Source organism: Stenotrophomonas sp. A3_2, assembly GCF_036624925.1.
Taxonomy (GTDB): domain Bacteria; phylum Pseudomonadota; class Gammaproteobacteria; order Xanthomonadales; family Xanthomonadaceae; genus Stenotrophomonas; species Stenotrophomonas hibiscicola.
Map to the genome: position 1 here is coordinate 1 of NZ_JAZKVY010000163.1, position 40,434 is coordinate 40,434.

At 67.3% G+C, this 40,434-nt stretch carries 38 protein-coding genes and 2 pseudogenes; 22 read left to right on the plus strand and 18 right to left on the minus strand.

Translation table 11 applies throughout. From position 1 onward, the window contains the following. Positions 1-248: 248 nt before the first annotated feature. Together R5H29_RS04870 and R5H29_RS04875 are read right to left on the minus strand one after the other, a co-directional pair. Positions 249-2,354, minus strand: coding sequence for a phosphoglycerol transferase I (locus tag R5H29_RS04870; protein WP_332328857.1), 2,106 nt, complete (start codon positions 2,352-2,354; stop codon positions 249-251). Between the two features lie 244 nt (positions 2,355-2,598). Next, positions 2,599-4,245 (minus strand): annotated as a pseudogene (locus R5H29_RS04875) (ABC1 kinase family protein); the annotation flags it as partial. Positions 4,246-4,452: 207 nt separating this feature from the next. On the opposite strand from R5H29_RS04875, the gene R5H29_RS04880 reads away from it, so the two are divergent. Further along, entirely contained in the window at positions 4,453-5,379 is a 927-nt protein-coding gene (locus R5H29_RS04880) for a DUF808 domain-containing protein (RefSeq protein WP_332328858.1), read from the plus strand. Between the two features lie 95 nt (positions 5,380-5,474). Here the strand turns inward: R5H29_RS04880 and R5H29_RS04885 are convergent, their stop codons facing one another. Further along, positions 5,475-7,013, minus strand: coding sequence for a GGDEF domain-containing protein (locus R5H29_RS04885; protein WP_206621325.1), 1,539 nt, complete (start codon positions 7,011-7,013; stop codon positions 5,475-5,477). Between the two features lie 105 nt (positions 7,014-7,118). Between R5H29_RS04885 and R5H29_RS04890 the strand changes: the two genes are divergently transcribed. From R5H29_RS04890 to R5H29_RS04900, 3 genes are all read left to right on the plus strand, one after another. Next, on the plus strand, positions 7,119-7,754 hold the full coding sequence (locus R5H29_RS04890; protein WP_206621324.1) for an NAD-dependent dehydratase: 636 nt from the start codon (positions 7,119-7,121) through the stop codon (positions 7,752-7,754). Further along, positions 7,754-8,461, plus strand: coding sequence for a YafY family protein (locus R5H29_RS04895; protein ID WP_164144966.1), 708 nt, complete (start codon positions 7,754-7,756; stop codon positions 8,459-8,461). The genes R5H29_RS04890 and R5H29_RS04895 overlap by 1 nt, the downstream gene beginning before the upstream one ends. Positions 8,462-8,655: 194 nt before the next feature. Beyond that, positions 8,656-9,042 carry a VOC family protein gene (locus R5H29_RS04900; RefSeq protein ID WP_332328859.1) on the plus strand — a complete coding sequence of 129 codons (387 nt, stop codon included), beginning with the start codon at positions 8,656-8,658 and terminating at the stop codon, positions 9,040-9,042. A 136-nt stretch (positions 9,043-9,178) separates the two neighbouring features. On the opposite strand, the gene R5H29_RS04905 is transcribed toward R5H29_RS04900, so the two are convergent. Genes R5H29_RS04905 through pdhA form a run of 4 tightly spaced genes read right to left on the minus strand, consistent with a single transcriptional unit; the run spans position 9,179 to position 13,061 of the window. Then, positions 9,179-10,567: a dihydrolipoamide acetyltransferase family protein gene (locus tag R5H29_RS04905; RefSeq protein ID WP_332328860.1), complete on the minus strand. Its 1,389-nt coding sequence runs from the start codon at positions 10,565-10,567 to the stop codon at positions 9,179-9,181. Then, positions 10,564-10,917, minus strand: coding sequence for an SH3 domain-containing protein (locus tag R5H29_RS04910; RefSeq protein ID WP_005411349.1), 354 nt, complete (start codon positions 10,915-10,917; stop codon positions 10,564-10,566). Before R5H29_RS04910 ends, R5H29_RS04905 begins: the two co-directional genes overlap by 4 nt. 1 nt (position 10,918) lies before the next feature. Further along, the gene (locus R5H29_RS04915; RefSeq protein WP_019338598.1) at positions 10,919-11,986 is read right to left on the minus strand and encodes an alpha-ketoacid dehydrogenase subunit beta; all 1,068 of its coding nucleotides are present in this window, start codon (positions 11,984-11,986) and stop codon (positions 10,919-10,921) included. Next, a complete protein-coding gene (gene pdhA, locus R5H29_RS04920) occupies positions 11,979-13,061 on the minus strand; it encodes a pyruvate dehydrogenase (acetyl-transferring) E1 component subunit alpha (RefSeq protein WP_021202655.1) in 1,083 nt (360 codons plus the stop codon). The genes R5H29_RS04915 and pdhA overlap by 8 nt, the downstream gene beginning before the upstream one ends. A gap of 334 nt (positions 13,062-13,395) precedes the next feature. Here pdhA and R5H29_RS04925 point away from each other — a divergent pair, with 334 nt between their 5' ends. From R5H29_RS04925 to R5H29_RS04940, 4 genes are all read left to right on the plus strand, one after another. Further along, complete coding sequence (locus R5H29_RS04925; protein WP_010482684.1) at positions 13,396-14,271, plus strand: tryptophan 2,3-dioxygenase; 876 nt, start codon at positions 13,396-13,398, stop codon at positions 14,269-14,271. A gap of 181 nt (positions 14,272-14,452) precedes the next feature. Continuing rightward, entirely contained in the window at positions 14,453-15,952 is a 1,500-nt protein-coding gene (locus R5H29_RS04930) for a peptide MFS transporter (RefSeq protein WP_005419890.1), read from the plus strand. 19 nt (positions 15,953-15,971) lie between these two features. Then, entirely contained in the window at positions 15,972-16,577 is a 606-nt protein-coding gene (locus tag R5H29_RS04935; protein WP_019661528.1) for a thioredoxin family protein, read from the plus strand. Between the two features lie 267 nt (positions 16,578-16,844). Next, positions 16,845-17,984: a hypothetical protein gene (locus R5H29_RS04940; protein ID WP_111099323.1), complete on the plus strand. Its 1,140-nt coding sequence runs from the start codon at positions 16,845-16,847 to the stop codon at positions 17,982-17,984. Between the two features lie 81 nt (positions 17,985-18,065). Here the strand turns inward: R5H29_RS04940 and R5H29_RS04945 are convergent, their stop codons facing one another. After that, on the minus strand, positions 18,066-18,557 hold the full coding sequence (locus R5H29_RS04945) for a MarR family winged helix-turn-helix transcriptional regulator (RefSeq protein WP_026347199.1): 492 nt from the start codon (positions 18,555-18,557) through the stop codon (positions 18,066-18,068). Between the two features lie 129 nt (positions 18,558-18,686). Here R5H29_RS04945 and hppD point away from each other — a divergent pair, with 129 nt between their 5' ends. Both hppD and hmgA read left to right on the plus strand, forming a co-directional pair. Continuing rightward, a complete protein-coding gene (gene hppD / locus R5H29_RS04950; protein WP_021202657.1) occupies positions 18,687-19,799 on the plus strand; it encodes a 4-hydroxyphenylpyruvate dioxygenase in 1,113 nt (370 codons plus the stop codon). An 85-nt stretch (positions 19,800-19,884) separates the two neighbouring features. Beyond that, on the plus strand, positions 19,885-21,192 hold the full coding sequence (hmgA, locus tag R5H29_RS04955) for a homogentisate 1,2-dioxygenase (RefSeq protein WP_111099322.1): 1,308 nt from the start codon (positions 19,885-19,887) through the stop codon (positions 21,190-21,192). Positions 21,193-21,240: 48 nt separating this feature from the next. Here hmgA and R5H29_RS04960 read toward each other — a convergent pair whose 3' ends face one another. Further along, positions 21,241-21,780, minus strand: coding sequence for a hypothetical protein (locus R5H29_RS04960; protein ID WP_019661523.1), 540 nt, complete (start codon positions 21,778-21,780; stop codon positions 21,241-21,243). Positions 21,781-21,905: 125 nt separating this feature from the next. On the opposite strand from R5H29_RS04960, the gene R5H29_RS04965 reads away from it, so the two are divergent. Then, the gene (locus R5H29_RS04965) at positions 21,906-22,562 is read left to right on the plus strand and encodes a hypothetical protein (RefSeq protein WP_329842438.1); all 657 of its coding nucleotides are present in this window, start codon (positions 21,906-21,908) and stop codon (positions 22,560-22,562) included. Positions 22,563-22,635: 73 nt separating this feature from the next. Then, positions 22,636-23,601 (plus strand): sodium:calcium antiporter, encoded by a 966-nt coding sequence (locus tag R5H29_RS04970; protein WP_155030230.1) that lies wholly within the window; start codon positions 22,636-22,638, stop codon positions 23,599-23,601. Positions 23,602-23,684: 83 nt separating this feature from the next. Here the strand turns inward: R5H29_RS04970 and R5H29_RS04975 are convergent, their stop codons facing one another. The 8 genes from R5H29_RS04975 to R5H29_RS05010 form a co-directional block, all read right to left on the minus strand. Continuing rightward, complete coding sequence (locus R5H29_RS04975) at positions 23,685-24,074, minus strand: Na+/H+ antiporter subunit G (RefSeq protein WP_019661520.1); 390 nt, start codon at positions 24,072-24,074, stop codon at positions 23,685-23,687. After that, positions 24,071-24,355: a K+/H+ antiporter subunit F gene (locus R5H29_RS04980; RefSeq protein ID WP_005411334.1), complete on the minus strand. Its 285-nt coding sequence runs from the start codon at positions 24,353-24,355 to the stop codon at positions 24,071-24,073. The genes R5H29_RS04975 and R5H29_RS04980 overlap by 4 nt, the downstream gene beginning before the upstream one ends. Then, positions 24,352-24,858 (minus strand): Na+/H+ antiporter subunit E, encoded by a 507-nt coding sequence (locus R5H29_RS04985; protein ID WP_021202662.1) that lies wholly within the window; start codon positions 24,856-24,858, stop codon positions 24,352-24,354. The genes R5H29_RS04980 and R5H29_RS04985 overlap by 4 nt, the downstream gene beginning before the upstream one ends. Next, positions 24,855-26,390, minus strand: coding sequence for a monovalent cation/H+ antiporter subunit D (locus tag R5H29_RS04990; protein ID WP_332328861.1), 1,536 nt, complete (start codon positions 26,388-26,390; stop codon positions 24,855-24,857). Before R5H29_RS04990 ends, R5H29_RS04985 begins: the two co-directional genes overlap by 4 nt. Further along, positions 26,387-26,779 carry a Na+/H+ antiporter subunit C gene (locus tag R5H29_RS04995; protein WP_005419863.1) on the minus strand — a complete coding sequence of 131 codons (393 nt, stop codon included), beginning with the start codon at positions 26,777-26,779 and terminating at the stop codon, positions 26,387-26,389. Before R5H29_RS04995 ends, R5H29_RS04990 begins: the two co-directional genes overlap by 4 nt. Continuing rightward, positions 26,779-29,607 carry a monovalent cation/H+ antiporter subunit A gene (locus tag R5H29_RS05000; RefSeq protein ID WP_332328862.1) on the minus strand — a complete coding sequence of 943 codons (2,829 nt, stop codon included), beginning with the start codon at positions 29,605-29,607 and terminating at the stop codon, positions 26,779-26,781. The genes R5H29_RS04995 and R5H29_RS05000 overlap by 1 nt, the downstream gene beginning before the upstream one ends. Positions 29,608-29,939: 332 nt before the next feature. Then, entirely contained in the window at positions 29,940-30,425 is a 486-nt protein-coding gene (locus tag R5H29_RS05005) for a DUF962 domain-containing protein (RefSeq protein WP_164144959.1), read from the minus strand. 136 nt (positions 30,426-30,561) lie between these two features. Beyond that, positions 30,562-31,488: a phosphoribosylaminoimidazolesuccinocarboxamide synthase gene (locus R5H29_RS05010; protein ID WP_332328863.1), complete on the minus strand. Its 927-nt coding sequence runs from the start codon at positions 31,486-31,488 to the stop codon at positions 30,562-30,564. Between the two features lie 141 nt (positions 31,489-31,629). Here R5H29_RS05010 and R5H29_RS05015 point away from each other — a divergent pair, with 141 nt between their 5' ends. The 10 genes from R5H29_RS05015 (at position 31,630) to R5H29_RS05060 (ending at position 40,196) form a co-directional block, all read left to right on the plus strand. Further along, positions 31,630-31,959, plus strand: a complete 330-nt coding sequence (locus R5H29_RS05015) for a DnaJ family molecular chaperone (RefSeq protein WP_008265098.1) — start codon at positions 31,630-31,632, stop codon at positions 31,957-31,959. A gap of 57 nt (positions 31,960-32,016) precedes the next feature. Continuing rightward, positions 32,017-32,694 carry a ribulose-phosphate 3-epimerase gene (rpe, locus tag R5H29_RS05020; protein ID WP_006474082.1) on the plus strand — a complete coding sequence of 226 codons (678 nt, stop codon included), beginning with the start codon at positions 32,017-32,019 and terminating at the stop codon, positions 32,692-32,694. 12 nt (positions 32,695-32,706) lie between these two features. Next, complete coding sequence (locus R5H29_RS05025; protein ID WP_026347198.1) at positions 32,707-33,189, plus strand: GNAT family N-acetyltransferase; 483 nt, start codon at positions 32,707-32,709, stop codon at positions 33,187-33,189. Between the two features lie 224 nt (positions 33,190-33,413). Continuing rightward, entirely contained in the window at positions 33,414-34,343 is a 930-nt protein-coding gene (gene yegS / locus R5H29_RS05030) for a lipid kinase YegS (RefSeq protein ID WP_164144958.1), read from the plus strand. A gap of 309 nt (positions 34,344-34,652) precedes the next feature. Continuing rightward, positions 34,653-36,128, plus strand: coding sequence for an anthranilate synthase component I (gene trpE / locus R5H29_RS05035; protein ID WP_332328864.1), 1,476 nt, complete (start codon positions 34,653-34,655; stop codon positions 36,126-36,128). Between the two features lie 67 nt (positions 36,129-36,195). Then, a complete protein-coding gene (locus tag R5H29_RS05040) occupies positions 36,196-36,975 on the plus strand; it encodes an SIMPL domain-containing protein (RefSeq protein ID WP_021202668.1) in 780 nt (259 codons plus the stop codon). A 2-nt stretch (positions 36,976-36,977) separates the two neighbouring features. Then, positions 36,978-37,565, plus strand: a complete 588-nt coding sequence (locus R5H29_RS05045) for an aminodeoxychorismate/anthranilate synthase component II (protein WP_019661509.1) — start codon at positions 36,978-36,980, stop codon at positions 37,563-37,565. A gap of 16 nt (positions 37,566-37,581) precedes the next feature. Further along, positions 37,582-38,613 (plus strand): anthranilate phosphoribosyltransferase, encoded by a 1,032-nt coding sequence (gene trpD / locus R5H29_RS05050; protein WP_111113252.1) that lies wholly within the window; start codon positions 37,582-37,584, stop codon positions 38,611-38,613. 75 nt (positions 38,614-38,688) lie between these two features. Next, positions 38,689-39,483: an indole-3-glycerol phosphate synthase TrpC gene (gene trpC, locus R5H29_RS05055; protein ID WP_019661507.1), complete on the plus strand. Its 795-nt coding sequence runs from the start codon at positions 38,689-38,691 to the stop codon at positions 39,481-39,483. Continuing rightward, a complete protein-coding gene (locus tag R5H29_RS05060) occupies positions 39,480-40,196 on the plus strand; it encodes a haloacid dehalogenase-like hydrolase (RefSeq protein ID WP_019661506.1) in 717 nt (238 codons plus the stop codon). Before trpC ends, R5H29_RS05060 begins: the two co-directional genes overlap by 4 nt. 121 nt (positions 40,197-40,317) lie before the next feature. Here the strand turns inward: R5H29_RS05060 and R5H29_RS05065 are convergent. Next, positions 40,318-40,434: pseudogene (locus R5H29_RS05065) on the minus strand (sulfite exporter TauE/SafE family protein); the annotation flags it as partial.

Consider the following 40,434-nt stretch of genomic DNA (forward strand, 5'->3'; position numbering starts at 1 on the left):
AGTGCCGGCCGCTGGCCGGCAACCTCAACAGCAACAGCAACAGCGGGCTTTCCGTAGGATGGCGGGGGGGGGGGGGGGGGGGGGGGGGGGGGGGGGGGCGGGGCCGCGGGGCGTTGCGCCCGCCCCACCAGGGGGGCCCACCCCCCCCCCCCCCCCCCCCCACCCCGGTAAGCCCCGGTTTTGGTGTGGGTGTGGCCGGCCCGCGGCCGCCACTACCACGGGTGCAGGGCGCAGCCCTGCAAAGAACCCTACCCTCGCGGTCGGCTGCGCGACGGCACCAGTGCGAACGTATCCACCGCCAGCTTCTCGGCATGGTTCAACCACGCGCGGATCTCCAGATCATCCACTTCGTGGTCCAGCCCGAACGTCACGTTGATCTTGCCGTCAGCATCGGGCTGCACCCACTGCTGGGCCAGCACCACCTTGCGCTGCGACGACACCGCTTCGATCCAGAAACCACGATCCGGGCGCGTACTCGCCACCAGCTGCAGCATGTACTGGCCGGCACGGGTACGGCGGCCCTTCTGGGTGATCATGTGCGCCTGGCGCACGCTCGGTCGCGGTCCCTGGAACGCATCCAGCGGCGCATCCACCGCGATGCCGGCACGCAGGTCGTTGTCGCGGTACAGCTTGATGCCGTTGTCGCGGTTGACCAGCAGCGCACACCAGTCGCCGTCGGCCGAGCCGTCCTCGAACGCGGTGCAGCGATCAACATAGGCCAGCGTGTTGTCCGGATCCGCGTCATCGAACTGGCGCGAGGTGTTTTCCAGATACACGGACTTCAGCCCCCAGTCCTTGTCGTACTCCAGCAGCACCGGCGGTTGCACGTGCTGCAGGCCGACCACCACCTGGTCGTCGCCGTCGATCTTCAGTTCACGCGTAGGTTCACCCAGCCACAGCGAACGGGCGAACGCCAGATACTGCGGGTAGTCGCGACCCTGGTCGCGTCGCGCGGCCACACTGGCGCTGGGCGCGCGCTGCGGGTCGATCAGTGAACGGCCGAAGCCCATCGTCTTCAGGTTCGGGTCCAGCAGGCTGAGCAGAGTCGCACCCGAATCCAGCGTGGTGCCGGCGTCGGCGCTGAGCTGCTGCGGCGCAATGCCATCGCCCAGGAACAGCAGCAGGTTCTCGCGCTTCTGCCGGGTCAGGATGTGGGTCAGATCGTTGGGCATCGCCAGGTGGTCGGAGGCGATCACGATCAGCGTGTCCTTGCCGTACGGGCTGGCCTGGATGCGTTCGACCAGCTGCGAGATCAGCCGGTCACTGCATTTGAGCGCGTTGAGCATGTTGATGTTGCCGTACTGGCTCTGGTAGCGCTCGCCCTTGCACGACACCGGCAGGTGGCCCGCCGGGTGGTGGGTGTCCATGGTGAGCGTGGTGAGCATGAACGGCGAGCCGGCGCGCGAGAGCTGTTCGAAGCGCTGGTAGGCGGTATCCAGCAGCACGTCGTCGTGCACGCCCCAGGCCGAGTAGTGGATGCGACCGATCTTTTTCTGCTGCTTGAACCAGGCGAGGTCATGCACTTCGTCAAAACCGTGGCTGGCCAGGAACTGGCCCTTGCCGGCGAACTGGCCGTTGGCTCCGCCCAGGTAATGGTTGGTATAGCCCTGCTGCTTCAGGTAGTCGCCCAGGCACACTGCCTTGGGCAGGAAGCTACCCATCCGGTCCATGCTGTTTTCATCGCCCTGCGAGGTGGTCAGCGGCACGCCGCACATCGACGACACCAGACCGGCGATGGTCCAGCCGCTGCCTTCGGCCGAGGCAAGGCCGCGCACGTCCAGCGACTTCGTGGCCAGGCGGTTGAGATTGGGCATCAGGCCCGGGAACACGTTCTCGTCCAGGTAGGTGCGCTCCAGGCTCTCGCCGTAGATCCAGACGATGTTGCGTGGGCGCTGCAAGGGCTGCGTCGGCACTTGATACTCGGGGGCGATGCGGGAGAAGTCGACCGGGCGCAGCTGCTGGTACAGGCGTTGGCCGTCGCGGGCCAGCGGGCTGATCATGATCGTGGCCACCCACACGGCCGCGAAGCCCGCGAACAGCGCGCCACCGTGGCCGGGCCGGCGCCAGCGCTTCACCCGCGTGGCGAACAGCGGCAGTAGCGAGACCAGCGCCAGCACGATGAAGCCGGCGATGTAGCCCTTGAAGTCGGAGACACCGGCGCCTTCCATGTCGGCGCCGAGGTGGTAAAGGGTGGCAGCGTTGAGCCCATCACCGGACAGCTTGTCGATCAGCCACCACGCGCTGAGCATGAGCAGCAGCAGCGAGAACGCGCCGGCTTTCCACCACACCCACTTGTCGGACGCGAGGAACAACCAGCACAACAGCAACAACGACAGCAGCAGTATCCAGAGCATAGGCAGCTTCGGCAGTGACGGGGTGGTGGTGATGGACGTCGTACCGACGCGTGTCCATCCGACCGGCGCTGCCGCAAGCACATGCATGTGACAGGCCGATGACCCGATAGTGCATGCACGAACCTGACTGAAATGTTTGTTGAAATGACGCGCGCGTAATCGCGCTCAGAAGGTAAAACGAGCGTGAAAGGGGTAACTGGATTGCATTAAAAATTGCATGAATACGGGTGTTTTTGTCGATGCGCTAGCGATGCCCGCGTTCTTCGCGTGCCCGCGCACGACGGTCGAACAGCAATGCACTGGTTACGATGCCAAGGCCGAGCACCACGCCGATGAACAACAGAATCAGGGCGATGAGCGGATAGCCGAACAGGTGCCAGCCGGTGTCGATCTTCATCATCATCGCGGCGGCCATGATCAATGCCGCGCTGATGATGCCGGCCGCCACGCGGTTGGCGATCTTCTGCAGGTTCTCCATCAGCCGTGATTCTTCCAGGCCGGTGACCTTCATCTGCAGGCGGTTCTCGGCCAGCAGCGCCATGATGTCCGACAGCTTGCGCGGCCCATCACGCAGCAGCTGCTGCAGCTCCATCGCCTCGCTGGCGATGTTGGCTGCGGACAGCGACTTCTTCAGGCGCGCACGCATCACGTGCTGCAGCTGGCGCTCGACGATGCGGCGCGTGTCAAGCTCTGGCGCCAGCAGCCGGCACACGGTTTCCAGGTTGAGCAGGGCCTTGCCGAGCAGGCTCAGTTCCGGCGGCGTGCGCAGGCCGCAGGCGGTGGCGATGCGCACCATGTCCAGCACCACGCGGCCTTCGGAGAACGTGCCGCTGGCGGCGTAACGCGCGATCAACTGGCCGGTCTCGCGCAGGTAACGCTCTTCATCGAAGGCCTCCAAGCGCGTGCTGATGCTGATCAAGTCGTCGGCCACTTCCTCGCCACGCCCATCGACCGCGGCGAACAGGATCTTCAGCAGGCGCTCGCGCAGGCGCGGCGGCATGTGCGCAACCATGCCCAGGTCGAAGATCGCCAGCCGTCCATCGGGCATCACCCGCAGGTTGCCGGGGTGCGGGTCGGCGTGGATCTCGCCGTGCACGAAGATCTGGTCCAGGTAGCCGCGGATCAGCGCCGCCGCCAGCGGGTCCATCGATTGTTCGGTACGGCGCACATCGGGAATCGCATCCACGCGCACGCCGGTGGCCAGTTCCATGGTCAGCACGCGCTGGCTGCTGTAGTCCCACAGCGGCTGCGGTATCCACAGGCGGCGGAACGGCTTCAGGTGTCGGCCGAAACGGGCCAGGTTCTCGGCCTCGGCGTGGTAGTCCAGCTCCTGCATCAGGGTCTTGGCGAATTCGTTGAGCCAGTCGCGCAGACGCACGCGGCGGCCCACCTGGGTCAGGTGGTCGGCGGCCAGCGCGAAGCTGCGCAGCGCCTCCAGGTCCGAGCGAAGTTGTGCGGCCACTTCAGGCTTCTGCACCTTCACCGCCACCTGGCGTCCGTCGTGCAGCACGGCCCGATGCACCTGCGCGATCGATGCGCAGCCCAGCGGCTCGGGGTCGAACGCGGCAAACAGCTTGTTCACCCCTACGCCCAGCTCCTGCTCGATGATGGCGTGGATGCGCTCGACGGGAATCGGCGCTACCTTTTCCTGCATGCGCTCCAGCGCCGTGGCGAACTCTACCGGCACCATGTCCGGGCGCGTGGACAGCATCTGGCCAAGCTTGACGAAGGTTGGCCCCAGCGCTTCCAGATCACTGACGAACTGTTCCGGGTTGCCATCTGCCGGTACGTCGGCCGGATTGCCCGCGGCATCCAGGTTCATGCCCGAGAACACCCCTGAATGGCGATAGCGCATCAGGAGGCGCAGGATCTGGCTGCGCCGGTTCATGCCTTTGACCAGCGGAGGATTGCCATTGGCGGTGGGCGGATTGCTCAAGCGGAACTCCCATGCGACGAAGACAGGTAGCGCCGGCCACGGGCCGGCGATGTCCGGATTCCGCAGTGTCGCCGGGGGGCGGTGGGCACGCGGTGAATCCGACGTCTTCCGCAGTCCACACCGGATCGGTCAGAATCCGCTCATTCCCTCTCTGGACTTCCCATGGCCGGTGCCAGCCTGTTCGCCCTGCTCGACGATATCGCCACCCTCCTCGACGATGTCTCGGTCCTGACCAAGGTCGCGGCGAAGAAAACCGCCGGCGTGCTGGGCGACGACCTGGCGCTGAACGCGCAGCAGGTGACCGGAGTCAACGCCAACCGTGAACTGCCGGTGGTGTGGGCGGTGGCCAAGGGCTCGCTGGTCAACAAGGTGATCCTGGTACCGGCAGCACTGGCGATCAGCGCCCTGGAGGCCTGGCTGCGCAGCCGCGGCTGGAACGTGCCGCTGATCGTGCCGCTGATGATGATCGGTGGTGCCTTCCTCTGTTTTGAAGGCGTGGAGAAGCTGGCGCACCGCTTCCTGCACTCAGCTGAGGACGACGCCGAGCATCAGGCCGAACGGCGCAAGGCGCTGGCCGATACGCAGGTGGACATGGTGGCGTGGGAGAAGGACAAGGTGAAGGGCGCGATCCGCACCGATTTCATCCTCTCGGCCGAGATCATCGTGCTGACCCTGGGGGTGGTCGCCACCGCATCGTTCACCAACCAGGTGGTCACGCTGGCCGTGGTTGCACTGGCGATGACGGTGTTCGTCTATGGGTTGGTGGCGGGCATCGTGAAGCTTGATGACGTCGGCCTGTACCTGTCGCGCAAGGGTGGGGCTTTGGCCGCCTTCGGTCGCGGCCTGGTGGGCTCGGCGCCGTGGCTGATGAAGTTTCTGTCGGTGGCTGGCACCATCGCCATGTTCCTGGTCGGTGGCGGCATCCTGGTGCACAACGTGCCGGCGCTGCACCACGCGGTGCAGGCGCTGGGCGGCGAGGGGCAGTGGGGCTGGCTGGTGAGCGCGGTGGGCAACATGGTGGTCGGCATCATCGCCGGCGCCATCGTGCTGGCAGCGGTGACCGGGTTCCAGAAGCTGCGCGGGAAATGATCTGTAGAGCCGAGCCCACGCTCGGCTGCTCTACGGCGCTGCGCGCCGCCGCCCGAGCATGGGCTCGGGCGCTACAGCGTCTGCACGCTGGATCATCAGCCCGCCTGCACCCGGTTCTTGCCTTGCCGCTTGGCCGCATACAGCGCGTCATCGGCGCGGCGCAGCAGGGTCTCGGTATCGTCACCGGGCTGCCATTGCGCCAGCCCGGCGCTGAAGTGCACCGGCACACGCCGGTCCTGCACGGTCAGCACGCGATGGGCCAGCGAACGCTGCACGCGCTGCACGGTGGCCATGCTGTCGGCGCCCTGGGTTTCCGGCAGCACGAGCACGAACTCGTCGCCGCCCAGCCGTGCGATGCCGTCGGTGGCTCGCAGCAGCAGCTTGCACACGGCCACCAGGTGCTGCAGCAACGCATCGCCACCGGCATGCCCATGCGCGTCGTTGGTCTGGTGGAAATCATCCAGGTCGATCACGGCCACGCCCAGGGGTGAGTTGTTGCGTGCGGCGCGGGCCAGCTCGCGCTCCAGCAGTTCGTCCAGGCCGCGGCGATTCAGTGCCTGGGTCAGCGGATCGATACGCGCCAGGTCACCGGCAGCACGCAGTTCCTGCTCCAGCTCGGCAATGCGCTGCTCTGCGCGTTCCACTTCCTGCCGCGCGCTGGCCAGGTGATCGCGGGCCTGCGCGGCCTGCTGCTGCACCTTGCCGGTATCGCGCATCACCTCCTGCAGCAGCTGGTTGAGGTCGGCGATGCTGCGTGCCTCGCGCAGCTGCAGGGCGTAGCTGCCGATGCGGTCGTGGTATTCACCGGTGCTGGTGGCCATGCCATCCATGCGTTCGATGAACTCGCCCATCAGTCCGCGCATCGCGGCCTTCGAATCATCAATGCCCTGGCGCAGCAGGCCCTGCTTGTAGATCACTTCGCGCAACTCGGCGCGGGTGCGCTCGACCGCTTCGGCTTCCAACGGACCGTCCAGCAACTGGCGCACTGCCGCGATCTGGCCCTGCAGCCAGCTGCGGTCATCCAGCAGCTCGCTCACGTTCTCCAGCAGCAACGCGAACAGCTCCAGCAGCAGCGCCTGCTGCTCCTGCCAGCTCTCGGCACGCACACCGACCTGGTGGCCAAGTTCGCGCACGCCCTGTTCGATTGGTTCCAGGGCCGTGCCCGGCTGCCATTGGCGCAGGCGCAGGGCCAGCGCCTGCGCTTTCTCGCGCAGGTCCGGGTCGTGCTGCAGCAGGGCCACCACCGCACCGCCCAGCAGCAGCCGCAGCTGCTCGGACAGGCGCAGGCTTTCCGGCTGCCCGTCCGGCGAATGCTGCTCGATGGTGCGGATGTACTTGTCGATCAGCTGCCGCATCGCGCGCCCATAGCGCGGCCAATCGGCGCTGGCCTGTGCGGACTGCAGGCGGTCGCCCATGTCGCCCAGTTCGCCGGGCAGGGTGGCCATGCCGTTGGCGAACGCCGCCAGCAGCGGTTCCGGCGCATCGGCGCCTGCGAACAGCTGCTGCAGCGCCACGCCACCGCCGCCCTGCAGCACTACGCGGTCACCCCGCCCATCGTCCACCACCGCGCGCACGCGTGCCGGCGGCCCAAGGGCGGTACCGGGGGCAGGGCGGTGGTCGGGCTGGTCCGTCATGGAGCGAATCCTGGGGCTGGCAGGGACTGGTTCCAGCATATCGGCGCGGCCGCCGACGGCTTGAACGGCTAGGATGGGCGACAGGATGCCGCAGTGGAGGTGGTGATGCGCGTGATGTTGCTGGGGGCGACCGGCCTGGTCGGCGGGCTGACCCTGCGCAGGCTGCTGGACGACCCGCGCTGCAGCGCCGTGGTTGCCCCGACCCGCCGCCCGCTGGCGTTGACTCACGGAAAGCTGGAGAACCCGGTACTGGCATTCGACGCGTTGCCTACTTCGCCCGAATGGGCGCGCGTGGACGCGATCATCTGCGCGCTGGGCAGCACCATGGCCCAGGCCGGCAGCCGCGAGGCCTTCCATCGCATCGATCATGACTACCCGCTGGCGTTCGCACGCCTGGCAAAAGCACAGGGGGCGCAGACCTATGTGCTGAATTCCGCAGCCGGCGCCAACCCACAGTCGTCGATCTTCTACAGCCGGGTGAAGGGCGAGCTGGAGCGTGATCTGCGTGCGCTGGGCTTCAATTCGTTGACCCTGGTCCGCCCAGGACTGATCGGTGGCGAGCGCAACGAGGTTCGCCGCGGCGAACGCCTGGCACTGACGGTGCTGGGTGCACTGGGGCCGGTGTTGCCACGGGCATGGCGGATCAACCCGGCCAGCGAAATTGCCAGGGCGCTGGTCGAGGCTGCGCTGGCCCCGCAGCCGGGCGAGCACGTGGTGGCGTCGAGCAGGCTGGTCGGCTGATGTCGCGAGCGCTGCGCCTGACCCAGCTGCTGCAGCTGCTGCGCCGTCATCGACGGCCGGTGGCCGGGCAGGCGCTGGCCGAAGCGCTGGGCATCAGCCTGCGCACGCTATACCGCGATATCGAGACCCTGCGCGAGCAGGGCGCCGACCTGCGTGGCGAGGCCGGCGTCGGCTACCAGCTGGCACCCAGCGATACCCTGCCGCCGATGACCCTGCCACCGGCCGAGATCGACGCGCTGGTGCTGGGACTGCGTTGGGTCGCGGCGCGCACCGAGCCGGCGCTGGCCGAGGCTGCACGTGACGCCCTGGCGCGCATCGCGCACGTATTGCCCGTGGCGCGCCGCGAGGCCCTGCGTGACAGCGGCCTGCGCGTTGGCCCATCGCGTGCTGCGGCCAAGGTGCCGGCTGCACGCCTGCAGGCCGTGCGCGAAGCCGTGGGATCGCAGCAGCGCCTGAAGTTCGCTTACGAGGATGCGCACGGCCAGCGCAGCGTGCGCGTCGTCTGGCCGTTCGCGCTGGGCTACTTCGATGAGGTGCCGATGCTGGCGGCGTGGTGCGAGCACCGCGAGGATTTCCGCCACTTCCGGCTGGATCGCATCCGTCAGGTGCGTGTGCTGGAGGATCGCTACCGCGTGCCGCGCGCCACCCTGCTGCGGCGCTGGCAGAAGGCGCAGGGCATCGCGCCGGACTGGTTGGACCGTTCGTAGCCAGAGCAACAGCGGGGAGCGGGCGGCGGGGTAGAGTCGACTGTTAGTCGACTATCGCGCGCAGCGCGGGGTTTCAAGCGCGTTGAAGGAAGAGCAGTCGACTAACAGTCGACTCTACCGACAGACGAATCTGCTGACAGAATCTGTCAGCAGGCCCGTACCACCATGATTGCTCCCAACAACGGAGCCTCCCCATGTTCACGCCCAGCACCCTGCTGCAGTACGTGCGCGACGTCGCCACCAGCGCCACTTTCTACAGCGGCATCCTCGGCAAGCCGCCGGTCGAGCAGTCGCCCGGCTTTGCCCTGTTCCTACTCGGCGATGGCGCTGCACTGGGCCTGTGGCAGCGCGACGGCGTGCAGCCGCCGGTGTCCTCGCAGGCCGGCGCCGCCGAACTCGCGATGGTGGTGGCCAACCCGGAGGCTGTGCAGCAGATGCACGATGCGTGGCGCGCTCTTGGTGTGGAGATCCTGCAGGCGCCGTTGACACTGGAATTCGGCCATACATTTGTCGGGGCAGATCCTGATGGCCACCGCCTGCGTGTGTACAGCCGCGCCGAGGGCATGGTCGCGCGCGATTGATCGCCCGCATTGTGTAGATCCACGCCATGCGTGGATGGAGCGCGACGGAGCAGGCACAAAAAACGCCGGGCTCTGCCCGGCGTTTTTCCAGTTCATGTGCCAACCAACGGTTGGCACCTACCGGTCAGGTGGCCGATCAGCTGGCCAGCGCCAGGTCGTCCATCATCGCGCGCAGGAAGCGGGCGGCTTCACCACCCGTAGCCGCGCGGTGGTCGAAGGTGACCGACAGCGGGATTACCTTGTGCGCTTCCACGCCGCCCATCACCGGGGTCATCTGGTGGCGGGCACGGCCGGCACCGACGATGGCCACGCACGGCGGCACGACGACCGGAGTTGCGTAACGACCGGCGAACATGCCGAAGTTGGACAGCGAGATGGTGTAGCCACTCAGTTCCGACGCGGCGATCGAACGCGATTCCACCTGCTCGCGCAGGCGATTGACGCCTTCGCGGATGCCGCGTGCATCGAGCATGTCGGCATTGCGCAGGGCCGGCACGAACAGGCCGTCGTCGGTGTCCACGGCGATGCCGATGTCCACCTGGGCGTGCAGGGTGCGAGTCAGCGCTTCACCGTCGAACCAGGCGTTCATGGCCGGCACCTTCTGTGCGGCAACGACGATGGCGCGAACCAGGCGGGCGGTGACGTCGTTGCCCGGCAGCCAGGCGTGGATGTCGGCGTCGTCGTTCAGCGTGGTCGGCACGACCTTGCTGTGCGCGTCGGCCATGACGCGGGCCATGTTGCGGCGCACGCCCTTCAGCGGTTCCGGCTGGCCCTTGGCGACCACGCCCGGCGGCTGGGTACGCATCGGCTTGCCGGCGGCGGACAGCGGGGTGCGGGCTTCGCTCTGCACCGGGGCAGACACCTGCGCCGGGGCCGGCGCGGCATACGCGGCGGCAACCGGCGCGGGAGCAGCGCCGAGCTTGGCGGTGCCGTTGGCGGCGGCCTGCTTGACGTCGGCCATGGTCACCGCGCCATCGGTGCCGGTGGCAGGCACGCGGCTCAGGTCCACGCCCAGCTTGCGCGCCATCGCACGCACGGCCGGGACGGCCTTGACGCCACCGACGGCCAGCGCCTGTTCGGCATGCACAGCATTGGAGCTCTGCATGGCGCCGACCACGGTACCGGCATCATCGCGCTCGGCTGCGGCGGGCTTGGCTTGTTCCGCGGCGACCGGCGCAGCCGGCAGCGGCGGCGGGGTCGGTGCGGCCGCCGGCGCGGCCGGTGCGGCGTGGCCATGGCTGTGGCCGGTGTCCTGGCCATCGGCGCGCTGCGGCAGGTTCGGGTCCAGTTCGAAGCTGGCCAGCACCGAGCCGGTCGGGATGATGTCGCCGGCGCCGCCGGACAGCTTCAGCACCTTGCCGGAGAACGGCGAGGGCACTTCCACCACGGCCTTGGCGGTCTCCATCGACACCAGCGGCTCGTCCAGCTTGATCACATCGCCTTCCTTGACGAACCACTCGACGATGGTCGCGTCCGGCAGGCCTTCGCCCAGGTCGGGCAGGTTGAAGTTCTTGGTCTGGCTCATTTGCAGTTCTCTTCCAGCAGTTCCAGTTCGCGGGCCGGCAGCCAGCCCGTCGCGCCATTGGCGCGCTCGGACCACCACCACCCACCGTGTTCGTGATGAAGCTTCACCATCTCGCCGCTTTCCACATCCAGCTCGCGGGCGTCGTAGTCGCACAGCGCTTCGGCGCGACCCTCGTCCAGCAGCTGCAACCAGGCGATGGGCGCCCAGCCAGCGCGCCCATCGTTGGTGCGTACCCAGGCAAACGCCGGCCATTCCTCGTCACGCACACCTACTTCGACGATCTGGCCGGTGTGGAACCGGAGCGGGTTGGGATACTGGCTGCGGTAAGCCCCCAGAAGGCGGGCCCGCATGTCAGCCGGCCGCCACCGCGCGCTTGGCCGCAGCCACGATCCGCTCAACGCTCGGCAGGTACTTCATTTCCAGGCGGAACAGCGGAATGTGGGTGTCGTAGCCAGTAACGCGCTCGACCGGGGCCAGCAGGTCGTAGATCGATTCCTCGGCCAGGCGCGCGGCGATCTCGGCGCCGAAGCCCGCGGTTTTCGGGGCCTCCTGCACGATCACGCAGCGGCCAGTCTTGGCCACCGATTCGGCGATGGTGGCGAAGTCCAGCGGACGCAGCGTGGCCACGTCGATGACTTCGGCACTGATGCCTTCGCCGGCCAGCTTGTCGGCCGCTTCCAGCGCTTCCTTCACCTGCGCACCCCAGGTCACCAGGGTCACGTCGGTGCCGTCGCGCAGCACGAAGCAGACGTCCAGCGGCAAGGCTTCGCCGTCGTTGACGACCACTTCCTTGTACTGGCGGTAGATGCGCTTGGGCTCCATGTAGATCACCGGATCCGGCTCGCGGATCGCGGCCAGCAGCAGGCCGTAGGCGCGCTGCGGCGACGACGGCAGCACCACGCGCAGGCCCGGCACGTTGGTGAAGATCGCCTCGTTGGCTTCGCTGTGGTGTTCCGGCGCGCGGATGCCACCGCCCCACGGCACGCGCAGCACCATCGGGCAGTGCAGGCGGCCACGCGTGCGGTAACGCAGGCGCGCGGCGTGGCAGACGATATGGTCGACCATCGGGTACATGAAGCCATCGAACTGGGCTTCTGCCACCGGCTTCATGCCCTGCGCGGCAAGACCAATCGTCAGGCCGGCGATGGTGGTTTCATCCAGCGGGGTGTCGAGGATGCGTTCGGAACCGAAGCGCTGCTGCAGGCCGGCGGTGGCGCGGAACACGCCGCCGTTGACGCCCACGTCTTCGCCCAGCACCAGCACCGATGGGTCGTGTTCCAGCTCCCAGGCCAGCGCCTGGGTGATGGCTTCGATGAGGGTGATCGGGGTGGTGGTCATGCTCTCTTCTCCGCGCGCGACCGCAGCGCTGTCGGCGGCGTTGGTGTGCGCGCCGGGCGCGCCGTTCTTGATCTCATCCATGGCGCTTCTCCAGGGCGATCGCCTGGGCACGCTGGGCCAGCAGGTCCGGCGGCGGATCGGCATACAGGAAGTCGAACATCGCCTCGACCGGCTGCACCGGCGTGTTGAGGTACAGGTTCACTTCCTCGTCCACGCGCGTGCCGCACTCGGCGACCCAGGCGCTTTCCTCGTCCTCGCTCCACACACCGGCGTTGATCAGGTACTTGCGCAGGCGCAGCATCGGCTCGCGCTGCCAGGCATCCTTCACTTCGGCGTCGTCGCGGTAGCGGCGCGCGTCATCGGCGGTGGTGTGGTCGGACAGGCGGTAGGTCATCAGTTCCAGCACGGTGCCGCCGTCGCCGGCCAGCGCACGTTCGCGCGCCTGCTCCATGGCCGCCAGCACCGCGATCAGGTCATTGCCATCCACCTGCAGGCAGTGCAGGCCGCCGGCCAGGCCCTTCTGCGCCAGTGTTTCGGCACCGGTCTGGGCCGAACGCGGAACCGAGATGGCCCAGCCGTTGTTGACGATGCACAGGATCAGCGGGAGCTTGTAGGCGCCGGCCGAATTCAGTGCTGCGTAGAAGTCGGTCTTGGAGCTGCCGCCGTCGCCGCACACCGCCACCGCGATCTGCGGTTCCTTGTTGAGCTTGAACTTCAGCGCCGCGCCTGCGGCATGCAGGCACTGGGTGGAGATCGGCACGCAGAACGGGAAGTCCTTGGCCGCGTTGCCGCCGTAATCGTTGCCGCGTTCGTCGCCGCCCCAGTACATCAGCACGTCGTGCGGGCGCACGCCACGCATGAACATCGCGCCATACTCGCGGTACGAAGGCGCGAACACGTCGTCCTTCTGCATCGCCGCGCCGATACCCACGTGCGCGGCTTCATGGCCCAGGCAGGCGGCATAGGTGCCCAGCTTGCCGGTGCGCTGCAGCGCGATGGATTTGCTGTCGAACGTGCGTACGAACAGCATCTGCTTGAACAGCGGTACCAGGACCTTGGGGTCGCGCAGCGACGCGGGCAGGTCGTCACGGACGAGCGTGCCGTCCGTGTCCAGGTACTGCAGGTATTCGATCTTGAATTCAGCGGCAACCGTCATTGCGTACTGCACCTTCGACAGAGAAGTTACAAATGATATGAATCGCCATGTTAAGGAACGCGTACGGAATAGCCTTCCTGCGCCGCAACACGGGGATTCCCCGTTTTACCCCTGCCGGCGGGTGGGGGCCAATAACAACAACGTATTCAGTCGTTGCTGCAAAGCATCAGAATACGCCTCTGGCTGACCGCCAGTACAACGGCCTGGACGGTTCCACGCGCAGGCCCGGGATCGGCCGATGCTCCACGGCCAACCGCACGCTCCGGTATGGACCCGGCGGCTGCCAGCGCGGCGGCAACGCGCTACCCTTGCCGCCCCCGATCTGGTCCCGCCCATGTCCGTCGACAACAACCAACGCGATCTCGAAGCCGGCATCCACACCGACCTGCAGGGACGCCTCACCTACGGCGGCTACCTGCGGCTGGACCAGTTGCTCAGCGCGCAGCAGCCGCTGTCCAGCCCGCCGCACCATGACGAGATGCTCTTCATCATCCAGCACCAGACCTCGGAGCTGTGGCTGAAGCTGCTGGGCCATGAGCTGCGTGCCGCAATCGGCTTCCTGCAGCGCGATGAAGTCTGGCAGTGCCGCAAGGTGCTGGCGCGCAGCAAGCAGGTGCTGCGCCAGCTGACCGAGCAGTGGTCGGTGCTGGAAACGCTGACCCCGTCCGAGTACATGGGCTTCCGCGACGTGCTGGGCCCGTCGTCGGGCTTCCAGTCGCTGCAGTACCGCTACATCGAGTTCCTGCTGGGCAACAAGAACGCGCAGATGCTGCAAGTGTTCGAGCATGACCCGGCCGGGCAGGCGCAGCTGCGCACCGTGCTGGAGGCGCCGAGCCTGTACGAGGAGTTCCTGAAGTACCTGGCCCGCTTCGGCCATGCCGTGCCGGCGGTCTACGAGGCCCACGACTGGACCCAGCCGCACGTGGCTGACGACGCATTGCAGCCGGTCTTCGAACGCATCTACCAGGACACCGACCGCTACTGGCGCGAGTACGCGCTGTGCGAGGACCTGGTGGACCTGGAGACCGCCTTCCAGCTGTGGCGCTTCCGCCACATGCGCACGGTGATGCGGGTGATCGGCTTCAAGCGCGGCACCGGTGGCTCGTCCGGCGTGGGCTTCCTGGCCAAGGCACTGGAGCTGACCTTCTTCCCCGAGCTGTTCCAGGTGCGCACCAGCCTGCAGGCCGCGCCCCCGACAGCGCTGGGTTGATCCCCATTCAGCTTGGATCCCAGCCGGCGGCTGGATCGTTTCAGATGCAAGTTCAGGGAGCAGGCTGCCACCTGCCTCAAACGGCGTGTATTTGACGTGAACGCCAGAAGTCGGTGATCCTCGCGCGTTGCTTCAACTGCACAGCGGACGTGCTCGTCATCCACCGAACCAGGAAATCCGCATGAGCGTAAACGCCACTGCGAACACCCCAGAGCCGGCGCTGCCGGACTTCAAGACCACGCTGGGCCACCCGCGCCCGTTGTGGATGCTGTTCATGACCGAGTTCTGGGAACGCTTTGCGTTCTACGGCATCCGCTGGGCCTTGGTGCTGTACATCGTCGCCCAGTTCTACAACGGCAGCGCTGCCGGTGAAGGCGACGCCAGCCGCATCTATGGCGCCTACCTGGCCCTGGTGTACGCCGCGGCGATCTTCGGTGGCTACGTGGCCGACCGGGTACTGGGCTACCAGCGCTCGATTCTGACCGGCGCGATCATCATGGCCGCCGGCCTGTTCATGATCTCGCTGCCGCAGGAGCACATCTTCAAGCTCGGCCTGGCCACGATCATCGTCGGCAACGGCCTGTTCAAGCCCAACATCTCGACCATGGTCGGCAAGCTGTACGGGCTGAAGGACGAGCGCCGCGATTCGGGCTTCACCATCTTCTACATGGGCATCAACATCGGCGCGATGATCGCCCCGGTGCTGACCGAGTACCTGGCCCGCAAGGTGTTCGGTACCGATGCGATGCCGTCCTACAAGGTCGTGTTCATCGCCTCGGGCGTAGGCATGCTGATCTCGCTGGTGTGGTTCTACATCGGTCGTGCCGGCCTGAAGGGCATCGGCGCACCGCCGGCCGGCGCTGAAGGTTTCGGCCGCATCATCATGGTGCTGGCCGGTGCCGTGGTTGCCATCCCGGTCGCGTACTTCCTGCTGGCCACCGGCGCCACCGCGCTGGCCTGGATCCTGGGTGCGATGTTCACCGCGCTGGCCGTACTGCTGCTGGTCGAGGGCATCCGCGAAGGCAAGGTGCAGCGCGACCGCGTGATCGCCATGCTGATCATCTTCGCCTTCAACGTGATGTTCTGGATGTTCTTCGAGCAGGCCGGCAGCTCGTTCACCTTCCTGGCCGAGAACATCGTCAACCGCCAGTTCGGCAGCTGGACCTTCCCGACCGCGTGGTTCCAGTCGGTCAACTCGGTGGCGATCATCACCCTGGCCCCGGTGATCGCCTGGATCTGGGTCGCCATGGGCCGCGCCAATCCGTCCATCCCGCGCAAGTTCGGCCTGGGCCTGCTGTTCAACGGCGCCGCCTTCGCGCTGCTGATGTTCGCCTTGTCGCAGATGGTGGTGGACGGCAAGATCCCGTTCTGGACCCTGTTCATGGTCTACGTCATCCAGTCGGTGGGTGAGCTGTGCCTGTCGCCGATCGGCCTGTCGATGGTGACCAAGCTGGCCCCGGTGCGCCTGGTCGGCTTCGGCATGGGTGGCTGGTTCCTGTCCACCGGCATCGGCAACAACCTGTCGGGCATCTTCGCTGGCGTGGTCAGTGGTGAAGGCGGCATGACGGTCGAGTCGGCCCTGAAGGGGTATACCTTCGGGTTCTGGGCCCTGATCGGCTCCGGCGTGGTGCTGTTCCTGATCGCCCCGCTGATCAACAAGCTGATGCACGGCGTCAAATGATGATGAGAGGGTAGAAGGCATGCGTAGCAAGCTCGGTACTGCGGTAGTGGTGGTCTGTGCGGCGCTGATCGGCGCCTGTTCCCAACCGCAACCACCTGCGACCGCCGAGCCCACGCAGCCCCTCGATACCCGACCCACCGAGCCACCGGTCGCTGACCCCAGCGAACCGGTGGCCTCGGGCAACACCCCGGTGGCGGCGGACATCGCCGCCATCGCCGGGCTCGGTGCGCAGTTCGACCCGGCCCGCAACCCCGCCGATGACCTGGCCACCGCCAAGGTGGAAGCCCAGCGGGGCAAGAAGCGCATCCTGCTGGAGATCGGCAACGCCGCCTGTGAGCGCTGCCGGGCGCTGGACGATGTGGTGGAAGGCAACGGCGACCTGCGTCGCTTCCGCGATGCCCACTACGTGTGGGTGAAGGTCAACGCCAGCGACGAGCAGCCCAACACCGCGTTCCTTGCCCAGTTCCCGGTGATGGAACGCGACTATCCGCATCTGCTGGTGCTGGACGCCGATGGTGGCCTGCTGGTGTCGCAGGCGACCGCTGAGCTGCGCAGGGGCGAGGCGTTCCAGCCTGCGCGGGTGAGCGCGTTCCTCAAGCAGTGGGCACCCGACAAACCGGAATAGGGGAGTGCCGGCCGCTGGCCGGCAGGTGACCGCCAACCCCGGCGGATGCCAACCGCTGACCGCCATCCCCGGTGGGGGCCGACCGCTGACCGCCATCCCCGGTGGGTGCCGACCGCTGGTCGGCACAGAAGTGCATCCACGCATGGCGTGGATCTACTGTGGTTGCGGTCACATTCCCGGAATCGGCATCTCAATATCGCAACGCGCTCGCCGTTACCGGCAAGGACCTCAGTCGACATCCCGTCGATGCAACCTCCCGGAACGCCCATGCACAGCGACCACGCCGAACGATTGCCCGGACCCGCCAGTGAGCTGGCCGAGGGTGGAGCAGGCGAGGGCGTGACCCTGCCGCCGCAGGAGGCGCTGCTGGATGACGCCGGTACCGGCGAGGCCACCGTCGACCTGGCACCGCCGCGCCATCGCCTGCCGCAGATCGCGCTGCCCGATAACGTGGTGCTGAAGGGTGCGGTGCAGAAACTGGTCGAGCAGAAATCGCGGCTCGATGCACTGGCCGCCGATGGCCAGCTGGCCGGGCTGCTGCCAGCGGAGTGGCAGGGCCATGGCGTGCGCGCGATTGAACTGTCCACCTTCATCCAAGGCGTGCTGCCGTTCCTGCAACCCGGCGAACGTGGCGAAACCGCGCCGGCGCGCCTGCCGGTGCGCCATGTGCTGGGTGACGACAGCCGCTGGGGCCTGGACGATGTCGCCGAACCGAAATCGCTGGCCTGGTACCTGGCTAGCGACGAACGCGCCACCGCCGGCAGCAAGGACGTGGCCGAGGCCTATCTGGTGGGTGCACTCGGCCTGGCGTGGATGCAGGAGGGGCGTAGCCGCCCCGGTTTCCTGCGCGCGATGGGCCAGGACAGCCTGGCGGCACGGGTGACCATGCTCGGCTACCCGCCGGCCAACGAACTGGCGCTGTACAGCGTCACCGCGCACGGCCAGTCGCAGATCTGGTGCGTGCATGGTCGCCGTCGCATGCGCCCGCTGGTGGCGCCGTGGCTGAGCGTGCCGCTGCTGACCGCGTATGGCGTGCCGGCGCCGGTCGCGTGGCCGTCCAGTTTCCCGCCTGTGGAGGCCGTGGCCGAGCTGTTGGCAACCGCACGGCAGGGGCGCGCGCTGCCGGAAGTGGATCTGGGCAAGGCCGTGGCGAAGATCGCCGAAGAGGCCGCATCCGAAGCCTGGCAACCGGTCAGCCTGCTGCAGCTCAACACCTGGTCACCGCGTTGGCATTTCTTCCTGGGCACCTTCGTCGGCCTGCCGTCGCTGCTGCTGGTGGCGGCGGCGCTGGCGCTGCCCGGTGCGGTCGAGGCGGCCACGGTTGCTGCATCACTTGGCTTCGCCGGTGGTGCCATCGCGGCGCTGGCGGTGCCGTGGATCCACGCGCGGCGCAAGCACCTGAGCTGAAAAAAGGGGACGGAGGGGATTAAGTCGTTTCAGGCACACCTGTACTCATTACGACTTAATCCCCTCCGTCCCCTTTTTCTTTCAGACGCCTTCGCCCATCCGCTCCAGGCCGTCACCGGCCAGGCGCAGGATCAGCTTTTCCAGCAGCTGTTCCTCCTCCTCGCTCAGCACCGACATCAGCTTGCGGGTGATCTCGATCACCATCGGCGCGATGGTCTCGTACACCTCGAAACCGGCCGCGGACAGCGCCAGCACCGAGCGGCGGCGGTCATCGCCGTGGGTCTCGCGCTTGATGAAGCCGCGCTCCAGCAGGCGGGCCACGGCGCGGCTGACCGCCACCTTGTCCATCGCCGTGCGGTCGGAGACCTCGCTGGCCGAGGAGCCCGGGTACAGCGCCAGGATGGTGATGACCCGCCACTCGGGAATCGCCAGACCGTAACGATCACCGTATAGCTTGGCGATGTTGCCGCTGACCCGGTTGGACAGCACGCTCAGCCGGTACGGCAGGAACTGTTCCAGGTCGAGCAGGACGTGCGAGGCACGCAGGCGGGTCGAGGCGGGATCGGGGCTCATGTTGCGGTGCACCTTGCTGGTGGTTTCAAGTGTAACTATAAGGGGTGGGTCCAGACCCTGCATTCTCGCCGGGTCCCTACCTGCCCGCACCTGGTTTGTACCGATGCGGTACCGATTCGGAGCCACGCCATGAATACCGCAGTCCCGACCGCCTCGCACCCCAACCCCGGCATGCAGGTCACCACCTTCGAGAACCCGATGGGCATCGACGGCTTCGAGTTCGTCGAATTCGCCGCCCCTGCCGGCCGTGGCCAGGAGCTGCACGAGTACTTCCGGAAGATGGGCTTCAGCGCGGTGCTCAAGCACAAGCAGCGTCCGATTACCGTCTATCGCCAGGGCGACGTCAACTTCCTGGTCAATGAAGACCCCGATTCGTTCGCCGCCGACTTCGCCGAGAAGCACGGTCCGTGCGCGTGCGGCTTCGCCATCCGCTTCAAGAAGCCGGGCCAGGAGGTCTACCAGACCGCGCTGGGCAACGGTGCCGAAGCCATCGCCTTCAAGGCGGACAGCAAGGCGGTCAGCGCCCCGGTCATCAAGGGCATCGGCGATTGCATGCTGTACCTGGTCGACCGCTACGGCGCGGCCGGCAGCATCTACGACGGCGACTACGAGCCGATCGCAGGGGCCGACCTGCACCCGGTGGGCTTCGGCCTGACCTTCATCGACCACCTGACCCACAACCTGTACTTCGGCAACATGCAGCAGTGGTCGGACTACTACGAGCGCCTGTTCAACTTCCGCGAGATCCGCTACTTCGACATCAAGGGCCTGAAGACCGGCCTGGTGTCCAAGGCGATGACCGCACCGGACGGCATCGTGCGCATCCCGCTGAACGAATCGTCCGACCCGAAGAGCCAGATCAACGAGTACCTGGACGCGTACAAGGGCGAGGGCATCCAGCACATCGCCTGCTTCACCGAGAACATCTACGAGACCGTCGAAGCGATGCGCGCGCAGGGCGTGGACTTCCTGGATACGCCGGAGACCTACTTCGAGGTGATCGACCAGCGCGTGCCGAACCACGGTGAAGACGTGCCGCGCCTGGCCAAGAACAAGATCCTGATCGATGCCGATCCGGAAACCCACCAGCGCAAGCTGCTGCAGATCTTCACCCAGAACTGCATCGGCCCGATCTTCTTCGAGATCATCCAGCGCAAGGGCAACGAAGGCTTCGGCGAAGGCAACTTCACCGCGCTGTTCGAGAGCATCGAGCGCGACCAGATCCGCCGCGGCGTGCTGTAAGGTCTGCAGGCAATGTCGGCTTCCGGTCGACATTGCCTGTCCGAATGGTAGTGCCGGCCGCTGGCCGGCAATCTCTGGAGTTCCCATGTCCCCCGCCATCACCGCCCGCGGCTACCAGTCCGGCTTCGGCAACGAATTCGCCACCGAGGCCGTCGCCGGCGCGCTGCCGGTCGGACAGAACTCACCGCAGAAGGTGGCCCACGGCCTGTACGCCGAACAGTTGACCGGCACCGCCTTCACCGCGCCGCGCGGCAGCAACCGCCGTAGCTGGCTGTACCGGATCCGCCCGGCGGTGGCCCATGGCGAGTTCACCCCCTTCGCGCAGTCGCAGCTGCAGTGTGATTTCGGCGCTCAGCCGGCCTCGCCAAACCAGCTGCGCTGGAGCCCGCTGCCGCTGCCGGAGCTGCCGACAGATTTTGTCGAAGGCCTGTACACGATGGGTGGCAACGGCTCGCCCGATGCGCATGCCGGCGTGGGCATCCACCTATACGCTGCCAACCGCGACATGGTTGGCCGCTACTTCTACGACGCCGACGGCGAGCTGCTGATCGTGCCGCAGCTGGGCGCGCTGCGCCTGCTGACCGAGCTGGGCGTGATCGAGATCGAGCCGCAGCAGATCGCGGTGATCCCGCGCGGCGTGCGCTTCCGCGTTGAACTGCCCGATGGCCCGAGCCGTGGCTACATCTGCGAGAACTACGGTGCGCTGCTGAAGCTGCCCGACCTCGGCCCGATCGGATCCAACGGCCTGGCCAATCCGCGCGACTTCGAAACCCCACATGCGGCGTTCGAGGATGTGGATGGCGACTTCGAACTGATCGCCAAGTTCGAAGGCCGCCTGTGGCGTGCACCGATCGACCATTCACCGCTGGACGTGGTGGCCTGGCACGGCAATTACGCGCCGTACCGCTACGACCTGCGTCGCTTCAACACCATCGGTTCGATCAGCTACGACCACCCGGATCCGTCGATCTTCCTGGTGCTGCATTCGCCCAGCGACACCCCGGGCACCAGCAACATGGACTTCGCGATCTTCCCGCCGCGCTGGCTGGTGGCGCAGAACACCTTCCGTCCGCCGTGGTTCCACCGCAACATCGCCAGCGAGTTCATGGGCCTGGTGCATGGCGCCTACGATGCCAAGGCCGAAGGCTTCGTGCCGGGCGGCGCGTCGCTGCACAACTGCATGAGCGGCCACGGCCCGGATGCACCGACCTTCGACAAGGCGTCCAATGCCGACCTTTCCAAGGCCGATGTCATCAAGGACACGATGGCCTTCATGTTCGAGACCCGCGCGGTGATCCGCCCGACCGCACAGGCACTGGCCGCCGGCCACCGTCAGGGCGACTACCAGCAGTGCTGGAACGGCCTGCGCAACAATTTCCGGTCGTCCCGCTAGCGTGGTGGGTGCCGACCGTTGGTCGGCACGATGCGCCGGAACCTGCGCTTACGCCACCTCGGCGAAGGCGTCGCAATGCTCCAGCGGCAACGCCTCCAGCAGGCGCTGGCGCACGCGCTGGCAATAGCCATCCGAAGTCAACGCGGGCAGCAGTTGCATCGCCGACTGCAGCCGCTGCAGCACCTCATCCTCCGCACGCGCCTGCTGCAGATCGCGGAACAGCGCCGCTGCCTGCGGATGCCGCTGCATTTCCAGGATACCCAGCAGGTAGATGCGCGCTGCCACCAGCGAACGGCGACGTTCGACCGGCGTGGCGCTGGCGTTCGTTGGCACCTTCACCAGCGCCGCATTGGCCGGTTCGGCAGCGGCGTGAGGGGGTGCCGCCGCCGTTGCCGTGCCGGTCGCAAGATAGCCCGCCTGCACCAGCTGGATGACCATCGCCGGCGCATCCTGTCCAAGCAGACCGGTCAGGTCGGCGACGGTACGCTGGCCGTCGCACAGGATCAGCAGCCGGCGCTGGCGCATGTCCAGCGGCGCGCGGTGGGCCTGCAGCGCGGTTCGGGCGAGATCGGTCTTGCGCGGTTGCATGGAAGGGACGGCCAGATCGGTGCTCGCCGAGCCTGAACGAGGGCGATGAAACCGCGATGACAATGCAGCGCCTGCACACCGGATGGGTTAGCGTGCAGCCATCTTCGTGCCAGGGAACCGCACCGATGAAGCACCTCCCGATTGCTGGTCTGTTGCTCCTTTCGCTCGCCGCCTGCAGTGCGGGCCCCGACAAGCAGGGGGCGGCCGGTAGCGGCAGCGACACCCCGGCGGAAACCGCCTCGGCGACCGGGCCTGCGCAGTCGACGGATCCCGACCTGGCCGCCCGTCCAGCCAATGACCGTCGCGAGGACAGTCCCGCGCGCCTGGATGGCTTCGGTGGCGCCGCGCTGGGCGCCGGCATCGCCGAGGTCCGCAGTGGCTTCGGCACGCCGCTGCAGGGTCTGGGCACCGATGCGGCCGGCAAGCCGCTGCCGGCTGACGACAGCAACGACGGCTGCTACTTCCTGCGCCCGCAGGATGCCGAAGATCCGCGCCTGATGATCGAAGGCCGCAAGCTGGTGCGCTACGACGTGCGCAGCGCCGCCATCACCGCACCGGGCGGTGGCAAGGTCGGCATGACCCTGGGTGAGCTGCAGGTGCTGTATCCCGAGCGCGCGGACGTCGGCCCCGACAAGTATGACGAGAAGGCCCAGCACCTGCGCGTGCGCCCGGCGCAGGAGGGTGGTGCGGTCATCGACTTCGCGCTCGGCGCTGATGGTCGGGTCAGTGCTTGGCGCGTCGGCAAGACCCCACAGGTCGATTACGCCGAAGGCTGTGGCTGATCCTTGATCCACCGCCCAGCCATGCGCTCGGGCCACGCGTAGAATCGCGCCACCATTGCTGGGGGAGTGCTCGATGATCGCCATTGCCATTGCCTGGTTCCTGCTCGGCCTGCTGCTGCTGGCGCTGGGCGGGGACTCCATCGTCAAGGCCGTGTCCGGCCTGGCCCAGCGTTTCGGGGCCAGCCCATTCACTGCCGGGCTGCTGCTGCTCGGGGTGGCCACCTCGTTGCCGGAGCTGGCAGTCAACGCGCGCGCGCTGGCGGTGGGCCAGCCAGAACTGGCGCTGGGCAATGCGGTCGGCAGCAGCATCACCAACCTGGGCCTGACCCTGGCCGTGGCGGCCATGGCTGCGCCCCTGCTGCTGCGCGCGCGCCTGCAGACGGTGCTGTGGTGGTCGCTGCTGGCGGCAGGTGTGCTGCTGATCCTGTTCGGGCTTGATGGCGGCCTGGCACGTTGGGAGGGCGGCATACTGCTGGCCGGCTTCATCGTGGTGCAGGTGCTGCTGCTGCGCCGTGGTCGCAGCGAGAGCGCGGAGGTGCAGGTGGCCATCGCCGAGTCCGCACTGAGCCGCACCAGCCTGCCGTTGAACGTGCTGCGCGTGCTGATTGCCGCGTTGGCGCTGTACTGGGGCGCGCGCCTGGTGGTGGGCGCCGCCGCCGACTTTGGCGTCGCCCTGGGTTGGACGCCGCTGCTGGTCGGCCTGCTGCCGGTGGCGATCGGTACCGCACTGCCGGAGGTGGCCACCGCCATCGCCGCCGCGCGTCGCGGGCATGGCGACATGGTGCTGGGCCACGTGCTGGGTTCCAGCGTGGTCAACCTGCTCCTGGTGATCGGTGCGATGGCCGTGCTGCAGCCGCTGGCGCTGCCGGCCTCGTTCGTGCGCCTGGAACTGCCGGCGCTGCTGGCGTTCGCGCTGGTGCTGTACCCGATGCTGCGTGGCGACCTGAAGATCAGCCGCGGCGAAGGTGTGATCCTGCTGGTCGCGTTTGTCGGCTGGTTCGTGCTGGAACTGCTGCTGGTCGGCGCACCGGCGCTGTAGAGCCGAGCCCATGCTCGGCTGCTGTTCGTGCCGACCAGCGGTCGGCACCTACCGGGCGTCACATTGCCGGCCAGCGGCCGGTTCTACCGGTTCTGCGTGATTTCTTCTTCCCGCACCGGTTCCGGCGGTGGCAGCTGCTCCTCGGCGGCACGTTCGTTGCCCGGCAGGGTGGGGCGGGTCTCCATCAGCAGCGACAGCGCGGCCTTGGCCATCATGTGCGCGCTGATCGGTGCGGTGATGAACAGGAACACGGTGATCAGCAGCTCGCGCGGCTGCGGGTCCTGGCCGAGGAAGATGTGGTAGCAGACCGAGCACACCAGCACGCAGCCCACGCCCAGCGTGCTGGCCTTGGTCGGCGCGTGCAGGCGCTTGAAGAAGGTCGACAGCTTCACCAGGCCCAGTGCGCCCACCAGGATGAAGAAGCAGCCGAACAGCAGCAGGATCGACAGGCCGATCTGGATGGCAGTGATCATTCGACGATGTCCCGGCGCAGCACGAACTTGCTCAGCACCACGGTGCTGCCGAAGCCGAGCATGGCGATGATCAACGCCGCCTCGAAGTAGATCGGTGAATTGAGGTACATGCCGAACAGCATCAGCTCGGCGATCGCGGTCACCGACAGGGTGTCCAGTGCGAGGATGCGGTCGGGCACGGTCGGCCCGCGCAGCAGGCGCCAGGTGGCCAGCAGCATGGCCAGGCCGACCACGTGCATGCACACCACCAGGGTGGTCTGGATGACTTCAAAACCGGTCATGGGAAGATCTCCATCAACGGCGCCTCGTAACGGCGCTTGATCGTATCGATCAGGTCCTGTGGATCCTCCAGGTGCAGCACATGCACCAGCAGGAACTTGCGGTCGTCGCTGAGCGCGGCCGAGACCGTGCCCGGGGTCAGGGTGATCATGCTGGTCAGCGCGGCGATGCCGTGGATGTTGGCGATGTCCAGCGGCAGCCAGATGAAGCCCGGGTGGATGTTCTTCTCCGGGCCCAGCACCTGCAGGGCGACGCGGATGTTGGACATCAGGATGTCCCACAGGGTCACGCACACCAGTCTGGGCAGCGGCCGCAGGGTGCCGATGCGCGCGAACTCGCGGTCCAGGCGCGCGGCGAACAGCGGCACCACCACGCCCAGCACCAGCCCCAGCACGATCTGGCCGAGGGTGAAGCTGTCGGACATCAGCAGCCAGAACGCCACCACCATGATGCTGAGCATCGGCGAGGGAATCAGGCGACGGAACAGGGAGTGCTGGGCAGTCATGGCTGGCGGATCTCCGGCGTGGTCGCGCGCAGCTGCTGCACGTACTCGCTGGGATGCCGCAGCTGTGCGGCGGTGGCGTCGGTGTAGCGCATCAACGGTGCAGCGGCCAGGGTCATGCCGATGCCGTAGGCCAGCAGCAGGCAGGCGGCGTAGAGCTCTACCCGGCGCAGGGGAGCCTTGCGCGGCTTCGGTGCTTCTGGATCGACCGGTGGCACGCGCCAGAACAGGCGGATGCCGCCGCGGGTCAGGCCCATGATCACCAGCAGGCTGCTGACCAGCACGGCGGTCCAGACCGGCCCGGTGTACTGCGCCGGCATGCCGGCCAGCAGCGCGGCCTTGGCCAGGAAGCCGGACAGTGGCGGCAGGCCGGCCACCGACACTGCCCCGATCAGGAACAGCACCGCTGGGGTTTCCTTGCCCGGCATCGGTGCCACCACTTCCTTGCGGTCGCTGGCACCGCCGCGACGACGGCGGATCAGGTCGGCGATCAGGAACAGCGCGGCGGCGACGAAGCTGCTGTGCGGCAGGTAGTACAGGCCCGCCGAGAGTACCTGCGGCGTGCCCACCGAGAAGGCGATGAACAGCGTGGCCGCCGACACGATCACCAGGTACGAGATCAGGACGCGCAGGCGGGTCGCGGCCAGTGCACCCAGGCCACCGAGCACCAGCGTCGCCACGCCGGCCCACAGCAGCCAGTCGCGGCCATAGCCGGCCATCGCGCCTGCGTCATCGCCGAACCACAGCATCTGGATGCGCAGCACCGAGTACAGGCCGACCTTGGTCATGATCGCGAACAGCGCAGCCACCGCTGCTGGCGCACGCGAATAGGCTTCCGGCAGCCACAGGTACAGCGGCATCAGCGCGGCCTTGGCGCAGAACACCAGCAGCAACAGGCCCATCGTCGCCTTCACCAGGGTCAGCTGCGCCGGCGGTACTTCGGCGATGCGCTGCGACAGCTCGGCCATGTTCAGCGAACCCAGCGTGGCGTACAGCAGGCCCAGCGCGATCAGGAACAGGGTCGAGGCGGTGACGTTGAACACCACGTAGTGCAGGCCGATGCGCATGCGCAGGCCGCGGCCACCACTGAGCAGCAGGCCGTAGGAGGCGATCAGCATCACCTCGAAGAACACGAACAGGTTGAAGATGTCGCCGGTCAGGAATGCACCGTTGAGGCCGACCAGCTGGAACTGGAACAGCGCATGGAAGTGCGGTGCGCGGCGGTCCCAACCCGAGCAGGCGTGCAGCAGGCAGGGAATGGCCAGCAGCAGGGTGGTCAGCAGCATCCACGCCGACAGCCGGTCGGCCACCAGCGCGATGCCCAGCCGCGACGGCCAGTCGCCCAGCAGGTAGACATTGATGTCACCGCCCGCGGTCGACGCGAACAGCAGGCCCACCGCCAGCGCCAGCGCCGACAGCGCGGTCCACGCGACGCCGCGCTGCACCCTGGGGCCGTAGCGGCGATGTTCGACGAACAGCGACAGCGCAGCGCCCAGCAGGGGAATCAGGATCGGCAGGATCACCAGGTGGTTCATGCGCGGTCCTCGCCCTGGCGCGGCGGCACGCGCTCATCCTGCAGGTCATCGTCGGGCTCGTGGGCGTCCACATGGTCGCTGTGGTTGTCGCTGCGGCTGCGCATGGCCAGCACGATGCTCACTGCGGTCATCGCGAAGGCGATCACGATCGCGGTCAGCACCAGCGCCTGTGGCAGCGGATCGGTGTAGTTGCCGAGGTGGCTGTCCACGCCCTCCTGCAGCACCGGCGCCTTGCCCAGCACCACGCGGCCACCGGCGAAGATCAGCAGGTTGGTGGCGTAGGACAGGAAGGTCATGCCGAGAATCACATCGAAGCTGCGCGCGCGCAGCAGCAGGTAGATGCCGATGGCGGTCAGCACGCCGATCGCGGTCGCAAGGGCCAGTTCCATCAGTGCATCTCCCCGGTGCGGGCCGAACGGCGTTGCAGGTCGATCTCGCCCTTGCGGGCGGTGCGGGTACGCGAGGGCTTGATCGTGCCCATCATCGACAGCATCAGCATGGCGCCGCCGAACACCACCAGGTAGACGCCGATGTCGAAACCGATCGCACTGGCCAGCGGCACGTCGCCGATCAGCGGCAGGTGCAGATCGAGGTGGCCGCTGGTGAGGAACGGCACGCCGAAAAGCATCGAGGCACTGCCGCTGAGCAGGGCGATCAGCAGGCCCATGCCGATGCAGCGGATGTAATCGAAGCCGAAGCGCGATTCCACCGATGCGGTGCCCTGGATCACGTACTGAATCAGCAGCGGCACCGCCAGCACCAGGCCGGCGATGAAGCCACCACCCGGCGCGTTGTGGCCGCGCAGGAACAGGAAGATCGATACGGTCAGGGTCAGCGGGAACATGATCTGGGCCAGGTCGGCTGGTACCGGCAGCTTGATCGGAGGGCCGGGCATGATCTGCTCCGGTGCCATCCGCGTGCGCCGCAGCAGGGCATGCACCACCAGCGCGGCGATGCCGAACACGGTGATCTCGCCGAAGGTATCGAAGCCGCGGAAGTCGACCAGGATCACGTTGACCACGTTCTGGCCATAGGCCTCGGGCAGGGCACGGGCGAGCAGTTCGCCGGCCATGGTGTTCGGCGGCAGGGTCATCGCCGAATAGGCCAGCGCACCCAGGCCGGCGCCGGCGATGATCGCGATCACCGCATCGCGGCGCTTGCGCCAGCGCGGACGTTCCGGCCCGGACTGCGCCGGCAGGTAGTTCATGCCCAGCAGCATCAGCACCAGGGTGACCATCTCCACCAGCAGCTGGGTCAGGGCCAGGTCGGGTGCGGACAGGAACACGAAGGTCAGCGCCACCATCAGGCCGACGCCGCCGACCAGCAGCACCGCCAGCAGGCGCTGCTTGTAGATGCGCAGGGTGGCGCCCGCACAGGCCATCATCACCAGCCACAGCGCCCAGCCCAGCAGGGGAACCGGCTGCGGCGCGGTCCAGTTCGGCGAGGCCGGATTGGCCACGAACGGCGCGGCGGCGACCATGATCGCCACCAGCACCAGGCCCAGCAGCATGCGCTGCAGGCTGCCATTGGCGATGCCGTTGGTCAGGCGCATGGCCAGTGCGGACACGGCGTCCAGCTGTGCATGGAACACATTGCGGCCAGTGCTGACATTGGTCACGGCATGCAGGTTGATCATCTTGCGCAGGCCGAAGTACAGCGCCACACCGCCGACCACGCCGATGGCGCTCATCGCCAGCGGCAGGTTGAAGCCGTGCCATACCGCCAGGCTGTACTCGGGCATGGCACTGCCGAGGATCGACGCCGCAGCGGCATGCAGCACCGGCGCCACGGTCAGTGCCGGGGCGATGCCTACTGCCACGCAGATCACCACCAGCAGTTCCACCGGTACCTTCATCCAGCGCGGCGGCTCATGCGGCACGCGGTCCAGGTCGTGCGGGCCGGGGCCAAAGAAGGTGTCGTGCACGAAGCGCAGGCTGTAGGCCACGCCGAACACGCCGGCCAGCAGCGCGGCGATCGACACCGCCGTGCGCATGATCCCCGGGCCGCCGGCCGTGATCGCCTCGGCAAACAGCATTTCCTTGGACAGGAAGCCGTTGAGCAGCGGGATGCCGGCCATCGCCAGCGAGGCAATGATCGCCAGCGCGCTGGTGAACGGCATCAGCCTGCGCAGGCCGCCCAGCTTGCGCATGTCGCGGGTGCCGGTCTCATGGTCGATGATGCCGGCGGCCATGAACAGCGAGGCCTTGAAGGTGGCGTGGTTGAGGATGTGGAACACACCGGCCACCACCGCCATCGGCGTGGACAGGCCGAACAGCAGGGTGATCAGGCCCAGATGGGAAATGGTCGAGTACGCCAGCAGGCCCTTCAGATCGTGCTGGAAGATCGCATTCCAGGCGCCGATCAGCAGGGTCAGTGCGCCGATGCCGCTGACCGTGTAGAAGAACAGGTCGCTGCCGGCCAGTGCCGGATGCAGCCGCGCCAGCAGGAACACGCCGGCCTTTACCATGGTGGCCGAGTGCAGGTACGCCGAGACCGGGGTCGGCGCCGCCATCGCGTGCGGCAGCCAGAAGTGGAACGGGAACTGCGCGCTCTTGGTGAAGATGCCGGCCAGTACCAGGAACAGGGCGTAGGGGTACAGCGCGCTGGCGCGGATCTGCTCGCCAGCGGCCAGCACCACGTCCAGGTCGAAGCTGCCGACGATGCGGCCGATCAGCAGCACGCCACCGAGCAGGGCCAGGCCACCGCCACCGGTGATCACCAGCGCCATGCGTGCGCCTTCGCGGGCGTCCTGGCGGTGCGACCAGAAGCCGATCAGCAGGAACGAGCTGATGCTGGTCATCTCCCAGAAGATCATCAGCAACAGCAGGTTGCCCGACAGCACCATCCCCAGCATGGCGCCCATGAACAGCAGCAGGTAGCAGTAGAAGCGGTGCGCGTTGTCCTGCTGGCTCAGGTAGTAGCGCGCATACAGCACCACCAGGGCGCCGATGCCGAGCACCAGCCCGGCGAACATCCAGGCCAGCCCGTCCAGGCGCAGGGTGAAGTCCAGGCCGATCTGTGGCAGCCAGGGCACCAGGGTGCGAACCACCTGGCCATCGAGCACGGACGGCGTGAGCCAGCCGAGGATGGCCAGCCCGCCCAACGGCGCCAGCGCCGCCAGCCAGGCAGCAGTCGAGCGCGAACTACGGGGGAAGGCCGCAACAGCCGCTGCCATCAGGAACGGCAGGGCCAGCAGCAGGGGCAGGCTGGGGAGCATGCAGGGAATCCATGATTCACGAGCAGGTCAGGGAGGATAACAGGCTGCGAAATGTCGCTGAAACCCATCGAACAGCGATCAATTGCATGTAACGTTCGCTGATTCATTTTTTCTGCGGCGCAACATCACGTTCCTGCGGTCCCTCCCGGGTTGCTCTCGGGGGACACCCTACGCCCACGCAGGGAGACCGCAGGCCCTGTCGCACAGGGGCTGCCGTCAACGGACGGGAAGCGGGGAGCGAGTCACCGGCGCAGGCTGGCAGGGCCACCGTGGAGTGTGGGTGATGGAATTCGCCCGTTCAGGAAACGACGGCCGCTGTCGGCCGCCCGCGATCAGTAGCGCCAGTCGAGCTTGCGATAGAACTTGGCCATCACCCAGGCCGGGCCGATCAGCAGGTAGGTCAGGTCGGTCAGGAAGCTGGGCTTGCGACCCTCGAACGTGTGGCCGATGAACTGCGCGACCCAGGCCACCACGAACACGCCCACCGCCAGCCAGCGCAGCGCATGCAGGCCGATCTCGGCCTCCAGCAGGCGGCACAGGCAGCCGAACACGAAGAACTGGATGAGCATGCCGATGCCCAGCGGGCGCGACAGCTTGTTGTAGAAGCACCAGGCGCTGAACATCGCGAACGCCGACCAGATGCCGTACTGGAACCAGGTGATCAGCGGCGGCAGGCACCACAGCAGGGCCACCACCGACCACAGGATCGCCGGAACCGCCACCACGTGGATGCGCTGGTTGATCACATTGCGATGGTCGTCGGAGTAGCTGGCGAAATAGCGGTCGATCGGCCGCGCAAGCTCGGTGGATGTCTGCATGCGGCCAGCATACTCCCGCCAGGGCCGACAGTAGAGCCAGGCCATGCCTGGCTGCGGATTCGCCGAGGTAGCCGGCCAGCGGCCGGCACTACCCCTTCAGAGTGCCCCCGCCTGTCCGGCCGGGGGCGCAGGCGGATCAGTCGACGCTGATCCCGGCCAGGCGCTGCAGTGCCTCGGCGTACTTGGCGCGGGTGCGCTCGATGATCTCGGCCGGGATGGTCGGGCCCGGGGCGGTCTTGCCCCAGTCCAGCGTCTCCAGGTAATCGCGCACGAACTGCTTGTCGTAGCTCGGCGGGCTGGTACCCACTTCGTACTCGTCGGCCGGCCAGTAACGCGAGGAATCCGGCGTCAGCATCTCGTCCATGATGTACAGGCGGCCATCGGCGTCGGTACCGAACTCGAACTTGGTGTCGGCGAGGAGGATGCCGCGTTCGCGGGCGTAATCGGCGGCGAACTTGTAGATGCGCAGGGTGGCGTCGCGCACGCGCTCGGCCAGGTCCGCACCGACCTGCTTCACCATCGCGTCGAAATCGATGTTCTCGTCGTGGTCGCCGACGGCGGCCTTGGTCGAGGGGGTGAAGATCGGCTCGGGCAGCTGCTCGGCCTGGCGCAGGCCGTCGGGCAGATCGATGCCGCTGACCTTGCCGGTGCGCTGGTAATCCTTCCAGCCGCTGCCGATCAGGTAGCCGCGGGCGATCGCTTCCACCGGCACCGGCTTCAGCTTGCGGGTGACCACCGCGCGCTTGGCATACAGGGCCGGGTCCACGCCTTCGGGCAGCACGCTGGCCACGTCGATGCCGGTCAGGTGGTTGGGCATCAGGTGCGCGGTCTTGGCGAACCAGAAGTTGGAGACCAGGCAGAGCATCTCGCCCTTGCCCGGGATCGGGTCGGGCAGGACCACGTCGAACGCCGACAGGCGATCGGTGGCCACCATCAGCAGGTAGTCGCCCGGCGGCGTCCCTGCAGGCAGCCGCTCGCGCGGGATATCGAACACATCACGCACCTTGCCGCGATGGCGCAAGGGCAGGCCGGGGAGATCGGATTGCAACAGCGTGGTTGGCACGGGCACTCCTGGGGCGTTGTCGATACGGCTGCCCAGCGGACCCGGCGGGCCCGCTGACCAGCGGGCGGCCTAGTGTAAAGCGGTCCGGGCCCGCTGTGACGTAAAATGAGCATCCATTTCGCCGGTCGACCCTGGGGCGCCATGCGCTGGTACGGAAAACTGCTCGGTTTCATCGCCGGGGCCCTGCTGTTCCGGCCCAATCCGCTGTTCGGCGCGGTAGTCGGCCTGTTGATCGGCCATGCCTTTGATTCGGACTGGTTCCGCCTGAACAAGGAGAACCCGTACCGGGAGCTGGGGCTGACCTCCGAGGCCACCGATGCCGAGATCGAGCGCGCCTACCGAAAGCTGATCTCGCAGTACCACCCCGACAAGCTTGGCGGCGCCGCCCCCGAGCTGCAGCAGCAGGCCGAGCAGAAGTCGCGGCGCATCAACGCCGCCTACGACCGCATCAAGACCCTGCGCAAGCGCTGATCCGACAGTCCCGCCTGCGGGCGGGAGAATCCTTTCCCCGTTCCGAAGGCCCCGGCCATGTCCAACTGCCTCATCGCCCCGTCCATTCTCTCTGCCAACTTCGCCCGTCTCGGCGAGGAAGTCGACAACGTCCTCGCCGCCGGCGCGGACTGGGTCCACTTCGACGTGATGGACAACCACTACGTGCCGAACCTGACCATCGGCCCGATGGTCTGCCAGGCGCTGCGCAAGCACGGCGTGACCGCGCCGATCGACGTGCACCTGATGGTCGAGCCGGTGGACCGCATCATCCCGGACTTCGCCGAGGCCGGTGCCACCTACATCAGCTTCCATCCGGAGGCGAGCCGCCACGTGCACCGCACCATCCAGCTGATCCGCTCGCTGGGCTGCAAGCCGGGCATCGTGCTCAATCCGGCCACCCCGGTGGACATCCTCGACTGGGTGCTGGATGACCTGGACCTGGTGCTGCTGATGTCGGTCAACCCGGGCTTCGGCGGCCAGGCCTTCATCCCCTCGGCGCTGGACAAGCTGCGCGTGGTGCGCAAGATGATCGATGCCAGCGGCAAGGACATCCGCCTGGAGATCGACGGTGGCGTGAAAGCCGACAACATCGGTGAGATCGCCGCCGCCGGCGCTGACACCTTCGTTGCCGGTTCGGCCATCTTCAACGCCAGGACCAGCTACCAGGACGTGATCGCGCAGATGCGCGCGAACGTTGCTGCGGCAAGGGGCTGAGCCATGGGTACGGTGGCCGTGTTGAACATCCGCCCGGCCACCGTGGCCGACGCTGGCCTGATCCTGCGCTTCATCCGCGAACTGGCCATCTACGAGAAGGCCGAGCATTCGGTGCAGACCGATGAGATCGGTATTGCCGAAAGCCTGTTCGGTGCCGATGCGACTGCCCGCGCGTTGATCTGCGAAGCCGACGGTGAGGCCATCGGCTATGCGGTGTATTTCTACAACTACTCCACCTGGCTGGGCCGCAAGGGCATCTACCTGGAAGACCTCTACATCAGCCCGGAGAAGCGCGGCGGCGGCGCCGGCAAGGCACTGCTGAAGTACATCGCCCGCCAGGCCGTGGCCGAAGGCTGCGGTCGTTTCGAATGGTCGGTGCTGGACTGGAACACCCCGGCCATCGAGTTCTACACCGCCGCCGGCGCAAAGCCGCAGGACGAGTGGACCGTGTACCGGCTGCAGGGCCAGGCGCTGCACGATTTCGCCAACGGTTGACGTGAAATGCATCCACGCATGGCGTGGATCTACGGCCGGCAAAAAAAAGGCCACGCCAATCACTGGCGTGGCCTCGCTGCATGCGCGGGAGGCTGATCCTGCCTCCATCCGTCGTCCCTGCTATGGACTCCCATTCTCCAGCAGCTGAATGACATCTGCGTGACATTCACCGCGGGCAAACAGCGCATTGCTAGCCTGTGCCACCGCATCCCTGGAAGCTCTGCATGACCACCCCGCGCTGGCGCCTGATCCTCAACGGCAAATCCGCCGGCAACGATGAGTTGCGCGACGCCGTCGGCCATTGGCGCGGACAGGGCGTGCAGCTGGAAGTGCGGGTGACCTGGGAAGACGGTGACGCCGAACGCTACGTGGCCGAGGCGATCGATCATGGCGTGGACGTGATCGTGGCCGCCGGTGGCGATGGCACGCTCAGTGCGGTGGCCGAGACACTGGCACATCGTGAGGAGCCGGCAGATGCGCTGCCCTCGCTGGCGCTGATTCCGATGGGGACCGCCAACGATTTCGCGACTGCTGCCGGCATTCCCACTGAGCCGAAGGAGGCCTTCGCCTTGATCGGGCAGGCGACGCCGCACGCCATTGACCTGTTGCGCGTGGACGCCGATGGCACGCAATGGTGGTGCGCCAATCTCGCCAGCGGTGGCTTCGGCACGCAGGTGACGGTGGAGACCGATGCCGGCCTGAAGAAGATGCTGGGCGGGCTGGCCTATGTGATCACCGGCATCGCCAAGCTGGGCCGCATCGAGCCGATCACCGCGCGGCTGTCCGGCCCGGATTTCGCGTGGGAAGGCGACTTCATCGCCCTGGGCATCGGCAATGGCCGGCAGGCCGGCGGTGGCCAGCAGTTGTGCCCGCAGGCCATGATCGACGATGGGCTGCTGGATGTCACCGTGCTTCCGGAACTGGAGGGTGAGGTCACCGCCACGCTCGGCCAGATGCTGAAGTCGGGCACCCAGGCGGCGCTGGAACAGCTGGCCACGCGTGCGCGGCTGCCGTGGCTGCAGGTGGAGTCCGAGCGCCCGTTGACCCTCAACCTGGACGGCGAACCAGTCCAGGCCCGCCAGTTCCGCATCGAGTGCGTGCCGGGCAGGGTGCGCATGCACCTGCCGGTCGGTTGCCCGTTGCTGGCGGGGTAGGCGGGGTAGAGTCGACTGTTAGTCGACTTACGCGTGTAGCGCCGGTTTTACCGTCGGGACGAAGAGCAGTCGACTAACAGTCGACTCCACCGGTTCCCGCGCCGGTCCCCCACCGGTCCCCGCCATGAGCCCTGTGCTTTCCCGTGGTTCAGTTTCCCAGGGTTCCCCTCCCGCCCCGGCTGCGATACAGTCAGGGGGTGTCCAGCCTGACGACCCCGCATACCCTTTCTTCCGCACGCCGTTGGTGGCGATGGTGGCCCGTTGCCGTCGTCCGCCCCCATAACGCTGTGTCCCGGAAGGAAAGTCGTCTTGAACTCGCACGCTCAGTTTCAGCAGCAGGCCGCTGAAGGCCACACCCACATTCCCGTCGTCCGTGAAGTGCTGTCCGACCTGGACACGCCGCTTTCGGTCTATCTGAAGCTCGCCGACGGCCCCAATACCTACCTGTTTGAATCCGTCGAAGGCGGCGAGCGCTTTGGTCGTTACTCGATCATCGGCCTGCCGGCGCGTCGCGTGTACGCCTTCCATGGCCACACGCTGACTGTGCGCGAAGACGGCCAGGTGGCGGACACCCGCGAAGTGGCCGACCCGTTCGCCGAAGTCGAGGCGCTGCGCAGCGCCCACTCGGTGCCGAAGCTGGAAGGCCTGCCGGGCTTCACCGGTGGCCTGGTCGGCTGGTTCGGTTTCGAGTGCATCGGCTACATCGAGCCGCGCCTGGCCCCGCCGGCCGGCCGCGATGAGCTGGGCACGCCGGACATCCTGCTGCTGGATTCCAACGAGCTGGCGGTGTTCGACAATCTCAAGGGCCGGCTGTACCTGATCGTGCACGCCGACCCACGGGTCGAGGGCGCCTTCGAGCAGGCCCAGGCACGCCTGGATGTGCTGACTGCCAAGCTGCGCGCGCCCGGCGCCGGTTATCCCGCACCGCTCAACAGCGACGTGCTGGACGAGTCCGACTTCGTCTCCGGCTTCACCCGCGAAGGCTTCGTCGATGCGGTCCAGCGCAGCAAGGAATACATCCGCGCCGGTGACATCTTCCAGGTGGTGCTCAGCCAGCGCCTGAGCGTGCCGTTCAAGGCGCGCCCGGTGGATGTGTACCGCGCGCTGCGTGCGCTGAACCCGTCGCCGTACATGTACTTCCTGGATGTCGGCGACCTGCAGGTGGTCGGTTCATCGCCGGAAATCCTGGTACGCCTTCAGGACGGCGAAGTCACCGTGCGCCCGATCGCCGGCACCCGCCCGCGTGGCGCCACGCCCGAGCTGGACCTGGCGCTGGAAGCCGAGCTGCTGGCCGATCCGAAGGAACGCGCCGAGCACCTGATGCTGATCGACCTGGGCCGCAACGATGCCGGCCGCGTCTCGAAGGCAGGTACCGTGGAGGTGGGCGAGCAGTTCGTGATCGAACGCTACAGCCACGTGATGCACATCGTCAGCGAAGTGACCGGGCAGCTGCAGCCGGGCCTGAGCTATGCCGACGTGCTGCGTGCCACCTTCCCGGCTGGCACGGTCAGCGGCGCGCCGAAGATCCGCGCGCTGGAAGTGATCCGCGAGCTGGAACCGATCAAGCGCAATGTCTACGCCGGCAGCATCGGCTACATCGGCTGGCACGGCGATGCCGATACCGCGATCGCGATCCGCACCGCGGTGATCAAGGACGGCCGCCTGTACGTGCAGGCCGGCGCCGGCATCGTCTACGACTCGGACCCGGACAAGGAATGGGATGAGACGATGAACAAGGGCCGCGCGCTGTTCCGCGCCGTCGCCCAGGCCGCCAAGGGCCTGTGATCCTCCCCGTGCCGTGGCCTGCGCCGCGGCACCTTCCGCTGTTCCCATTCAAGACAAGGAGTACCGCATGAAGCTGCTGAGCGCATTGCTGTGGTCGTCACTGCTGGCCACGATGGCCCCGTCTGCGTGGGCGCAGGCCAACACGATTCCCTCGCAGCCGCACCTGCTGGTGAAGGGGCAGGGCAGCCGCACGGTGATGCCGGACCGGTTCGGCCTGCAGTTGAACATCGAAGAGACCGACATGGACGCCGACGCCGCGCGCCGCCGCGTGCAGGACAACGTTGCCCGCGTGCTGGCACTGTTCAAGCAGCACAAGGCGGTGGACGGCAGCGTGCGTGCGGACAACCTGCGGATCGGCCCGGCCACGCGCTATGAGCAGAACCGGCAGGTCTTCATCGGTACCCGTGTATCGCGCCAGCTGCGTGCCAGCTTCGCCAGCGTGAAGGCGATGCAGGATGTGCTGGGGGCGTTGAAGGCCAACGAGAACGTACAGGTGAGCAGCCTGGCGCCGACCTATTCGGGCGAAGTGGCGCTGCGCCGCGAACTCAAGGGCGAGGCAGCGGCCCAGACCCGCGAGTCCGCGCAGGGCCTGGCCAAGGCCTATGGAACAAGAGTGCGTGGCCTGTACAGCATCTCCGATGTGGCGCCGGACTTCGCCTACGGCATCCGGGCCGGGCAATGGCCCCAGCAGGGCGAGGACGGCGGGGACCTCGACAGGATCTCGGTGACCGGCAGCTACGCGCCCGCCTCCGCGCCCGCGCCCGCTGAGCCCGAATCCATTGAAGCCGGCCCCATCACCTACACCGAAAACGTGTACGCCATTTTCCTGATAAGCGACGGAACCTGACCATGTTGTGGATGATCGACAACTACGACAGCTTCACCTACAACCTCGTGCAGTACCTGCAGACGCTGGGCGCCGAAGTGAAGGTGGTGCGCAACGATGTGATGAGCGTGGACGAGATCGCCGCGCAGAAGCCCGAGCGCATCGTCATTTCGCCCGGCCCGTGCACCCCCAACGAAGCGGGCGTTTCGCTGGAGCTGATCGAACGCCTGGGCCCGACCACGCCGATCCTCGGCGTGTGCCTGGGCCACCAGGGCATCGGCCAGGTCTACGGCGGCACCGTCATCCGCGCCGGCAACATCATGCACGGCAAGACCTCGCCGATCCGCCATGAAGGCAAGGGCGTGTTCGCCGGCCTGCCGGACCGCTACCAGGCCACCCGCTACCACTCGCTGGTGGTGGACAAGAACAGTCTGCCCGACTGCCTGGAAGTGACCGCCTGGACCGAGAACGAGGACGGCTCGATCGAAGAGATCATGGGCCTGCGCCACCGCCAGTTCCCGGTGGAAGGCGTGCAGTTCCACCCCGAATCCATCCTCACCGAACACGGCCACGCGCTGCTGCGCAATTTCCTCCAGCGCCCGGCGGCCTGATCCAAGGAGCATACCCATGAGCTTCTCCCCCCAGGAAGCCCTGCATCGCACCATCGAGCACCGCGAAATCTTCTTCGACGAAATGGTCGACCTGATGCGGCAGATCATGCGCGGCGATGTGTCTCCGATGATGACCGCCGCGATCCTCACCGGCCTGCGCGTGAAGAAGGAGACCGTGGACGAAATCGCCGCGGCGGCCACCGTGATGCGTGAATTCGCCCGGCCAGTGCCGGTGGCCGATACCTCCAACCTGGTTGATATCGTCGGTACCGGTGGCGATGGCTCGCACACCTTCAACATCTCCACCTGCTCGATGTTCGTCGCGGCCGCCGCCGGCGCGCGCGTGGCCAAGCATGGCAATCGCAGCGTGTCGTCCAAGTCCGGCAGTGCCGATGCGCTGGAAGCGCTGGGCGCGGTGATCGAACTGCAGCCGGATCAGGTGGCCGCGGCCATCGAGCGGACCGGCATCGGCTTCATGTTTGCGCCGATCCATCATCCGTCGATGAAGGTGGTCGCGCCGGTACGCCGCGAGATGGGCGTGCGCACCATCTTCAACATCCTCGGCCCGCTGACCAATCCGGCCAGCGCGCCGTCTGTGCTGATGGGCGTGTTCCATCCCGATCTGGTGGGCATCCAGGCCCGCGTGCTGCGCGAACTGGGCACCGAGCGCGCGATGGTGGTCTGGGGCCGCGACAACATGGACGAGATCTCGCTGGGGGCGGGCACCCTGGTGGGCGAGCTGCGCGACGGCAAGGTCCGCGAGTACGAGATCCACCCGGAAGACTTCGGCATCGCCATGTCGGCCAGCCGCAACCTGCGCGTGGACGGCCCGGAACAGTCCATCCAGATGCTGCGCGCGGTGCTGGACAACGAGCCGGGCCCGGCGCTGGACATCGTGGCGCTCAATGCCGGTGCCGCCCTGTACGTTGCCGGCGTGGCCAGCGATATCGGCGATGGCCTGGCCCGTGCCCGTGCCGCCATCGCCAATGGCAGCGCCCGCCAGCGCCTGCAGCAGTATGTGGAAACCACCCGCGCGCTGGTTGCCTGAGCGCGCGGTTCAGCCTGACCCCGTCGATGGCCCGATAATGGCCGTCCTCACCGCCCCCGCACCGACCCGAAGACGATGAGCGACATCCTGCAGACGATCCTGGCCCGCAAGGCCGAAGAAGTGGCCCAGCGCCGCGCCCAGCGCCCGCTCGAGGAGCTTCAGGCCGCCGCGGCCAGCGCCCCGCCGGTACGCGGCTTCGTGCGCGCGCTGCAGGCGGCGGTGGCCAATGGCGACCCGGCGGTGATCGCCGAGGTGAAGAAGGCCAGCCCGTCCAAGGGTGTGATCCGCCCGGACTTCCGCCCGGCCGACATCGCCGTCAGCTACGAATTCGGCGGTGCCAGCTGCCTGTCGGTGCTGACCGACGTGGACTTCTTCCAGGGTGCCGACGCCTACCTGCAGCAGGCCCGCGAGGCCTGCACGCTGCCGGTGCTGCGCAAGGACTTCGTGATCGACGCCTACCAGGTGTACGAAGCGCGCGTGCTGGGCGCCGACTGCATCCTGCTGATCGTGGCCGCGCTGGACGACACCCAGCTGGCCACCTTGTCCGAACTGGCGCTGTCGCTGGGCATGGACGTGCTGGTGGAAGTGCACGACATCGACGAACTGGAGCGTGCGCTGCAGGTGCCGGCACCGATGATCGGCATCAACAACCGCAACCTGCGCACCTTCGAGGTGTCGCTGCAGACCACGCTGGACATGCAGCAGGCCGTGCCGCGCGACCGCCTGCTGGTCACCGAGAGTGGCATCCTGGGGCCGCAGGACGTGGCGCTGATGCGTGATGCCGGCATCCACGCGTTCCTGGTGGGCGAGGCCTTCATGCGCGTGGAAGAGCCGGGCGAGGGCCTGCGTCAGCTATTCTTCGCGGCATGAAAACGCACTATCCGACGCCGCGCGAGGATGCGCCGCTGGTGGTCTTCGACTTCGACCACACCCTCTACGACGGCGATTCGGGCACCCATCTGTTCGCCTCGCTGATCAAGCGCAACCCGTTGCGCATGCTGGCGGCGCTGCTGGTCACGCCGATCGCCGGGCCGATGGTGGCGCTGCTGCCGACCCGTCGTGCCGGCATTTCGGTCTACGTGTGGATCGGCAGTTTCGGCCTGCACCGTGCGCGCGATTTCAACAAGGTGATCGACGCCTATGTGCTGCGCAACGAGGCGCAGATGCGCGCCAAGCTGCTGCCGCAGGCGCTGGAGGTGTTCGCCGCGCACCGGGCCAAGGGCGACCGCGTGGTGGTTGCCACAGGTGCGCCGCCGGAGCTTGCACGCGCGATCCTGGCCTTCGTGGCCCATCAGGATGTGCCGGTGATCGGTACCGAGGTCGGCCCACGGCTGGGCGGCGTCGGTCCAACCCGTCACTGCCACAACGAAGAGAAAATGCGCATGCTGCGCGAGCGCGGCTACGGCGATATTGATATCGCCTACTCCGACAGCACCGCCGACCTGCCGCTGCTGCTGGCGGCCAAGGCACCGGTGGTGGTGAACCCGAAGCCGGGCCGGGTGGCGTTCTTCCGCCGCGTGCTGCCCGCCGGCACCCGCATCCTCAACTGGGGCTGCGTGGACCGTGGTGGCGACAAGGCCTGATCCAAGGGTCAGATCCCCGAAGGGGCTCTGACCCCATCTCACGGTGAATGATCCGCCGGGCATGGCCTGGCGCGACCGGAAAACGCGCGGGTAGCGCCGGGCCAAGCCCGGCAAGCGCTAAGCGGCCCAGATGCCCGTAAAACCCGTGGCCGATCTGGAAAAGGCTGATGCCCAGCACCAGCACGCCCACCGCCCCCAGCACCCAGCGCTCCGGGACCCCCTTGACCCGGAGAGCCGC

What these genes read in the sequence shown, in the direction of transcription:
- R5H29_RS04870 (WP_332328857.1), bottom strand. Translation starts at nt 2,354, where the DNA reads ATGCTCTGGATACTGCTGCTGTCGTTGTTGCTGTTGTGCTGGTTGTTC.
- R5H29_RS04880 (WP_332328858.1), top strand. Translation starts at nt 4,453, where the DNA reads ATGGCCGGTGCCAGCCTGTTCGCCCTGCTCGACGATATCGCCACCCTC.
- R5H29_RS04885 (WP_206621325.1), bottom strand. Translation starts at nt 7,013, where the DNA reads ATGACGGACCAGCCCGACCACCGCCCTGCCCCCGGTACCGCCCTTGGG.
- R5H29_RS04890 (WP_206621324.1), top strand. Translation starts at nt 7,119, where the DNA reads ATGCGCGTGATGTTGCTGGGGGCGACCGGCCTGGTCGGCGGGCTGACC.
- R5H29_RS04895 (WP_164144966.1), top strand. Translation starts at nt 7,754, where the DNA reads ATGTCGCGAGCGCTGCGCCTGACCCAGCTGCTGCAGCTGCTGCGCCGT.
- R5H29_RS04900 (WP_332328859.1), top strand. Translation starts at nt 8,656, where the DNA reads ATGTTCACGCCCAGCACCCTGCTGCAGTACGTGCGCGACGTCGCCACC.
- R5H29_RS04905 (WP_332328860.1), bottom strand. Translation starts at nt 10,567, where the DNA reads ATGAGCCAGACCAAGAACTTCAACCTGCCCGACCTGGGCGAAGGCCTG.
- R5H29_RS04910 (WP_005411349.1), bottom strand. Translation starts at nt 10,917, where the DNA reads ATGCGGGCCCGCCTTCTGGGGGCTTACCGCAGCCAGTATCCCAACCCG.
- R5H29_RS04915 (WP_019338598.1), bottom strand. Translation starts at nt 11,986, where the DNA reads ATGGATGAGATCAAGAACGGCGCGCCCGGCGCGCACACCAACGCCGCC.
- pdhA (WP_021202655.1), bottom strand. Translation starts at nt 13,061, where the DNA reads ATGACGGTTGCCGCTGAATTCAAGATCGAATACCTGCAGTACCTGGAC.
- R5H29_RS04925 (WP_010482684.1), top strand. Translation starts at nt 13,396, where the DNA reads ATGTCCGTCGACAACAACCAACGCGATCTCGAAGCCGGCATCCACACC.
- R5H29_RS04930 (WP_005419890.1), top strand. Translation starts at nt 14,453, where the DNA reads ATGAGCGTAAACGCCACTGCGAACACCCCAGAGCCGGCGCTGCCGGAC.
- R5H29_RS04935 (WP_019661528.1), top strand. Translation starts at nt 15,972, where the DNA reads ATGCGTAGCAAGCTCGGTACTGCGGTAGTGGTGGTCTGTGCGGCGCTG.
- R5H29_RS04940 (WP_111099323.1), top strand. Translation starts at nt 16,845, where the DNA reads ATGCACAGCGACCACGCCGAACGATTGCCCGGACCCGCCAGTGAGCTG.
- R5H29_RS04945 (WP_026347199.1), bottom strand. Translation starts at nt 18,557, where the DNA reads ATGAGCCCCGATCCCGCCTCGACCCGCCTGCGTGCCTCGCACGTCCTG.
- hppD (WP_021202657.1), top strand. Translation starts at nt 18,687, where the DNA reads ATGAATACCGCAGTCCCGACCGCCTCGCACCCCAACCCCGGCATGCAG.
- hmgA (WP_111099322.1), top strand. Translation starts at nt 19,885, where the DNA reads ATGTCCCCCGCCATCACCGCCCGCGGCTACCAGTCCGGCTTCGGCAAC.
- R5H29_RS04960 (WP_019661523.1), bottom strand. Translation starts at nt 21,780, where the DNA reads ATGCAACCGCGCAAGACCGATCTCGCCCGAACCGCGCTGCAGGCCCAC.
- R5H29_RS04965 (WP_329842438.1), top strand. Translation starts at nt 21,906, where the DNA reads ATGAAGCACCTCCCGATTGCTGGTCTGTTGCTCCTTTCGCTCGCCGCC.
- R5H29_RS04970 (WP_155030230.1), top strand. Translation starts at nt 22,636, where the DNA reads ATGATCGCCATTGCCATTGCCTGGTTCCTGCTCGGCCTGCTGCTGCTG.
- R5H29_RS04975 (WP_019661520.1), bottom strand. Translation starts at nt 24,074, where the DNA reads ATGATCACTGCCATCCAGATCGGCCTGTCGATCCTGCTGCTGTTCGGC.
- R5H29_RS04980 (WP_005411334.1), bottom strand. Translation starts at nt 24,355, where the DNA reads ATGACCGGTTTTGAAGTCATCCAGACCACCCTGGTGGTGTGCATGCAC.
- R5H29_RS04985 (WP_021202662.1), bottom strand. Translation starts at nt 24,858, where the DNA reads ATGACTGCCCAGCACTCCCTGTTCCGTCGCCTGATTCCCTCGCCGATG.
- R5H29_RS04990 (WP_332328861.1), bottom strand. Translation starts at nt 26,390, where the DNA reads ATGAACCACCTGGTGATCCTGCCGATCCTGATTCCCCTGCTGGGCGCT.
- R5H29_RS04995 (WP_005419863.1), bottom strand. Translation starts at nt 26,779, where the DNA reads ATGGAACTGGCCCTTGCGACCGCGATCGGCGTGCTGACCGCCATCGGC.
- R5H29_RS05000 (WP_332328862.1), bottom strand. Translation starts at nt 29,607, where the DNA reads ATGCTCCCCAGCCTGCCCCTGCTGCTGGCCCTGCCGTTCCTGATGGCA.
- R5H29_RS05005 (WP_164144959.1), bottom strand. Translation starts at nt 30,425, where the DNA reads ATGCAGACATCCACCGAGCTTGCGCGGCCGATCGACCGCTATTTCGCC.
- R5H29_RS05015 (WP_008265098.1), top strand. Translation starts at nt 31,630, where the DNA reads ATGCGCTGGTACGGAAAACTGCTCGGTTTCATCGCCGGGGCCCTGCTG.
- rpe (WP_006474082.1), top strand. Translation starts at nt 32,017, where the DNA reads ATGTCCAACTGCCTCATCGCCCCGTCCATTCTCTCTGCCAACTTCGCC.
- yegS (WP_164144958.1), top strand. Translation starts at nt 33,414, where the DNA reads ATGACCACCCCGCGCTGGCGCCTGATCCTCAACGGCAAATCCGCCGGC.
- R5H29_RS05040 (WP_021202668.1), top strand. Translation starts at nt 36,196, where the DNA reads ATGAAGCTGCTGAGCGCATTGCTGTGGTCGTCACTGCTGGCCACGATG.
- R5H29_RS05045 (WP_019661509.1), top strand. Translation starts at nt 36,978, where the DNA reads ATGTTGTGGATGATCGACAACTACGACAGCTTCACCTACAACCTCGTG.
- trpD (WP_111113252.1), top strand. Translation starts at nt 37,582, where the DNA reads ATGAGCTTCTCCCCCCAGGAAGCCCTGCATCGCACCATCGAGCACCGC.
- trpC (WP_019661507.1), top strand. Translation starts at nt 38,689, where the DNA reads ATGAGCGACATCCTGCAGACGATCCTGGCCCGCAAGGCCGAAGAAGTG.
- R5H29_RS05060 (WP_019661506.1), top strand. Translation starts at nt 39,480, where the DNA reads ATGAAAACGCACTATCCGACGCCGCGCGAGGATGCGCCGCTGGTGGTC.